Annotated in this window: 54 protein-coding genes, 2 tRNA genes and 1 pseudogene (2 of these 57 only partly in view); 36 read left to right on the top strand and 21 right to left on the bottom strand. The window is 67.4% G+C overall.

The window, feature by feature from the left end:
- Positions 1-30: the 3' end of a DUF3592 domain-containing protein gene (locus tag AC5P8C_RS18070; RefSeq protein WP_495219192.1), read on the top strand. 345 nt of this gene lie to the left of the window's left edge; 30 of the gene's 375 nt are visible here — the last part of the coding sequence; its start codon lies off the left edge, out of view; the stop codon is at positions 28-30.
- A 141-nt stretch (positions 31-171) separates the two neighbouring features.
- Here AC5P8C_RS18070 and AC5P8C_RS18075 read toward each other — a convergent pair.
- Positions 172-264: transfer RNA gene (locus AC5P8C_RS18075), tRNA-Ser, on the bottom strand.
- Positions 265-407: 143 nt separating this feature from the next.
- Between AC5P8C_RS18075 and dnaX the strand changes: the two genes are divergently transcribed.
- The 4 genes from dnaX to AC5P8C_RS18095 all read left to right on the top strand — a co-directional run bounded on the left by dnaX (position 408) and on the right by AC5P8C_RS18095 (position 3,921).
- Positions 408-2,456 (top strand): DNA polymerase III subunit gamma/tau, encoded by a 2,049-nt coding sequence (gene dnaX / locus AC5P8C_RS18080; protein WP_134734705.1) that lies wholly within the window; start codon positions 408-410, stop codon positions 2,454-2,456.
- Between the two features lie 6 nt (positions 2,457-2,462).
- A complete protein-coding gene (locus tag AC5P8C_RS18085; RefSeq protein ID WP_019659509.1) occupies positions 2,463-2,783 on the top strand; it encodes a YbaB/EbfC family nucleoid-associated protein in 321 nt (106 codons plus the stop codon).
- Positions 2,784-2,894: 111 nt separating this feature from the next.
- Positions 2,895-3,494 (top strand): recombination mediator RecR, encoded by a 600-nt coding sequence (gene recR, locus AC5P8C_RS18090; RefSeq protein ID WP_019659508.1) that lies wholly within the window; start codon positions 2,895-2,897, stop codon positions 3,492-3,494.
- A 67-nt stretch (positions 3,495-3,561) separates the two neighbouring features.
- The gene (locus tag AC5P8C_RS18095) at positions 3,562-3,921 is read left to right on the top strand and encodes a histidine triad nucleotide-binding protein (protein WP_005408300.1); all 360 of its coding nucleotides are present in this window, start codon (positions 3,562-3,564) and stop codon (positions 3,919-3,921) included.
- Positions 3,922-3,997: 76 nt separating this feature from the next.
- Here the strand turns inward: AC5P8C_RS18095 and AC5P8C_RS18100 are convergent, their stop codons facing one another.
- The 4 genes from AC5P8C_RS18100 to AC5P8C_RS18115 are packed head-to-tail and all read right to left on the bottom strand — an operon-like array spanning position 3,998 to position 8,364.
- A complete protein-coding gene (locus tag AC5P8C_RS18100; protein WP_019659507.1) occupies positions 3,998-4,525 on the bottom strand; it encodes a Slp family lipoprotein in 528 nt (175 codons plus the stop codon).
- A complete protein-coding gene (locus tag AC5P8C_RS18105) occupies positions 4,522-6,471 on the bottom strand; it encodes a transglutaminase TgpA family protein (protein WP_262214649.1) in 1,950 nt (649 codons plus the stop codon). Before AC5P8C_RS18105 ends, AC5P8C_RS18100 begins: the two co-directional genes overlap by 4 nt.
- Positions 6,464-7,387, bottom strand: coding sequence for a DUF58 domain-containing protein (locus tag AC5P8C_RS18110; protein WP_032955142.1), 924 nt, complete (start codon positions 7,385-7,387; stop codon positions 6,464-6,466). Before AC5P8C_RS18110 ends, AC5P8C_RS18105 begins: the two co-directional genes overlap by 8 nt.
- A 23-nt stretch (positions 7,388-7,410) precedes the next feature.
- Positions 7,411-8,364: an AAA family ATPase gene (locus AC5P8C_RS18115; protein WP_019659504.1), complete on the bottom strand. Its 954-nt coding sequence runs from the start codon at positions 8,362-8,364 to the stop codon at positions 7,411-7,413.
- Between the two features lie 42 nt (positions 8,365-8,406).
- Here AC5P8C_RS18115 and AC5P8C_RS18120 point away from each other — a divergent pair, with 42 nt between their 5' ends.
- Positions 8,407-10,242 carry a glycosyltransferase family 39 protein gene (locus AC5P8C_RS18120; RefSeq protein WP_019659503.1) on the top strand — a complete coding sequence of 612 codons (1,836 nt, stop codon included), beginning with the start codon at positions 8,407-8,409 and terminating at the stop codon, positions 10,240-10,242.
- 102 nt (positions 10,243-10,344) lie between these two features.
- Here the strand turns inward: AC5P8C_RS18120 and AC5P8C_RS18125 are convergent, their stop codons facing one another.
- On the bottom strand, positions 10,345-10,914 hold the full coding sequence (locus tag AC5P8C_RS18125; RefSeq protein WP_019659502.1) for a Maf family protein: 570 nt from the start codon (positions 10,912-10,914) through the stop codon (positions 10,345-10,347).
- A 113-nt stretch (positions 10,915-11,027) separates the two neighbouring features.
- Between AC5P8C_RS18125 and AC5P8C_RS18130 the strand changes: the two genes are divergently transcribed.
- The 14 genes from AC5P8C_RS18130 (at position 11,028) to AC5P8C_RS18195 (ending at position 22,383) form a co-directional block, all read left to right on the top strand.
- Complete coding sequence (locus AC5P8C_RS18130; protein WP_019659501.1) at positions 11,028-11,537, top strand: YceD family protein; 510 nt, start codon at positions 11,028-11,030, stop codon at positions 11,535-11,537.
- A 107-nt stretch (positions 11,538-11,644) separates the two neighbouring features.
- Positions 11,645-11,839: a 50S ribosomal protein L32 gene (rpmF, locus tag AC5P8C_RS18135; protein ID WP_005408308.1), complete on the top strand. Its 195-nt coding sequence runs from the start codon at positions 11,645-11,647 to the stop codon at positions 11,837-11,839.
- A 91-nt stretch (positions 11,840-11,930) separates the two neighbouring features.
- Complete coding sequence (locus AC5P8C_RS18140) at positions 11,931-12,908, top strand: beta-ketoacyl-ACP synthase III (RefSeq protein WP_019659500.1); 978 nt, start codon at positions 11,931-11,933, stop codon at positions 12,906-12,908.
- A gap of 76 nt (positions 12,909-12,984) precedes the next feature.
- Entirely contained in the window at positions 12,985-13,767 is a 783-nt protein-coding gene (locus tag AC5P8C_RS18145) for a BUD32 family EKC/KEOPS complex subunit (protein WP_019659499.1), read from the top strand.
- 147 nt (positions 13,768-13,914) lie between these two features.
- Positions 13,915-14,859, top strand: a complete 945-nt coding sequence (fabD, locus tag AC5P8C_RS18150; protein ID WP_019659498.1) for an ACP S-malonyltransferase — start codon at positions 13,915-13,917, stop codon at positions 14,857-14,859.
- Between the two features lie 81 nt (positions 14,860-14,940).
- Positions 14,941-15,684, top strand: a complete 744-nt coding sequence (fabG, locus tag AC5P8C_RS18155; protein WP_005408312.1) for a 3-oxoacyl-ACP reductase FabG — start codon at positions 14,941-14,943, stop codon at positions 15,682-15,684.
- A 152-nt stretch (positions 15,685-15,836) separates the two neighbouring features.
- Positions 15,837-16,076, top strand: a complete 240-nt coding sequence (acpP, locus tag AC5P8C_RS18160) for an acyl carrier protein (RefSeq protein ID WP_005415509.1) — start codon at positions 15,837-15,839, stop codon at positions 16,074-16,076.
- A gap of 142 nt (positions 16,077-16,218) precedes the next feature.
- Entirely contained in the window at positions 16,219-17,481 is a 1,263-nt protein-coding gene (gene fabF / locus AC5P8C_RS18165; RefSeq protein WP_019659496.1) for a beta-ketoacyl-ACP synthase II, read from the top strand.
- Positions 17,482-17,573: 92 nt separating this feature from the next.
- Positions 17,574-18,938 (top strand): aminodeoxychorismate synthase component I, encoded by a 1,365-nt coding sequence (locus AC5P8C_RS18170; RefSeq protein WP_019659495.1) that lies wholly within the window; start codon positions 17,574-17,576, stop codon positions 18,936-18,938.
- Between the two features lie 210 nt (positions 18,939-19,148).
- A complete protein-coding gene (gene mltG / locus AC5P8C_RS18175; RefSeq protein WP_019659494.1) occupies positions 19,149-20,210 on the top strand; it encodes an endolytic transglycosylase MltG in 1,062 nt (353 codons plus the stop codon).
- A complete protein-coding gene (tmk, locus tag AC5P8C_RS18180) occupies positions 20,207-20,872 on the top strand; it encodes a dTMP kinase (protein WP_019659493.1) in 666 nt (221 codons plus the stop codon). Before mltG ends, tmk begins: the two co-directional genes overlap by 4 nt.
- Positions 20,869-21,825, top strand: a complete 957-nt coding sequence (locus tag AC5P8C_RS18185) for a DNA polymerase III subunit delta' (RefSeq protein ID WP_019659492.1) — start codon at positions 20,869-20,871, stop codon at positions 21,823-21,825. The genes tmk and AC5P8C_RS18185 overlap by 4 nt, the downstream gene beginning before the upstream one ends.
- The gene (locus tag AC5P8C_RS18190) at positions 21,822-22,175 is read left to right on the top strand and encodes a PilZ domain-containing protein (protein ID WP_005412452.1); all 354 of its coding nucleotides are present in this window, start codon (positions 21,822-21,824) and stop codon (positions 22,173-22,175) included. The genes AC5P8C_RS18185 and AC5P8C_RS18190 overlap by 4 nt, the downstream gene beginning before the upstream one ends.
- Before the next feature lie 133 nt (positions 22,176-22,308).
- Positions 22,309-22,383 (top strand) — tRNA-Val (locus AC5P8C_RS18195).
- Between the two features lie 85 nt (positions 22,384-22,468).
- Here AC5P8C_RS18195 and AC5P8C_RS18200 read toward each other — a convergent pair.
- Positions 22,469-23,032 (bottom strand): hypothetical protein, encoded by a 564-nt coding sequence (locus AC5P8C_RS18200; RefSeq protein ID WP_019659491.1) that lies wholly within the window; start codon positions 23,030-23,032, stop codon positions 22,469-22,471.
- A gap of 52 nt (positions 23,033-23,084) precedes the next feature.
- Complete coding sequence (locus AC5P8C_RS18205) at positions 23,085-23,492, bottom strand: hypothetical protein (protein ID WP_019659490.1); 408 nt, start codon at positions 23,490-23,492, stop codon at positions 23,085-23,087.
- 565 nt (positions 23,493-24,057) lie between these two features.
- Here AC5P8C_RS18205 and AC5P8C_RS18210 point away from each other — a divergent pair.
- The 4 genes from AC5P8C_RS18210 to AC5P8C_RS18225 all read left to right on the top strand — a co-directional run bounded on the left by AC5P8C_RS18210 (position 24,058) and on the right by AC5P8C_RS18225 (position 28,809).
- Positions 24,058-24,438, top strand: a complete 381-nt coding sequence (locus tag AC5P8C_RS18210; RefSeq protein ID WP_495219194.1) for a tautomerase family protein — start codon at positions 24,058-24,060, stop codon at positions 24,436-24,438.
- 191 nt (positions 24,439-24,629) lie between these two features.
- Positions 24,630-25,025, top strand: coding sequence for a DUF2946 family protein (locus AC5P8C_RS18215; protein ID WP_019659487.1), 396 nt, complete (start codon positions 24,630-24,632; stop codon positions 25,023-25,025).
- A 128-nt stretch (positions 25,026-25,153) separates the two neighbouring features.
- Positions 25,154-27,292 (top strand): TonB-dependent receptor, encoded by a 2,139-nt coding sequence (locus AC5P8C_RS18220; RefSeq protein ID WP_019659486.1) that lies wholly within the window; start codon positions 25,154-25,156, stop codon positions 27,290-27,292.
- 11 nt (positions 27,293-27,303) lie between these two features.
- Entirely contained in the window at positions 27,304-28,809 is a 1,506-nt protein-coding gene (locus AC5P8C_RS18225; protein WP_495219195.1) for a PepSY domain-containing protein, read from the top strand.
- A gap of 9 nt (positions 28,810-28,818) precedes the next feature.
- Here the strand turns inward: AC5P8C_RS18225 and AC5P8C_RS18230 are convergent, their stop codons facing one another.
- Positions 28,819-29,952, bottom strand: a complete 1,134-nt coding sequence (locus AC5P8C_RS18230; protein ID WP_019659484.1) for an MFS transporter — start codon at positions 29,950-29,952, stop codon at positions 28,819-28,821.
- An 11-nt stretch (positions 29,953-29,963) separates the two neighbouring features.
- The gene (locus tag AC5P8C_RS18235) at positions 29,964-30,740 is read right to left on the bottom strand and encodes a DeoR/GlpR family DNA-binding transcription regulator (protein ID WP_019659483.1); all 777 of its coding nucleotides are present in this window, start codon (positions 30,738-30,740) and stop codon (positions 29,964-29,966) included.
- A gap of 160 nt (positions 30,741-30,900) precedes the next feature.
- Between AC5P8C_RS18235 and smqnr the strand changes: the two genes are divergently transcribed.
- Complete coding sequence (gene smqnr / locus AC5P8C_RS18240) at positions 30,901-31,548, top strand: SmQnr family pentapeptide repeat protein (protein ID WP_019659482.1); 648 nt, start codon at positions 30,901-30,903, stop codon at positions 31,546-31,548.
- A gap of 3 nt (positions 31,549-31,551) precedes the next feature.
- On the opposite strand, the gene AC5P8C_RS18245 is transcribed toward smqnr, so the two are convergent.
- Positions 31,552-32,226 (bottom strand): class I SAM-dependent methyltransferase, encoded by a 675-nt coding sequence (locus tag AC5P8C_RS18245; protein WP_019659481.1) that lies wholly within the window; start codon positions 32,224-32,226, stop codon positions 31,552-31,554.
- Positions 32,227-32,324: 98 nt separating this feature from the next.
- Positions 32,325-33,704 (bottom strand): aminotransferase-like domain-containing protein, encoded by a 1,380-nt coding sequence (locus AC5P8C_RS18250; RefSeq protein WP_495219196.1) that lies wholly within the window; start codon positions 33,702-33,704, stop codon positions 32,325-32,327.
- A 133-nt stretch (positions 33,705-33,837) separates the two neighbouring features.
- Between AC5P8C_RS18250 and AC5P8C_RS18255 the strand changes: the two genes are divergently transcribed.
- Positions 33,838-34,737, top strand: a complete 900-nt coding sequence (locus AC5P8C_RS18255; protein ID WP_019659479.1) for a DMT family transporter — start codon at positions 33,838-33,840, stop codon at positions 34,735-34,737.
- Between the two features lie 25 nt (positions 34,738-34,762).
- Here the strand turns inward: AC5P8C_RS18255 and AC5P8C_RS18260 are convergent, their stop codons facing one another.
- Positions 34,763-35,686 (bottom strand): LysR family transcriptional regulator, encoded by a 924-nt coding sequence (locus tag AC5P8C_RS18260; RefSeq protein WP_058979452.1) that lies wholly within the window; start codon positions 35,684-35,686, stop codon positions 34,763-34,765.
- Positions 35,687-35,792: 106 nt separating this feature from the next.
- Here AC5P8C_RS18260 and AC5P8C_RS18265 point away from each other — a divergent pair, with 106 nt between their 5' ends.
- Positions 35,793-37,310 carry an MFS transporter gene (locus tag AC5P8C_RS18265; protein WP_495219197.1) on the top strand — a complete coding sequence of 506 codons (1,518 nt, stop codon included), beginning with the start codon at positions 35,793-35,795 and terminating at the stop codon, positions 37,308-37,310.
- A 279-nt stretch (positions 37,311-37,589) separates the two neighbouring features.
- On the opposite strand, the gene AC5P8C_RS18270 is transcribed toward AC5P8C_RS18265, so the two are convergent.
- A complete protein-coding gene (locus AC5P8C_RS18270) occupies positions 37,590-37,994 on the bottom strand; it encodes a GFA family protein (protein ID WP_019659476.1) in 405 nt (134 codons plus the stop codon).
- A 170-nt stretch (positions 37,995-38,164) separates the two neighbouring features.
- Here AC5P8C_RS18270 and AC5P8C_RS18275 point away from each other — a divergent pair, with 170 nt between their 5' ends.
- Positions 38,165-39,139: an Lnb N-terminal periplasmic domain-containing protein gene (locus tag AC5P8C_RS18275; RefSeq protein ID WP_019659475.1), complete on the top strand. Its 975-nt coding sequence runs from the start codon at positions 38,165-38,167 to the stop codon at positions 39,137-39,139.
- Positions 39,139-41,160: an esterase/lipase family protein gene (locus AC5P8C_RS18280; protein WP_197598010.1), complete on the top strand. Its 2,022-nt coding sequence runs from the start codon at positions 39,139-39,141 to the stop codon at positions 41,158-41,160. The genes AC5P8C_RS18275 and AC5P8C_RS18280 overlap by 1 nt, the downstream gene beginning before the upstream one ends.
- An 87-nt stretch (positions 41,161-41,247) precedes the next feature.
- On the opposite strand, the gene AC5P8C_RS18285 is transcribed toward AC5P8C_RS18280, so the two are convergent.
- The gene (locus tag AC5P8C_RS18285) at positions 41,248-42,669 is read right to left on the bottom strand and encodes an MFS transporter (protein ID WP_019659473.1); all 1,422 of its coding nucleotides are present in this window, start codon (positions 42,667-42,669) and stop codon (positions 41,248-41,250) included.
- 29 nt (positions 42,670-42,698) lie between these two features.
- Between AC5P8C_RS18285 and soxR the strand changes: the two genes are divergently transcribed.
- A complete protein-coding gene (soxR, locus tag AC5P8C_RS18290; RefSeq protein WP_005415534.1) occupies positions 42,699-43,133 on the top strand; it encodes a redox-sensitive transcriptional activator SoxR in 435 nt (144 codons plus the stop codon).
- Between the two features lie 78 nt (positions 43,134-43,211).
- On the opposite strand, the pseudogene AC5P8C_RS18295 reads toward soxR, so the two are convergent.
- Positions 43,212-43,841 (bottom strand): annotated as a pseudogene (locus tag AC5P8C_RS18295) (short chain dehydrogenase); the annotation flags it as partial.
- A gap of 71 nt (positions 43,842-43,912) precedes the next feature.
- On the opposite strand from AC5P8C_RS18295, the gene AC5P8C_RS18300 reads away from it, so the two are divergent.
- Positions 43,913-44,788: a LysR family transcriptional regulator gene (locus AC5P8C_RS18300; protein WP_019659471.1), complete on the top strand. Its 876-nt coding sequence runs from the start codon at positions 43,913-43,915 to the stop codon at positions 44,786-44,788.
- A 59-nt stretch (positions 44,789-44,847) separates the two neighbouring features.
- Here AC5P8C_RS18300 and proC read toward each other — a convergent pair whose 3' ends face one another.
- On the bottom strand, positions 44,848-45,669 hold the full coding sequence (gene proC / locus AC5P8C_RS18305) for a pyrroline-5-carboxylate reductase (protein WP_019659470.1): 822 nt from the start codon (positions 45,667-45,669) through the stop codon (positions 44,848-44,850).
- 18 nt (positions 45,670-45,687) lie between these two features.
- Complete coding sequence (locus tag AC5P8C_RS18310) at positions 45,688-46,365, bottom strand: YggS family pyridoxal phosphate-dependent enzyme (protein WP_019659469.1); 678 nt, start codon at positions 46,363-46,365, stop codon at positions 45,688-45,690.
- An 87-nt stretch (positions 46,366-46,452) separates the two neighbouring features.
- Here AC5P8C_RS18310 and AC5P8C_RS18315 point away from each other — a divergent pair, with 87 nt between their 5' ends.
- The 3 genes from AC5P8C_RS18315 to AC5P8C_RS18325 all read left to right on the top strand — a co-directional run bounded on the left by AC5P8C_RS18315 (position 46,453) and on the right by AC5P8C_RS18325 (position 49,865).
- On the top strand, positions 46,453-47,490 hold the full coding sequence (locus AC5P8C_RS18315; RefSeq protein ID WP_006422551.1) for a type IV pilus twitching motility protein PilT: 1,038 nt from the start codon (positions 46,453-46,455) through the stop codon (positions 47,488-47,490).
- 99 nt (positions 47,491-47,589) lie between these two features.
- Positions 47,590-48,732: a PilT/PilU family type 4a pilus ATPase gene (locus AC5P8C_RS18320; protein WP_006422552.1), complete on the top strand. Its 1,143-nt coding sequence runs from the start codon at positions 47,590-47,592 to the stop codon at positions 48,730-48,732.
- 149 nt (positions 48,733-48,881) lie between these two features.
- Complete coding sequence (locus tag AC5P8C_RS18325; protein WP_495219198.1) at positions 48,882-49,865, top strand: aldo/keto reductase; 984 nt, start codon at positions 48,882-48,884, stop codon at positions 49,863-49,865.
- A gap of 75 nt (positions 49,866-49,940) precedes the next feature.
- On the opposite strand, the gene AC5P8C_RS18330 is transcribed toward AC5P8C_RS18325, so the two are convergent.
- Positions 49,941-50,840, bottom strand: coding sequence for a LysR family transcriptional regulator (locus AC5P8C_RS18330; protein ID WP_495219199.1), 900 nt, complete (start codon positions 50,838-50,840; stop codon positions 49,941-49,943).
- Positions 50,841-51,324: 484 nt separating this feature from the next.
- Here AC5P8C_RS18330 and AC5P8C_RS18335 point away from each other — a divergent pair, with 484 nt between their 5' ends.
- Both AC5P8C_RS18335 and AC5P8C_RS18340 read left to right on the top strand, forming a co-directional pair.
- Complete coding sequence (locus AC5P8C_RS18335) at positions 51,325-51,537, top strand: DUF4287 domain-containing protein (RefSeq protein WP_346470100.1); 213 nt, start codon at positions 51,325-51,327, stop codon at positions 51,535-51,537.
- Between the two features lie 110 nt (positions 51,538-51,647).
- Positions 51,648-52,355 (top strand): YitT family protein, encoded by a 708-nt coding sequence (locus AC5P8C_RS18340; protein WP_026346963.1) that lies wholly within the window; start codon positions 51,648-51,650, stop codon positions 52,353-52,355.
- A gap of 85 nt (positions 52,356-52,440) precedes the next feature.
- On the opposite strand, the gene AC5P8C_RS18345 is transcribed toward AC5P8C_RS18340, so the two are convergent.
- Both AC5P8C_RS18345 and AC5P8C_RS18350 read right to left on the bottom strand, forming a co-directional pair.
- Positions 52,441-52,986, bottom strand: coding sequence for a DNA-3-methyladenine glycosylase I (locus tag AC5P8C_RS18345; protein WP_019659463.1), 546 nt, complete (start codon positions 52,984-52,986; stop codon positions 52,441-52,443).
- Positions 52,983-54,219, bottom strand: the 3' portion of a protein-coding gene (locus AC5P8C_RS18350) for a DUF4153 domain-containing protein (protein WP_019659462.1). It continues 569 nt past the right edge of the window; the window shows 1,237 of its 1,806 coding nt (coding positions 570-1,806); its start codon lies beyond the right edge, outside the window; its stop codon occupies positions 52,983-52,985. The genes AC5P8C_RS18345 and AC5P8C_RS18350 overlap by 4 nt, the downstream gene beginning before the upstream one ends.

Consider the following 54,219-nt stretch of genomic DNA (forward strand, 5'->3'; position numbering starts at 1 on the left):
TGCGTGCGGGGACTGCTCCGGCGCAGATGACTCGCGGCCGATCGCGCGCCGTCGGCGGGCGGGCCGTTGGACCGGCCACGGCGGCAGCGCCTGTTCAGTCCGGTAGTGCCTGCGGCGATTGCCGCCAGCCAAAATAAAAAAGCCGCCCACTGGGCGGCTTCTTCATTTATCTGGCGGAGAGAGGGGGATTCGAACCCCCGAAGCGCGGTTTAGACGCTTACACACTTTCCAGGCGTGCTCCTTCAACCACTCGGACACCTCTCCGGATCCCTGCCACCGGCAAACGCCTCAGCAGGGGCGCAGATTCTAGCGGGCGGCGCGGCCGGACACAAGCGCCCAGATCACGGACGCATCCGGGCGCATTGTTGGCGAGGGGGCTGGACAGGCATGGCACAATGGAACATCCGATGGAAAACGGTGGCCTGATGTCCTACCTCGTCCTTGCCCGCAAGTGGCGTCCGAAGCGTTTTGCCGAGCTGGTGGGCCAGGAACACGTGGTCCGTGCGCTCAGCAACGCGTTGGACAGCGGCCGTGTCCACCACGCGTTCCTGTTCACCGGTACCCGCGGCGTGGGCAAGACCACCATCGCGCGCATCTTCGCCAAGTCGCTGAACTGCGAGCAGGGCACCAGCGCCGACCCGTGCGGCCAGTGCGCGGCCTGCCTGGACATCGACGCCGGCCGCTACATCGACCTGCTGGAAATCGATGCCGCGTCCAACACCGGCGTGGATGACGTGCGCGAGGTGATCGAGAACGCGCAGTACATGCCGTCGCGCGGCAAGTACAAGGTCTACCTGATCGACGAAGTGCACATGCTGTCCAAGGCGGCGTTCAATGCGCTGCTGAAGACGCTGGAAGAACCGCCGGAGCACGTGAAGTTCCTGCTGGCCACCACCGACCCGCAGAAGCTGCCGGTCACCGTGCTCAGCCGCTGCCTGCAGTTCAACCTCAAGCGCCTGGACGAGGATCAGATCCAGGGCCAGATGACGCGCATCCTGGCGGCAGAAGAGATCGAGGCAGACGGCAGTGCCATCGTACAGCTGGCCAAGGCCGCTGACGGCAGCCTGCGCGACGGCCTGTCGCTGCTGGACCAGGCGATCGCCTATGCCGGCGGCGCGCTGCGCGAGGACGTGGTGCGCACCATGCTGGGCACGGTCGATCGCACCCAGGTGGCGGCGATGCTCGATGCGCTGGCCGAGGGCGATGGGCCGCGCCTGCTGCAGGTGGTGGCCGCGCTGGCCGAATTCTCACCGGACTGGAGTGGCGTGCTGGAAGCGCTGGCCGAAGGCCTGCACCGCATCCAGGTGCAGCAGCTGGTACCGGGTGCGGCCGCTGCCGAAGGCCTGGACGCCGTCGCATTCGCCGAGCGCCTGCGCCCGGAAGTGGTGCAGCTCTGGTACCAGATGGCGCTGAATGGCCGCCGCGACCTGCCGTTGGCGCCGAGCCCGCGCGCAGGTTTCGAAATGGCCGTGCTGCGGATGCTGGCATTCCGCCCGGCCGTAGCAGTCCCGCCGGTACCGAAGTCGGTGGATGGTGCAGGCAATGCGCCGGGTGGCAATGCGGCCGGTGGTGGCACCGGTGCGGGTACCCACGAAGCGATGCCGGCGACTGCCGCCGCTTCGGCAAGCCCGGCCGTGGTGGCGCAGGTGGCCGCTCCGGTGCAGGCCGCGCCGCGCGAACCTGAACCCGAACCCGAGCCGGCCCCGCAACCCGAACCGGACCCGACGCCGGAGCCCGAGCCGGTTCCGGTGGAAGAGCCTGTGCAGCCGCCGCCGATGAAGGCCGAGGCCGCTCCACCGGCTGCTGAAGCGGAAGCGGGCGACGACCTGCCGCCGTGGGCCACCGACGAAACCGAGGCGCGTGACGAGGCGCTGGCGGCCGAGATGGCGGGGCCAGACGCCGCCATGGTCGCGCCCTGGCATGAGCCGCCGGCTCCCGTCGTGGCTCCCAGCGAGCCTGCACCGCCCGAGCGCCCGTTCCGCACTGAAGGCATTGCCATCGCGCCGGCCGAGCCCGCGCCAGTGCAGGGGACCGCGCCGCTGGAAGGTGTCAGCGACCTGGCCACGGCCGAGGACTGGCTGGATCTGGTTGCCAACAGCGGCCTCAGCGGCCCGTCGCGGCAGCTGGCGGCCAACGCTGCCTTCATCAGTTGCCAGCACGGGACCTTGAAACTGGGCCTTTCGCCCGGATTTGAGTACCTGCGCTCTGAGCGTGCGCTGGCCGCCCTGGGCGAGATGCTGGAGAAAGCCCTTGGCCAGGCCCCGAAGATCGTGGTCGAGACCGTGGAGATCGAGCACGTTCCGGCCGAGACCCTGCATCAGCGTGCCGACCGCCAGCGTAGTGAGCGGCAGCAGGTGGCAGAGGCTGTTTTCATGGACGATCCGGAGGTACAGGTGCTGATCCAGCAGCACGGTGCCCGGGTTGTTTCCGATTCCATCCGTTCTTTTGACGAGTAAGAGACTATGCGCGGCAACATCGCCCAACTGATGCAGCAGGCCCAGAAGATGCAGGAGAACCTGCAGAAGGCCCAGGAAGAAATCGCAAGGATCGAAGTGACCGGCAGTGCCGGTGGCGGCATGGTCAGCGTGACCCTGACCGGCGCCAAGGAATGCCGCAAGGTGCGCATCGACCCGTCGCTGACCAGCGACCCGGAGATGCTGGAAGACCTGATCGCCGCCGCCTTCAACGATGCTTCGAACAAGATCGATGCCGAGTCGAAGTCGAAGATGGGTTCGGCCACCGCTGGCATGCAGTTGCCGCCGGGCATGAAGCTGCCGTTCTGATTCTTGGCGGGGCGCCTGCTGCTGCAGGCGCCCGCTGCAACCCTCAGTCGAGCATGGCTCGACTCTACACGTAGCTGTCGAGCTTGCTCGACGCCATCAAAGCACACCGCCGTGTCCGCACCCCTGCTTGAACAATTGATCGACGCGCTGCGGGTGCTGCCTGGCGTGGGCCAGAAGACGGCGCAGCGCATGGCCTACCACCTGCTAGAGCGCGAGCGCGAAGGTGGCCAGCGCCTGGCCCAGATACTGGCGCTGGCGGTGGAGCGCATCGGCCACTGTGCGCAGTGCCGCGATTTCAGCGAAACCGAGCTGTGCCCGACCTGTGCCAACGGCAGCCGCGAGCGCAGCCAGCTGTGCGTAGTCGAATCGCCGGCCGACCGCCTGGCCATCGAAAACGCCACCGGCTTCCGCGGTGTCTACTTCGTGCTGCAGGGGCGACTGTCGCCGCTCGATGGCGTCGGCCCGCGCGAACTGGGCCTGGAGCAGCTGGAGCGACGGCTGGCCGAAGGCGAGGTGCAGGAGCTGATCATCGCCACCAGCGCCACTGTCGAGGGCGAGGCCACCGCGCATTACCTGGCGCAGCTGGCGCGCGCACGCAAGGTACAGCCCAGCCGCCTGGCGCAGGGCCTGCCGCTGGGCGGCGAGCTCGAATACGTTGATCGTGGCACGCTGTCGCACGCGTTCGGTACGCGCAGCGAATTCCGCGATTGAGCAACGGCCGGACGTGGCCGGGCGTGGGCGGCCTACAATGCGGGAGACATCTCCGCCGAGGCCGACCATGAGCAACGAAACCCTTTTCAGCAAGATCATCCGTCGTGAGATCCCGGCCACCATCGTCTACGAGGATGACGAGGTGCTGGGCTTCAAGGACATCGCACCGCAGGCGCCGGTGCATGTGCTGTTCATCCCGAAGAACGAGATCATTCCGACCCTGGATGACCTGCAGCCCTCGCAGGCGCACCTGATCGGCAAACTGGCCCTGGCCGCTGCCGAGTACGCGCGCCGCGAGGGCTTCGCGCAGGACGGCTACCGCATCGTGATGAACTGCCGTGAGCATGCCGGGCAGACCGTGTTCCATATCCATATGCACCTGCTGGCGGGGGCACCGCTGGGGCATTTCGGTGCGCCTGGGCGTTGAAGCCCCTGTCCACGCCATGCGTGGATGAAAAAGGCCGCCCGAGGGCGGCCTTTCCGTCATGCCTGTGCGGTGGCGGTCACCACCAGCCCCAGCGGCCATAGCCGCCCCAGTAAGGGCCCCACGGACCCGGACCCCACGGGCCATAGGGGTAGGGCACCACATCGACCTGGCGCTGTTCCGGCCACAGGTAGATGACATCGGCCGCCAGCTTCGGCAGGCGATAGTCGTACTCGCCGATGCGGGTGTTCTGGTAGCCGTCGATCTTGCCGATGAAGGTGACGTCACGACCGGCCTCGAACACCGCCGGGTCGTAGAAGCCGGCACGGCAGGCGATGAAGCGGCCGTCGCTGGCATCGGACGAGGTGGTGTTCGGGCGGCCACTGCCATTGAGCGGGCGCGAGATGATCTGGAAGCAGGTCTCGCCCTGGCCAGGCTTGGTTTCGATGATGCGACCGCCCCAACGGACCGGCGTGCCGACCTGCTGGGTAGCGACCGAGTCGCGAGGAGAGACCAGGCTGAACTGTCCCTGCAGCGGCTTCGGGGCCGTGGCGCAGGCCGACAGGGCCAGCGTGGCCACAGCGGTGAGGAGGAACTTGGTGTTCATGGGGAGGCTCCGGAAGTCGGGCGATGCCTGCGCAGGTCCCGCAATAATGAGGCGAGGTCGTTGCAAGTTCCAGCGTAGCGCGCGTCGGCGAAACGCTGGCTGAGCGCGAGCAGGGTCGGGTCGGGTCGCTGCCGGTGAACCCGCTGTGCCCAGTGCTGTGCGGTTTCGTGCGGTTCTCGGGCCAGGCCGAGGCGGGCGTAGCGTCGCCCGAGGCGATGCCAGGCGCGCAGCAGCGGGTCGCGTTCGCGCTCGCCGCGGGCCAGCAGCCAGGCCATCCACGCCAGTGCCAGCAGGGCGGCCACGACGAAGCCGGCGACCAGCTGCCCGGGACCCAGATCGTCCAGCCCGAAAGGCTTGAGCAGTTGCTGCTGGCGGCGCGCATCGAAGGACAGCACCAGATCGTTCCAGCCGCGGCGCAGCCAATCCCCCATCTGGCCCAGCTGCAGCCACCGCTGTCGCAGTGGTGTGTCCGTGCCGGCCTGCAGGCGGTCGTCCAGCGTGTCCAGGATGCGTTCCGGTGCCACGGCCGCCGTCGGGTCTACCCGTACCCAGCCGCGCTGCGGCAGCCACACCTCGGCCCAGGCGTGGGCATCCATCCGCCGCACCACCCAGTAGTCGCCGATGCGGTTGCGGGTGCCGCCGGCGAAACCGGTCACCACCCGCGCGGGTACACCCGCGTTGCGCATCAGCACCACGAAAGCCGAGCTGAAGTGTTCACAGAAGCCGGCCTTGTAGCCGAACAGGAACTCGTCGATCGGGTCGCGCCCCGCCGCCGGGGTATCCAGCGTGTACGAGAAATCCGTGGTGATCCACTGCAGCGCGCGGCGCACGATGGCCTCGTCATCACCGCCGGCGTCCTGTCGCCATTGCTGGGCCAGGGTGGCGGTGCGCGGGTTGAAGCCGGCCGGCAGCTGCAGCGTCGCGCGGCGCAGAAGGGGCGACAGCGTGCTGTCGAACTGCCGTGGAGGGGCCGAATGCAATCGCCAGCGGCTGAGCGAGGCCAGCGGGCGTTCGCTGCGCAGGCTCATGTCCGCATCCAGCATGCTGCCCGCAGGCGCACCGCTGGGCAGGTCCAGCGCCACAAGCTGGCGGCGGTCAGTCGGCTCGTAGTCGATCTGGTAATCCCAGCCCTGTGTACCGGCTTCAACCACCGCAGCAGGTCGCCGCGCGCTCGCAGGCTCGCGTGTCCAGCGCCGTCCATCGAAGGCGGTCAGTACAGGGCCGCGCCAGTAGCGCTGCGCCGGCTCGGGTGGGGCACCGAAGAACTGCACGCGCAACGCCGGGGTGTCGTCGGCCATCAGGTCCAGCCACTGGCCGGGTTCCATGCTGTCGGACAGCCCCGGTGTACCCACGGCGCGCTCGGGAACGCCCCACAGTGGCGTGGCAAGGCGCGGGAACAGCCAGAAGCAGGCCAATGCCAGCGGCAGGCCGATCGCCAGCAGGCGGCCGACACCACGCAGCTGCCCGTGCAACGGCAGGCGGCCAGCATGGCCTTCATCCTGGGCCAGGCGTTGCAGGGCGAGCAGTGCGCTGACCCCGGCCAGCGCGGCCAGTGCTGTTGTCAGCGGCCCCTGGTCGAGCAGGAATGCTGCAAAGGGCGAGAACAGCGCAAAGCCGAGCAGACTGCGGGCATCACGCAGGCTGCGCAGCTCGCTGGACTTGATCGCCAGCATCGCGGCCAGCAGCGCGCAACCGGTGTCGCGTCCTGGGCGCACCATGCCCATCTGCCAGACGATGGCGCCGAGCATGGCCAGCACCAGCAGCAGGCGCACCGGCATCGGCAGCACTGTCCGCCGCGACAGGGCGGCGGTGAAAATCGCCGCCAGCGCGATCACGCCCGCCAGCAGTGGCGGCAGCTGCAGCAGCAGCGGCAACAGAGCCAGCGCCGCGCTGGCCAGGGTCCAGTTGCGGGCGTTGCGGTCGAGCAGCTCCGGGGTCTCAGTCATGCGGCATCAGCGCCAGCGCGCGCAGGCACAGGTGGTGGTGGCTGGCGCCCTGTCCGGGCCCGAACGGCGGGTGTGCAGGCAGCAACAGGGTGTAGCGGCGGCCCTCGCGCTCGGCTACATCCACCCAGCGCGCCAATCGAGCGATGCGTGCTTCTTGGCCCAGCGGCGCCAATGCGCGCCAGTCGAGGACTACTTCGATGCCGACCGGTTTTTCGTACTCGCGCACCAGCAGGCTGTCGCGGCGTGCCGAGTGCTTCCACGAAATGCTGCGTGGCGCATCGCCCGCACGATAGGGCCGCAGCTGATGCAGTTCCTCACCGCTGGCGTGGGCACGGGTATGCAGCGGATCGCTGCCGCTCTCCGGCAGTGCAGGCGCCAGGGCTTCGGCCAGTGGGTAGACCAGCAGCGGTTGTTCCGGCCACACCCACGACCACGCCCGCACCAGGCCCAGGGGCTGGGTCGTGGACAGACGGATACGTGGAAGCTCCAGCCAGCCCCGGCGTTCGCTGGGAACCTCCAGTTCCACTTCACCACGGCCGTGTGCAGGCAGCGAGGTCCAGGCCTGGCTGTCGCCCAGCTGGAGATGAAGGCCGTGCCGCGCACGCGGATCCCGCAGAGAGAGGTCCACGCGCAGGCGCAAGGGTTGCCCGGCCGGTACCGGCTCGGCGGAGATCGCGTCGATCTGTACGCCGGACAACTGGAGATGCGCGGCAATGGCACTGGCGATTGCCGCTGCCGCCAGCAGCAGGGCCAGCAGCAGGGCGGGATTGTTGTTGTAGTTCAGCGCGCCCAGCAGCATGGCTGCCAGCAGGATTGCAACGAACAGGCCGAAGCGGGTGGGCAGCACATAGATGCGATGGCGATCCAGTCGTTTCGGCAAGGCTTCGGGCCTGCGCGGCCGAGCCAGCAGCTGCATGCGTGCCCAGCGTGTGGCCACGTTCAATCCACCGCGACGGTCTGCAGGATCGCGCGTGCCAATGCCGGCCCCGAACTGGATTCGGCTTCCGCCACCAACCGGTGGCCGGCCACGGCGACGAACAGCGTCTGCACGTCCTCCGGCACCACATGCGCGCGACCCAGCAGCAGTGCATGTGCTCTGGCTGCACGCAGCAGCGCCAGGCCGGCACGCGGCGACAGGCCGACGCGCACGCCTGCGTGCTGGCGGCTGCGGGTCAGCAGGGCCTGCACATAGTCGATCAGCGCGTCGCTGGCATGCACCTGGTTCACCGCGTCGCGCAACGTGCGCACCTGGGTGTCATCCAGCTTCGGCACGGCCCGCGCGATCAGGTCGCGGCGGTCGCTGCCACGCAGCAGCTCGCGCTCGGCCTGGGCGCTGGGATAGCCCATCGCCAGCCGCAGCAGGAAGCGATCCAGCTGTGAATCCGGCAGCGGGAAGGTGCCTGACAGGTCCACCGGGTTCTGTGTGGCGATGACGAAGAAGGGGTCCGGCAGCGGGTGCGTCTGCCCGTCCAGGGTGACCTGCTGCTCGGCCATGGCTTCCAGCAACGCGCTCTGCGTGCGCGGGGGGGCGCGATTGATCTCGTCGGCCAGCAGTACGTGGGTGAATACCGGGCCTGGGTGGAACTGGAACTGGCGGCTGCCGGCTTCATACACCGACACGCCCAGCACATCGGCGGGCAACAGGTCTGAGGTGAACTGCACGCGCTGGAAACTGAGGCCCAGGCTGCTGGCCAGCGCATGCGCCAGCGTGGTCTTGCCCAGGCCGGGCAGGTCTTCGATCAGCAGGTGGCCGCCGGACAGCAATGCGACGAAGGCCAGCCTGACTTCCGGCACCTTGCCCAGCACCAGTGCGTTGACCTGATCCTGTGCCTCCCGCAGGGCCTGACGCAATTGATCGGTTAGCATGCTGGGATTGGGGGACGAGGCTGGCATGATCGTCTCAGATCTGGAATCCACTCGATTATCCATAGAGCAATGCAAGGCGAACAGCGCGCACGGACGATATTTCTCTGGTTATGGACGCTGGTCACAGCGGCCAAGCTGATCGTTGCCGCGCGCCTGCCGCTGTTCGTCGACGAAGCGTTCTATTGGCAGGAAGGCCAGCATCTGGCCGCAGCCTATTCGGACCTGCCCGGGCTGACCGCGTGGCTGGCCCGGCTGGGCGTTGAGATCGGTGGCCATCACGTGCTCGCGTTGCGCCTGCCATTCCTGGCCATCGGTGCGCTGCTGCCGCTGCTGGTGGTGCGCACGGCCACGCGCTGGTTCGGCAACGTGGCCGGTTGGCAGGCGGGCAGCCTCACGCTGTTGATGCCGTTGTCGGCGACGCTGGGCCTGCTGGCGGTGCCGGACGTGCCGATGGCACTGGCGGCGGTGATCTGCCTGCATGCCGGCGCGCGCCTGCTGCACAACGTGGATGCCTCCTCGGCGATGAAGCTGGCGCTGGGCCTGTTGATCGGTGCGCTCAGCCATTACCGCTTCATCGGTGTCATCGGCGTGGGTTTCATTGCGCTGCTGGCATTGCCGCAGGGGCGGCGCATGCTGGCCGATCCGCGCGTATGGGTCGCGTTGGCGGTGGGCGTGCTGGCGTGGCTGCCACTGCTGGCGTGGAATGCGGACAACCACGATGCCGGGCTGAAATTCCAGGTGGTCGAGCGTCATCCCTGGGCCTTCGAATGGGGCGGGCTGTGGTTCCTGGTGATCCAGCCGATGCTGGTGACGCCGATCCTGTGCATGGCGATGTGGAAGGTGGCGCTGGCAGGAACCCGGAGCGGTGGCGGCGCGCGCGTGCAGTGGCGCTATTTCGGCCTGGTGGGCGGCGTATCCACGCTGGGCATTTTCGTGCTCGGCTTCTTTACTGACGTCGAGCGGATCAGTTTCCACTGGCCGCTGCCGGGTTACCTCGCACTGCTGGTGGCGGTGCCGGTGGTGCTCAACGGCTGGCCGCGCTGGCTGCGCCGCACCGGCTGGTGGTTGGCCGGTGCGGGCATGGTGCTGGCCTTCGGCTACTACCTGATGGCCTCCACGCCGGCACTGCGCGAGCAGATGGCCGGCAGCAAGTACTACCCGCGCAATTTCGCCGGCTGGCAACCCCTGGCGGTAGCGGTGCGCGAGGAGTTGCGGCAGATGCCGCAAGGGACACGCGTGCTGGCCGGCAACTTCAAGGTCGGCGCTGAACTGGGTTTCCAGCTGGGCAATGGCAACATCGAGGTGCTGCCGCATCCGCTCAATGACAAGCATGGCCGCACCGCACAGCTGGCACAGTGGGGCCTGCTGCATGAGGGCGAGCGCACGGCGCCGATGCTGCTGGTGCTGTCACCCAGCGACCAGCGCTATCGCGAACTGCTGGCGCGCTATCACGCCATCTGCGATCAGGTGGGGCCGCTGCCTGCGCCACGCGTGGTCAGCAGTGATCACGGATTCCAGCGCTTCCTGTTGTTCCGCCTGCCGGTGCAGCGCGCGCAAGGGCCGTGCGTGACGCCGGCGATGGCGTGGCTGGATGCGCCGTCCAACGGCGAGAAGGTGTCCGGCACGCTCGCGATCAAGGGCTGGGCGTTCAAGGATGGCGTCGGCCTGGCGCGGGTTGAAGTGCTGGTCGATGGCCGCTCCATCGGTGATGCCCGCTACGGGCGTGTGTTCGACGTGCGCCACACCTGGCCGGACAGTACCGATCCGCAGCATCCGGCGGTGGGCTTTGATGCCTCGCTGGATACCGCCACGCTCGCGCCGGGCAGGCATTGGCTGGGCCTGCGCCTGCACGGGCGCGACGGCAGCGTGGAGCAATGGCAGGAGCAAGCGTTCGAGGTCCGTTGAGGTCCGCTGGTCCTGTAGAGCCGAGCCGATGCTCCGCTGCTTCTGCTTCAGATGGCAGGCAGCCTCAAAAAAAACAGCCGGGCATGGGCTCGGCTCTACCGTTCACGGCACCGCGAAACCTGCCCTGCGCAGCAATCCGCATAGCGTGATCAGCGGCAGGCCGATCAGCGCGGTCGGGTCGCGGTTGTCGATGGCGTCGAACAGGCTGATGCCCAGGCCCTCGCATTTGAAGCTGCCGGCGCAGTCCAGCGGCTGTTCGGTGGCCACGTAGCGGGCGATCTCGTCCGGTTCCAGTGCGCGGAAGCGGACCTCGGTCAGATCGGTGGCCGTGAATGATGCTCCATCACGGCTGAGGCAGACGGCGGTATGGAAGTGCACGGTCTGCCCGGACATCGCCGCCAGCTGTGCGCAGGCGGCCTCGACCGTACCCGGTTTGCCCAGTGGCTGGCCGTTCAGGTCCGCGACCTGGTCCGAGCCGATCACCCACGCGCCGGGATGCCGGCACGCCACCTCGACCGCCTTGGTGGCGGCCAGGCGGGTGGCCAGGGCCAATGGCGCTTCGTTGTTCAACGGGGTTTCATCCACCTCAGGGCGCGCGCAGTCGAAGGGCAGGCCCAGCCGCTGCAGCAGTTCACGGCGGTAGCGGGACGTGGAGGCCAGGACCAGTGACATGCGACAATACCGGGGCAGGGCGAAGCAGTCTGGCCCGTCTGCAGCGCCAGCGGCAAGTCCTGTATGGCGGGCATTTGACAGCCGCCGCTCCGATCCTTAGTATTCAGCGGCTTATGTCCGCGAACGTGCCCGAAACGCTGGATGCCTGGCGGATGGTTGTAGCGCGAAGGCGCTTCGACGGTCAGGTCTCCCTGGCTGAATTGACCCGCCTGCAGGGGTTGGTCGCAGATACCGACGGCGAGTGCGTCTACTCGCTTGAATTCGGTCGCGACGACGTCTTGCGGGTATCCTATGTGGAACTGACCATCGACACCGCGTTGCCGCTGACCTGTCAGCGCAGCATGCAGCGATTCCTGTTGCCGGTGAAGGTGACCCAGAGGCTTGGCCTGATCCGCGACGAGGACGAGGAATCGTCCCTGCCGGAGGAATACGAGGCGTTGCTGGTGCCGGAAGATGGCCAGCTGAAGCCGCTGGATCTGGTCGAGGACGAGCTGGTGCTGGCGGTGCCGGTGGTACCGCTGTCGCCCGACGGTGAAGCAGTCGACAAGGACTGGGCGCCGAGCGAAGAAGAAACAAAGAAGGCCAACCCGTTTGCGGCGTTGGCGGCATTGAAGAAACAATAGCAGCCGGTTGTCGTCGGCGGCTGCGGCGAAAGCGAAAAGTGTGCTGGGCGCTGGCGTCCTGTGCGACGAAACGACGAAGCAAAACGAACCGAGTTTGGAGCAATCCCATGGCTGTCCAGAAATCCCGTGTTACCCCGTCCCGCCGCGGCCAGCGCCGTTCGCATGACGCCCTGAGCGCCAAGCAGCTGTCGACCGACCCGACCACCGGCGAAGTGCATCTGCGTCACCACATCACTGCCGATGGTTTCTACCGCGGCAAGAAGGTCATCCAGACCAAGACCTCGGCCGTCGAAGAAGATTGATGTGCCGGGAAGGCCGCTGCCTCCGGGCAGCGGCCTTTGCCTTCTTTCCCGGGCGTGCCGGTGATCGGCGGCCCGCGCAACAGGAAACATGATGAGCAAGCGGATCTACTCGAGGATCGCGGGCACCGGCAGCTATTTGCCGGAAAAAGTCCTGACCAACGCCGACCTGGAAAAAATGGTCGAAACCTCGGACGAGTGGATCCAGTCGCGCACCGGCATTCGTGAACGGCACATCGCGGCCGAAGGCGAAACCACCAGCGACCTTGGCTACAACGCCGCCCTGCGCGCGCTGGAAGCCGCAGGCATCGACGCTTCGCAGCTCGACATGATCGTGGTCGGTACGACCACGCCTGACCTTATTTTCCCGTCCACCGCGTGCCTGATCCAGGCCAAGCTCGGTGTGGCCGGGTGCCCCGCCTTCGACGTCAACGCAGCCTGCTCGGGCTTCGTGTTCGCGCTGGGCGTGGCCGATAAATTCATCCGTTCCGGTGACTGCAAGCACGTGCTGGTGATCGGCACCGAAACGCTGACCCGCATGGTCGACTGGAACGATCGCACCACCTGCGTACTGTTCGGCGATGGCGCTGGCGCCGTCGTGCTCAAGGCCGACGAAGAGACCGGCATCCTCAGCACCCACCTGCATGCAGACGGCAGCAAGAAGGAACTGCTGTGGAACCCGGTCGGCGTCTCGAGCGGTTTCAAGGACGGCGCCAACGGTGGCGGCACCATCAACATGAAGGGCAACGACGTGTTCAAGTACGCCGTCAAGGCGCTGGACTCGGTCGTGGACGAGACCCTGGCCGCCAACGGCCTGGACAAGTCCGACCTGGATTGGCTGATTCCGCACCAGGCCAACCTGCGCATCATCGAAGCCACCGCCAAGCGCCTGGAGATGTCGATGGACCAGGTGGTGGTGACTGTCGACAAGCATGGCAATACCTCGTCCGGCTCGGTGCCGCTGGCGCTCGACGCCGCCGTGCGTTCGGGCAAGGTCGAGCGCGGCCAGCTGCTGCTGCTGGAGGCCTTCGGTGGTGGCTTCACGTGGGGTTCGGCTCTGTTGCGCTATTGATAGTGCAAGTTACGACAATGTGAAGCTTTGTCGTTGCGGCCCTCCGGGGCCGTAACGCGTTTAAGGAGGACCTGTCATGGTTGAGCCCATCGTCATCGAAGGGCAACGTGCCTGGCTGAAGCAGTACGGCAAGGGAAGCCGGGCGCTGGCCCTTGGCCTGCTCAATTTTGTTGCCCGTCGTTTCCACCTCGATGCCCTTCGTCCTCCTCCGCACCGTGGCGGCGACGCCGCACGCGAAACCGAGGCCCGCCGCCTTGCAGAACTGCAGGCGCAAGGTGTGAACGTGCCTGACGTGCTGGGCACCGGCCATGCCGCGCTCGTAATCGGCGACAACGGCAGCTCGTTCAATACCTGCCTGCGCCAGGCCGACGAGGCCGGTCGTGATCGGCTGGTCATGGCGGCGATGCAGGCCATTGCCGAAGCGCATGCGCGCGGCGCCTATTTCGGCCAGCCGTTGCCGCGCAACCTCACCTGGGATGGCGACAAGGTCGGTTTCATCGACTTCGAGGAAGATCCACTGGAAGTGATGGACCTGTCCGAAGCCCAGGCCCGCGACTGGCTGATGTTCGGCTATGGCGTGGCCAAGTACTATGCCGACCGCCCCGAGCACCTGCAGGCGATGATGGCCGAGGCGATGGGCGGTGCCCAGGCACCGGTGCGCGAGCACGTGCATGCGGTCAGTGGCCGCCTGCGCAGCCTGGCCCGGGTCTGCATGAAGCTGGGCCGTTCAGCGCGCGCGCTGGCCCATTCCATTTTCATCACCCATGGCGCCAGTACTGCGGGCGTGCTGATGCTGGTGGGGCTGTGCGTGGATTTCCTCGCCGACGGCGATCTGGACGTCCTGCAGCTGTTCTGCTGATCGTCGGCCGGGGTCAGATCCCATTTCCGGTGGAAAAGGGATCTGACCCTGTCATTGCTCCATACGCCTGCATACGCGCACGTACAGACGACACAGCGGATTCCCCCTTATCATGGCCCGCTTCGATTGCAACAAGCGGATGACCGCGTGACCGTATCCACCCTCGCTTTTGTCTTCCCCGGCCAGGGCTCGCAGTCTGTGGGCATGCTGGCCGAGCTGGCCGAACTGCACCCGCAGGTGCGTGAAGCCTTCACCGAGGCATCCGATGGTGCCGGTGTCGACCTGTGGGCGTTGTCCCAGGGCGGCCCGGAGGAAATGCTCAACCGTACCGAATACACCCAGCCGGCCCTGCTGGCCGCCAGCATCGGCGTGTGGCGCGCCTGGAACGCCGTGGGCGGTCCGCGCCCGTCGGTGCTGTCCGGCCACAGTCTGGGCGAGTACACCGCCCTGGTCGCCGCCGGCGCGCTGAGCCTGCATGACGGTGCGCACCTGGTGCGCCTGCGTGGCCAGCTGATGCAGGAAGCGGCACCGGCCGGTGTCGGGGCCATGGCCGCCGTGCTCGGTGCCGAAGACCAGCTGGTGCTGGACGTCTGCGCCGAAGCCGCAGGCAGCCAGGTGGTGGTGCCGGCCAACTTCAATTCGCCGGGCCAGATCGTGATCGGTGGCGACGCCGATGCGGTCGACCGTGCACTGGCGCTGCTGGCCGAGAAGGGCGTGCGCAAGGCGGTCAAGCTGGCTGTCAGCGTGCCCTCGCACACCCCGCTCATGCGCGAAGCCGCCAACCGCCTGGCCGAAGTGATGGCCGGCCTGTCCTGGCAGGCGCCGCAGCTGCCGGTGGTGCAGAACGTCGATGCCCAGGTGCACGACGGCGTGGACGCCATCCGCACCGCGCTGGTCCAGCAGCTGTACCAGCCGGTGCAGTGGACCGGTTGCGTGCAGGCGCTGGCCGCCCGCGGCATCACCCAGATCGCCGAGTGCGGCCCAGGCAAGGTGCTGACCGGCCTGGTCAAGCGCATCGACAAGGCCATCGACGGCCGTCCGCTGGCCACGCCGGGCGACTTCGAAGCCGCCCGCGAGGCATGGTCGGCCTGACCTTCCCTGTTCCTGCCGGCCGTACCGGTGGCCGCTGCAAGCGGCACGGTGCGGCGGCCGCTCCCGTCTGAGGAAAACATCATGAGCAAGCCCCTACAGGGTGAAATCGCACTGGTCACCGGTGCCAGCCGTGGCATTGGCGCCGCCATCGCCGATCTGCTGGCCGCCCAGGGCGCCACCGTCATCGGCACCGCCACCACCGAATCCGGCGCTGCCGCGATCGGCGAACGCCTGGCTGCCCACGGCGGTCACGGCCGCGCGCTGAACGTCACCGATGCCGCCGCGCTGGACAGCGTGCTCGATGGCATCGCCAAGGAATTCGGCCCGATCTCGATCCTGGTCAACAATGCCGGCATCACCCGCGACAACCTGCTGATGCGCATGAAGGACGAGGACTGGGCGTCGATCATCGACACCAACCTGACCAGCGTGTTCCGCACCAGCAAGGCGGTGATGCGCGGCATGATGAAGGCACGCAAGGGCCGCATCATCAACATCGCATCGGTGGTGGGCGTGACCGGCAACGCCGGCCAGGCCAACTACGCCGCGGCCAAGGCGGGCATCATCGGCTTCAGCAAGTCGCTGGCCAAGGAAATCGGTTCGCGCGGCGTCACCGTCAATGTTGTCGCACCTGGCTTCATCGACACCGACATGACCAAGGCGTTGCCGGAAGAAGCGCGCACCGCGCTGATCAACGACATCGCCCTCGAACGCCTGGGATCGCCGGAAGACATCGCCCATGCGGTGGCCTTCCTGGCCAGCCCGGCTGCCGGTTACATCACCGGCGAAACCCTCCATGTGAACGGCGGCATGTACATGCCGTAAGCAAGGGGCGCAGGGATTGCGCCGCAAGTGGTTGATCTGCGGGGGTTTTTGCTGCAATGCAAGGCCGCGCCGGTTTCCACTACACTATCCCACGGCCATCGCCCTTGATGGCGACCACTTTTGAACCACAACTCCATCTGGAGCGAGATCCCATGAGCACCATCGAAGAACGCGTCAAGAAAATCGTCGTCGAACAGCTTGGCGTCAAGGAAGAAGAAGTCACCAACAGCGCATCGTTCGTCGATGACCTGGGCGCTGACTCGCTGGACACCGTCGAGCTGGTGATGGCCCTGGAAGAAGAATTCGAGTGCGAGATCCCGGACGAAGAAGCCGAGAAGATCAGCACCGTGCAGGCCGCCATCGACTACATCAAGGCCCACGTCAAGGCCTGATGTCAGACGGCAGTGCGCGCGCGGGCTCACGCTCGCCGCGCACCGCACCCCATGGGGCCGCAGTTGCGGCCCCGTGTGTTTGGGCATCACACCGAAGCAAACCGTGTTACCCGATTGAACCTTCGGGTCAGGAGAATCAGCAATGAAGCGTCGCGTCGTCGTAACCGGCCTGGGTATCGTCTCGCCGTTGGGCAATGATCTGGCCAGCAGCTGGGAAGGCATCACCCACGGTCGTTCGGGCATCGGTCCGCTGACCAACATTTCTGATGCCTACCTGGATCGGTTCACCACCAAGATTGCAGGTGAGGTCAAGGGCTTTGACATCACCGCCGACAACGAACTGTTCGGCAAATTCCGGGTCAGCGGCAAGGATGCCAAGAAGATGGACCCGTTCATCCATTACGGCCTCGGTGCCTCGTTCATGGCCCTGCACGACTCGGGCCTGGAGATCACCGACGCCAATGCCGAGCGCATCGGCGCCATCGTCGGCGCCGGCATCGGCGGCCTGCTCGGCATCGAAGAGCAGACCATCGAGTTCCACGAGGGCAAGAAGATCTCGCCCTTCTACGTGCCCAAGACCATCATCAACATGCTGCCGGGCCAGCTGAGCATCATCACCGGCCTGAAGGGCCCGTCGTTCTCGGCAGTTTCGGCGTGCGCGACCTCGAACCATTCGATCGGTACCGCGATGCGCATGATCCAGTACGGCGACGCCGACGTGATGGTGGTCGGCGGTGCCGAACGTGGCTCCTCGCCGACCGCACTGGGTGGCTTCTGCGCAATGAAGGCCATGAGCACCCGCAATGACGCCCCGGAACAGGCTTCGCGCCCGTGGGACAAGGACCGTGACGGCTTCGTGCTGGGCGACGGCGCCGGCATCCTGATCCTGGAAGAGTACGAGCACGCCAAGGCGCGTGGCGCAAAGATCTACTGTGAACTGGCCGGCTTCGGCGCCAGCTCCGACGCGTACCACATGACCGCACCGAGCGAGAACGGCGAAGGCGCCGCGCGCTGCATGGTCATGGCCATGAAGGACGCGGGCGTGACCCCGGAACAGGTGGGTTACCTCAACGCGCACGGCACCTCCACGCCGCTGGGCGACCTGGGCGAGACCATGGCCATGAAGACCGCCTTCGGCGACCACGCCTACAAGATGATGGTCAGCTCCACCAAGTCGATGACCGGCCACCTGCTGGGCGCTGCTGGCGGCGTGGAAGCGATCTTCTCGGTGATGGCGCTGCAGGACAACGTCATTCCGCCGACCATCAACCTGCAGCAGCCGGGCGAAGGCTGCGACCTGGACTACGTGCCCAACGAAGCACGCCAGGCCAAGGTCGACGTGGTGATGTCCAATGGCTTCGGCTTCGGCGGCACCAACGGCACGCTGATCTTCAAGCGCGTCTGACCGAGTTGTAGCGTCGGGCCATGCTCGATGCCGCGTTCTACGGAGCCGCCGCAAGGCGGCTTCCGTGCATCTGAACCCCCGACCTGGCCGCCATGACCCACGCACCGCTGATCCACCCGCTGCCGCACCCGATCGATCTGCTGGCCCTGCAGCAGCATGACCCGGCGCGCTTCCCGCTGCTGATGGAATCCACTGCCTCGGGCACCGCCCAGGGCCGCTGGAGCCTGCTGCTGGCCACGCAGGGCGAGGGCCTGCGGCTGGACGCCGATGGCCAGGTGCGCGACTTGCAGGGTGCCGTGCAGCCCGGCACGTTCCTGCAGGCGCTGGATCGCGCCTGGCAGCACGAACGTCTGCCGCACGACGGCAGCCACAGCCTGCCGTTCCGTGGCGGCTGGGCGCTGATGCTGGACTACGAAGTGGCCAGCCAGATCGAACCGGTGCTGCCGGCGCGCGCGCGCGAGGACGGCCGCCCGACCGCGCTGGCGCTGCGCTGCCCGGCCGCGGTGCTGCACGACCACCAGAACGACGCCAGCTTCGTCATCGCCGAAGCCGGTGAGCAGACCCTGCTGGAGGCGCTGATGACCTTGGCGTCGCAGGCATTGCCGGAGGCCGGGCAGGGCTGGCAGCCGCCGCAGTCGGTCGGCGAGGATGCGCCACAGCGCTTCACCGATGGCGTGCGCCGGGTGATCGACTACCTGCGTGCCGGCGATGTGTTCCAGGTGAACCTGTCGCGGCGCTGGAGCGCGCAGTTCGCCGCGCCGGTCAGCCCGCAAGCGTTGTATGCGCAGCTGCGCCGTGCCAACCCCGCACCGTTCGCCGGGTTGTTCAGCGCGCACGGCCGCCACGTGGTCAGTTCCTCGCCGGAACGGCTGGTGTCGGTGCATGCCGGCCACGCGCAGACGCGTCCTATTGCCGGCACGCGTCCGCGCTTCGAGGGCGACGATGATGCCGCGCGCATCCAGGAACTGGTCGGCCACCCCAAGGAGCGTGCCGAGCACGTGATGCTGATCGACCTGGAGCGCAACGACCTGGGCCGTATCTGCCTGCCCGGTACCGTGGTGGTCGATGAGCTGATGACCGTGGAGAGCTACGCGCATGTGCACCACATCGTCAGCAACGTCAGCGGCCACCTGCGCCCGGAGGTCACGCCCGGCGAGGTGATCGCCGCCACGTTCCCGGGCGGCACCATCACCGGCTGCCCCAAGGTGCGCTGCATGCAGATCATCAGCGAGCTGGAGCAGGTGCCGCGTGGTGCCTACACCGGCGCGTTCGGCTGGCTGAACCGCGATGGCGACCTGGACCTGAACATCCTGATCCGCACCGCCGAAGTGGACGGCCAGGAGGTGAGCTTCCGCACCGGCGCCGGCATCGTGGTCGATTCGGACCCGGACAAGGAACTGGACGAGACCCGCGCCAAGGCCCGCGGCCTGCTGCGCGCGCTGGGCCAGCAGGGCTAGGCGTGCACCGGTAGTGCCGGCCGCTGGCCGGCAACCTCATTCATCCACGATCCACGCGATTGCCGGCCAGCGGCCGGCACTACCGTACCGGTGGGTGCCAGTGTTGTGGTGGGTGCCGACCGTTGGTCGGCACGCAGGCGCGACTCCGGTCATGACCCCAATCCACCGGCACGGTATCCTGCACGACGGAATCGAGTTCAGAGGTAGTCCATGGCGGGAGCCAAGCGCGGGTGTCTGTTCGTGGTAACGCTGGTGGTGGTGCTGGCCGCCGTCGTGGCCGGCGCGGGCGCGTGGTTCTTCTACCAGCAGACCCGGTTCGCCGATGCCCCGATCACCCCGACCGCCGAGAGCGTGGTCATCGCCAGCGGCGATGGCATGAACAGCGTGCTGCGCAAGCTGCGCGATGCCGGCGTGGACGAGGGCCAGGACACCCAGTGGCAACTGCTGGCGCGCCAGCTCGATGCGGCCGGCAAGCTGAAGGTGGGCGAGTACGCGCTCAGTGGCGAGCTGACCCCGCGCGAGCTGTTGCTGCGCATGCGCGCCGGCAAGGTGTTGCAGCACCGCGTCACCATTGTCGAGGGCTGGAACATCCGCCAGCTGCGTGCTGCACTCAAGCGCGCCGAGCCGCTGCTGCACACCACCGATACCCTGGATGACGCCGCGTTGATGCAGCGCCTCGGCTTCGGTGGCCAGCACCCGGAAGGCCGCTTCCTGCCGGAGACCTACGTCTACCAGCGCGGCGACAGTGATCTGGACGTGCTCAAGCGCGCCCACGCCGCAATGGAAAAGGCGCTGGACGAAGCCTGGGAAAGCCGCGCGCCGGACCTGCCGATCAACACGCCCTACGAACTGCTGACGCTGGCGTCGATCATCGAGAAGGAAACCGCGCTGGCCAGCGAGCGCCCGCAGATCGCCGGCGTGTTCATGCGCCGCCTGAAGATCGGCATGCGCCTGCAGACCGACCCGACCGTGATCTACGGCATCGGTGCTGCGTATGACGGCAACATCCGCCGCCGCGACCTGACCACCGATACGCCGTACAACACCTATACCCGTGCGGGCCTGACCCCGACCCCGATCGCCATGCCCAGTCGCGACGCGCTGATGGCCGCCGCGCAGCCGGCCGCCGGTGACGCGCTGTACTTCGTCGCCGTGGGCGACGGCAGCGGCGCGCACGTGTTCTCGCCCAGCCTGGAGCAGCACAACGCCGCCGTAGCCCGCTACCTGCAGCAGCTGCGCCAGCAACGTACCCAGGAGATCCCGGCGCAATGAGTCCCGCGCTGCTTCGTCACCCGCGTTTCGTCAGCCTGGAAGGCGGCGAGGGCGCGGGGAAGACCACCGCCATCAATGCCATCCGTGACTGCCTGCGCAGCCACGGCCACGAGGTGGTGCTGACCCGCGAGCCGGGCGGTACGCCACTGGCCGAGCGCATCCGCGGCCTGGTGCTGAAGCCTGATGCCGAGATCGCTGCCGAGCCGCTCAGCGCCGAAGCCGAGTTGCTGCTGGTGTTCGCCGCACGCGCCCAGCATGTGCGCCAGGTGATCCGGCCGGCGCTGCAGCGCGGTGCCTACGTGCTGAGCGATCGCTTCACCGATTCCAGCTACGCCTACCAGGGCGGCGGCCGTGGCCTGGATCCGCAGTGGATTGCCGACCTGGAGCGCCGCGCGGTCGGCCTGCTGCCGGGCCTGACCCTGCTGCTGGATGTGGATGTGGCGGTGGGCCGCGCCCGCGCGAATGGCCGTGACCTGTGGCCGGACCGCATCGAGAGCGAGCAGGACGATTTCTTCCAGCGCGTGCGCGCCGTGTTCCGCAGCCGCGCACAGCAGGACCCGCAGCGCTTCGCGCTGATTGACGCCGGCCAGGTGCAGGAACGCGTGGCCGCCGATGTGGTCGCACGTATCGAGCGTTGGCTGCAGGACGGGGAGGGCGCATGAGCACGTTTTCGCCGTGGCAGCAGCGCGCGTTCGACCAGACCGTGGCCGCGCTCGACGCCGGTCGCCTCGGTCATGGCCTGCTGATCTGCGGCCCGGCCGGGCTGGGCAAGCGCGAGGTGGCGCTGGCGCTGGCCGACCACGTGCTGGCGCAGGGTGATGCAACGCACGCCACGCGCACGCGCCAGCTGATCGCCGCCGGCACCCATCCGGACCTGCAGCTGGTCAGCTTCATTCCGAACAAGAGCGGCGACAAGCTGCGTACCGAGATCGTCATCGAGCAGGTGCGCGAGATCACCGACAAGCTGGCGCTGACCCCGCAGTACGGCGTGGCGCAGGTGGTGATCGTCGATCCGGCCGATGCGATCAACCGCTCGGCGGCCAATGCGCTGCTGAAGACGCTGGAGGAGCCGCAGCCCGGCCGCTACCTGTGGCTGATCAGCAGCGACCCGGCACGCCTGCCACAGACCATCCGCAGCCGCTGCCAGCGCCTGGAGTTCAAGCTGCCGCCCCAGCACGATGCACTGGCCTGGCTGCAGCAGCAGGGCCACAGTGAAGCATCGGCGCGCGAAGCGCTGGAGGCCGCCCGCGGCCATCCCGGCCAGGCCGACAACTGGCTGCGCGAAGACGGCCTGAGCCTGCGCCGCGAAGTCGGTCGAGATCTGGAACAGCTGGCCGCCGGCAAGACCGGTGCGGTGGAACTGGCGCAGAAGTGGTGCGGCGATGAAAACGCGGCATTGCGCCTACGCTTTGCCGCCGACCTGGCGCTGGCCCAGGCCAGCACCGATGCCTTGACCACGCCGGAGCGATTGCACAAGCTTGCAGCCTGGTTCGATGCGGCCAACCGCACCCGCGACCTGCTGCGCACCACGGTGCGTGCAGACCTTGCGGTGGTCGAGTTGCTGCTGGCCTGGAACAAGGTGAACGAGCGGCCTGCCGCAAGGGGAAATCGATGAGTGCCAGCAACGCCCGCCAGGGCATCCTGTCCCTGGCCGTGAAGGACAAGGCCGCGCTCTACAGCGCGTACATGCCGTTCGTGAAGAATGGCGGCATCTTCGTGCCCACACCCAAGCGCTATTTCCTGGGCGACGAGGTGTTCCTGCTGCTGACCCTGCCCGATTCCAGCGAGCGCCTGCCGGTGGCCGGCAAGGTGATCTGGGTGACCCCGGCCGGCGCGCAGGGCAACCGCACCGCCGGCATCGGCGTGCAGCTGGCCGACGGTGCCGAAGGCGAGGGCGTGCGCCACAAGATCGAAACCCTGCTGGCGGGCCTGACCGGTTCGGATAAGCCGACCCATACGATGTGAGGCGGTGCGGCGCGGTCCTGTAGAGCCGAGCCATGCTCGGCTCCTGTTGCCCGAAGACACCCGTGAACACGAATGTGAAAAACTGTTGACGGCCTCTGAAAAGCCCCTATAATGAGCGGCTCAGCAACACACCGGGCGGTTAGCTCAGCGGTAGAGCATTGCCTTCACACGGCAAGGGTCACAGGTTCGATCCCTGTACCGCCCACCATGTTGCAGAACGAAAGAAGCCTCCAGAAATGGGGGCTTTTTTGTTACCAGCGATCCAGCAAGATCAGCTGGAAGCACACGCCCTTTCAGCCGTGCCGCTCCAGCAACTCGCGCGCGATCATCGCCGTGGCATCCAGCAGGTCATGGCCGCTACCCGCCTGCACCACCACCGCCAATAGGCTACGGCCCACCTCGGCATTGCCGCTGGTCAGTTCCATCTCGCCCTCAAAGCACAGATCGGCCAACCATTCATGGGCCTGCTGCAGCCCGCGCTTGCGGACGCGGCGGAACTCCGCGAGCAGCTTCGCCTGGCCGGCCTCACGCTCGCCATCGGCAAGCAGGCCGATGGCTCCGCCGTGCGCTGCGCGCCAGAGGGCCGGTAGCGGGCGACCGTTCGCGTCCACCACGTCCGGCGAGAACTGCGCGCAGTACATTTCGTAGCGTTTGCCCGCTGTGCTGCGGGGCACGATGCCGGCTTCGGCCAGCAGGCGTTCGGCTTCATCCAGTGTGCTGAACTTCAGGCGCAGCAGTGCAGGGCGGCTCAGCTGTTGTGCCAGCGCGTGCTGGTTGGCAGCGAACCAGACGTTCCAGCCCACGGTTGCGCGGCCTTCCAGTGCGGCCTTGAAGTATTCCAGGTGTTCGGCGTCCATTGCAGTCTCCTGCGCTCCCTGCGCGATTGTAGCGGGAGCATATCCGGGCCGGTCAGGCGTCGCCGCCGGAGAGGCAATGATGCGCCTCGCGCACCAGTTGTCGTGCGGCCACGATCAGTCCGTCGATATGGAAGGCGCCCAACTGTTCGTCCGGGCCGCCTTCGTTGCGCGCATGGTCGGCGGCCTGCAGCAGATCGAGTACTGCGCTGAGCCCAGACATCGAGCGGCGCAGGGAGGCGTGGTTGCTGGCACCGAGAGTGAGGCTGTTGCACGGCTGTCCGTCATCACCGTCGGCATGGTTGATCGCATTGAGACGGGCGAAGAACGTGGCCGACTGCGCCGGCAGGTTCTGTTCGTTCAGTGCGCACTCGATCTCGCGTGCGAGGTCTTCGGGCACATCGGCGGCGACGTCGCCGATCAGGGTATGCAGGCGGGAATGGACGGCGGTGTGGTTGGTCATGGCGAAACCCTCACTGGCATAGGACCACCTTCCGGAGTGAAGGTGGCGGACGGTGCGGGTTGGCGTACCAAGGCAAACGAACTCCCATCGAGAAGAAGGCCTGGCGGATCTGTCGATCCCCACGCACCGGCCGCCATGGAGGCAATCGATACATTTTCTCTGCTGCGGCGCAAACCGCAGCGATGGGTGTTCATTCGTTTATTCGAGACGCCAATCCCGGCCAAGGCGTCTTGCCTCGGCATGGCGATCTTCAAGCCGGGCAATCACATCGGTCTGTAAGGGAAATTCTCAACTGTCCCTAGGCAGGCCAGACGTTTCCCGTTGTGTGTCGTCCGACACCTGCAAGTAGTGCGGCCCATCACTGATGGCGCGCATCGCCGCCCCTGCCGACCGTGCACGAGACGACTCCAGAGCGGCGCCGCCACGGCAATCGCGTCACCCCGCGCGGCGGACGCGGGACCATGCCACGCGTGGAGCCAGAGGGTTCCATCCCTGTGCTGTCCCACCGCCCCGGGCAGGCGTAGTCTCAGCCTGTCGTCGTACCCATCCACTCTGGAGTGCCACCATGCCGCTCGCCCGCATCGATCTTCGCAAAGGCAAATCCGCCGACTACCTGCAACGCGTCGGCGAAACCATCTACCAGGCCATGCGCGCGGTGGGCGTGCCGGAAAATGATCGCTTCCAGATCTTCCAGGAACACGCGCCCGGCACGCTGATCTACGACCCCGGCTACCTGGGCGTGGATCGCACCGACGACTTCATCTGCATCCAGATCACCTGGGACGAAGGGCGCACGCTGGAGCAGAAAAAGGCGTTGTACCTGGGCATTGCCGATGGCCTGCATGCGGCAGTGGGCATCCGTCGCGAAGACGTGTTCATCAATCTGGTGGAAGTGAAGCGGGAAAATTGGTCGTTTGGTAATGGTGTGGCCCAGTACGTGAGTTGATGGGCGAAAAGCATCCACGCATGGCGTGGATCTACTGAATGGAGGGCGTGCGCGGGGGAGGGCAGTCCTGCGTCACCGTGTCGCAGGGGGTAAACCCTGAACGGGGTCCAAGGTTGGCCATGGCCCCGTAGAATGGCGACGTGCGCCGTTCTGTTCTCCACCGCCGGTTCCAGGCCCTGGCATGGCTTGCCATGCTGCTGGTGCTGCTTGCCCCGCTGGTGAGCCGCTGGCTGGCGCATGGTCACGTGGCTGCCGCTGCGCCGGTGGCGGCCATGGACCACGCAATGCAGGCAGAACATGCGCAGCACGCGTTGGAAGGGCACCACGACCATCACGCGATTGCGATGCCGCACGGCGAGGCTACAAAGAAGCCCGCTGCCGATCCACACGCCGATCATGAAATGGGCGTGGACTGCGATTACTGCCTGATCGCTGCACGGCTGATCACCCTGCTGGTGGCGGCCGTGCTGCTGTTGGCGCAGATGGCACCGGTGTGCCGCGCGTTGCGCGGTGCGGTGCAGGCGTTGCCGCAACGGATCAGCGGCACATTGGGAGCGCGTGGGCCGCCGGCCTTGATGGCCGTCTGAGCCGCACGCGCGTTGCACTGAACGTTCTTCCATGAGGTTGCCGGCCACGGCCGGTGCCCGCACGCGCGTGTCTGTCCGTTTCTGATTGCTGCCTGCCATTGCGGGGTGGCCTTGCATGCCGTGAAAAAATGAAAACGAACCCCAACCCCGCGCGCCCGCGCCGGGCGACGCTGCCTGTCCTGTGCGCGTTGCTCCTGCATGCCGCGCCCCTGCTTGCCGCCGACGCGGCACCCCCGACCACGCTGGAGACCGTGCGGGTGGTCGATACTCGCAGCGGCGAGCTGTCCTCCACCGCCAGCGCCGGCTCTGCATTGGGCCTGAGCGTGCTGCAGACGCCGGCCAGCCTGACGGTAATTTCGCGCGAACAGCTGGGTCAGCGCGGCGACAGCAACCTCAACGATGCGATCAGCCGAGCGGGTGCGATCAGTGCAATGCCGCATCCGGGCAATGGCCTGAGTGCGCTGTCCAGCCGCGGCTTCACCGACGGTGCTTCGGTGATGCGGCTGTACGACGGGCTGCGACAGTACGGCGGCGTGGGCATCACCTTCCCGTTCGATACCTGGTCGATCGAGCGCATCGAAGTGCTGCGCGGCTCGGCCTCTGTCATCCATGGCGATGGTGCGATCGGCGGGGTGATCAACATCGTGCCGAAGAAGCCCACGCGCGGCGCCATCGAAAACGAGATCAGCGTAACCGTGGGCAGCGAGGACACCGCGCGCCTGGGCTTCGGCAGCGGTGGCGCGCTGTCGCCCGAGCTGGCCTACCGGCTGGATGTGAGTGGCAACTACAGCGGTGGCTGGGTTGATCGTGGGCGCAACAGCGACGCGACATTCTCCGGTGCGTTGCTGTGGCAGCCACGTGCGGACCTGCAGCTGACGCTCACCCATGCGCAGGGCTACCAGCAACCCATGCGCTACTTCGGCACGCCGCTGGTCGAGGGCCGCCAACTGGAGGCGCTGCGCCACCGCAACTACAACGTCGATGACAGCGAGATCCGCTTCCGCGACCGCTGGACCCAGCTCGACGCGCTGTGGACACCGAACGCGAACGTGGAATGGCGAACCCGCGTCTACCAGATCGACAGCCAGCGTGATTGGCGCAATGCCGAGGCCTATGTCTACAACCGCGCTACCGGCTTGATCGATCGCTCGGGCAATACCGAGATCACCCACAACCAGGACCAGACCGGACTGACCTCGACGCTGCGCGTGCAGGGAACGGCGGGTGGCCTGCAGAACAACTTCGCGGTGGGCCTGGATGCCAACCGCGCGCACTTCAAGCACACCAACAACACCTATGCCGGCAGCTCGGGCCCGGTCGATCCGTTCGATCCGGTGCCGGGCCAGTTCGCCAGCGACGCGCCGAACCTGCCGCGCTACCGCAACCGTGCCGAGCAGTACGCGCTGTTCGTGGAAGACCGGCTGGCGCTGAGCGAGCGCTGGTCGGTGCTGGGTGGCCTGCGCCGCGACCGCGCGCGCATTGATCGCACCGATCTGATCAGCGGCCAGAACGCGTTCTCGAAAACCTACAGCAGCACCGGCTGGCGTGCGGGTACGGTATTCGCGCTGCAGCCGACGCTGAGCCTGTATGCGCAGTACTCGCAGGCGGCAGATCCGGTCAGCGGGCTGCTGATGATCAGCCCCGCCAACGGTGCCTTCGATCTGGCCAAGGGGCGGCAGATCGAGGTGGGCCTGAAGCAGGCCTTCGACGGTGGCGAGTGGACGCTGGCGGCGTACTGCATCCGCAAGACCGGGCTGCTCAGCCGCGATCCGCTGGTGCCGGATCGCCGCGTGCAGGTGGGCGCGCAGACCTCGCGCGGTATTGAAGCGTCGTTGACTTGGAACGTCGCGCCGCACTGGACGCTGGATGCCAACGCGACGGTGCTGAAGGCCGAATTCGAGGACTTCCTGGAAACCACGGGTTCGCCGGCGGTGCTGGTATCGCGTGATGGCAACGTGCCGCCGAACGTAGCCGAGCGCCTGGCCAGTATGAGGCTGAGCTGGCAGTTCGCACCGGACTGGAGTGCGGCGGGTGGCGTGCGTTACGTCGGCAAGCGCTACGCCGACAACGCCAACACACTGGAGCTGCCCGGCTACAGCACCACCGACCTGGCACTGACCTGGCAGGCGGCACCGCGCACGCGGCTGTCCGCGCGGTTGTTCAACGTGTTCGACAAGGCGTACTACGCCACCGCGTACTACACCAGCACGCAATGGCTGCTGGGTGCGGACCGGCGCGTCGAATTCACCGTCGACCATCGCTTCTGAGGGCGCTGGCGATGACGTTGCGTTCCACCGCCAAGCGCTGGACCTACTTGGTGCATCGCTGGCTGGGCATCGGCGGATGCCTGCTGATGCTGCTGTGGTTCGTCAGCGGCATGGTGATGCTGTTCATTGGTTACCCGAAGCTGACGCCCGGCGAGCGGCTGGCGGCGTTGCCGGTGCTGGGTGAGGCCCGCGACCTGCAGGGGCTGTCTGTACTGCCTGCCGCCGTGCAGGCCGAGCCGGAGGCCGTGGCACTGACGACGCTGCGCGGCGAGCCAGCGTATGTGGTGCGAAGCGGCGGCAACGTGGGCGCCTGGTCTGCGCGCACCGGCCAGGTTCTGCTGCCGGTGTCGGCACAGCGCGCCGAAGCATCCGCTGCGCAGTTTGCTGGCGGCCAGGCGTTCGTCGGCGCGATGCGCGTGGATGAGGATCGCTGGACGCACTCGCGCGCGCTGGACGCGCACCGGCCGCTGTACCGGGTGGAGGTAGGGGGCGCGCAGCCGGGTGACCTGTATGTGTCCTCGCACACCGGCGAAGCGGTGCTGGACGCACCGCATGTGCAGCAGCGTTGGAACTATGTGGGTGCCTGGCTGCACTGGCTGTACTTCCTGCGCATGCAGTCGGTGGACCCGGTGTGGACGTGGGTGGTGATCGTGTTGTCCGCGCTGTGCACGGTGGCCGCAGTCAGCGGCATCGTGGTCGGTGTGTGGCGCTGGCGTTTCCGTGGTCACTACCGTTCGGGTGCGAAGACGCCATACGTCGAACCATGGATGCGCTGGCACCATCTGATCGGGCTGGTGGCTGCAGCGTTCGTGTTCACCTGGATCTTCAGCGGGCTGATGTCGATGAACCCGTTGGGCGTCTTGAGCAGCACGCGCGAGGCGATCGACGGCGGACGTTATCGTGGTGGCACGGTGGCGGTGGATGGCGCATTGGGTGAACCGACGGCGCTGCTGACGGCCGTCGAGGCCGAGCGGTTTATGCCCGTGGAGATCCAGTGGCGACGCATCGGTGGCGAGCTGTTCGCGGTGCTGCTGGACGGACAGGGCGAGACCCGTATCGTGTCCGGCAGCAATGGGCATCTGCAGGTTGCGCGGTTGCTGCCGGCCGGGTGGCTGCAGCAGAAGGTGCGGGCGCTGTCGGATGCGCCCATGCAGGGGTACTGGGTCCAGCACGCAGCGGATGCGTACTTCTACCCACGTGCACCTGAAGCCATGAACGGCGCAGCGGTGCGCCGCTTCCCGGTGGCGGTGGTCGACTTTGGCGATGCCGAGGCGACGCGCGTCTATCTCGATCTGGCGACCGGCGATCCATTGCTGACGATGGGGTATCGCGAGCGGGTGGGGCGTTGGCTGTTCTGCTTCCTGCACAGCTGGGACCTGCCTGCGATGCTGCGCTTCGACACCGCCCGGTTGGCTGTTCTGCTGCTGTTGAGCGTTGCGGGCACTGCGTTGTGTGCAACGGCCACGGTGATCGGCTGCCGCCGGTTGCGGATGAAGCTGCGGCGCAGGCGGCGTTGATGCCTTGGGCTACACCCGCAGCCAACGCGTGGACATCGCCACCAGCAACAAGGCCGTGGCAACGCCGATGAATGCGGCGATCAGGCCGAAATGGTTGGCGGCGAAGCCGATCAGCGCCGGTCCGGCAAGGATGCCGGCGAAGCCCAGCGTGGAAACGGCGGTGATCGCCAGCGCACCCGGCATGCGGGTCTGGTGGCCGGCCAGCGAGAACAGCGCCGGCGCGATGTTGGCGCAGCCAAGGCCGACCAGCACATAGCCCGCCAGCGACGCCTGCCATGGCGTGACCAGGGTCAGCACCAGCACGCCAGCGGCAGCAAGCAGAGCGCCGAGAACGATCGCGCGCTGGCGGCCCACGCGCGCCACCAGTGCATCGCCGAACAGGCGGGCGATGGTCATGGTCAGGGTGAAGGTCACATAGCCGACGCCGGCGAGGCTGGCATCGACGCGACGCACATCGCTGAGGAACACCGCGCTCCAATCCAGCATCGCACCTTCGCCGAGGAACGCAACGAACGCCAGTACGCCGATGAACAGCACGATGCCGTGTGGCAGGGCCAGCATCGGTGTGTCGTGCGGCATGCGTTCGCTGTGCCAGTACGCCGCTGACAGCAGCAACGCCAGCAGCATGGCGCCGACGCCGATCAGCACCGATGCCAAGGGCGGCAGCTGTGCGGACAGCAGCACGGTCATGGTGGCCGCGCCGAGGAAGCCACCGATGCTGAAGAAGGCATGGAAGCCGGACATCATCACGCGCCGTGCTTCGCGCTCGACGATGACGGCCTGTACGTTCATCGTGCAGTCCATCGCGCCCACGGCGGCGCCGAACACGAACAGGACCAGCCCGAGTGTCCAGGCCGAACCGGCCAGTGCCAGGCCGGGCACGGTCAGGCAGATCAGCAGGCTGCTGGCCACCATCACCCGGCGGCAGCCGAGGCGCGCGGCCAGCACGCCGGACAACGGCATTGCCAGCAGCGAACCGGCACCGAGGCAGAGCAGCACCAGCCCCAGCGTGGCGTCGTTGATCCCGGTGCGTGCCTTTGCGAACGGCACCAGGGTGGCCCACAGCGCGGTGGCGAAGCCGGGAATGAAGAACGCAGCGCGGGTCGCGTGCTGTTCGGCACGCGCGCGGTTGGCAACGGACATGAGCGGTACGGTCAGGGGGGAGTGGGGTGTACCGCGATGCCTGCGGCGCGGAAGCGTGCCGCCAATGCGGGCGGTGCGGTGGTGGTCAGCACCAGGTCGTCGATCTCGTCGAGGCTGGCAATCTGCCAGTTGCCGCGTGCACCCAGCTTTTCAGTCGTTGCGGCGACGATGACACGGCTGCTGCAGGCCACCATCGCGCGCTTCAGCGTGGCTTCTTCCGCATCCATTGCCCACACGCCGGTGTCGCCGTCCACCGCGCAGGGGCCGGGCAGGTACACATCGGCGCGCAGGCGCTGCACCTGGGCCAGTGCTTCGGCGCCGACCGCGCCGCCACCGCTGGCCAGGCGCCCGCCGATCAGCTGCACCGAGGTGCCTTCAAGCAGGCTGGCGGCCGTGGCGATCTGTGGCGCGTTGGTGATCACCGTCAAGCCGAGGGCGGCCGGCAACTGCTGGGCGATCACCAGGTTGGTTGAACCAGCGTCGAGCAGTACGACCTGGCCGGGTTGCAGCAACGCGCAGACGCGGGCGGCCAGCTCGGCCTTGTCGCCGCGGTCGCGGGTCAGCCGCTCGCGCAGCGGGCGTTCCTTGGGCGGTGGCAGTACGGCGCCACCGTAGACGCGCTGGCACAGGCCCTGCGCGGCCAGCTCGCGCAGGTCGCGGCGGATCGAATCTTCGGACACGGCATAGCGGCGCGCCAGCTCGGCGGCAACCACGCGGCCCTGCTGGCGCAGTTCCTCCAGGATCTGCCGGGTGCGCTGGGCGGGGAGGGGGCTGGGATCGGAGCTCATGCTGCAAGTCTGCACGTTCGTGCATTAACGTGCAACAACGTGCATGCTGCGTTGGGGGGACGCAGGGCGGCTGGACTGCCGGTGAATCCGCCCGCGCCCACGTCTATGGATCGCCCTCGCGGCCCGGCATGATGGCGGGGCACCTGGCAGGGAATCCCTGATGTCCCCCACCGTTCACCGCAAGCTGCGCATCGGCGCGGACCAATACACCGGCCACAAAGTGGTCGACCAGCAGTTCCATGAGTGCAATTTTTCCGGTGCCGACCTGACCGCCACCGAGTTCATCAACTGCAGCTTCTACGATGCCGACAGCCGCAGCGGCTGCCGCTTCAATGGCGCCACATTGAAGGAGGCCAGCTTCCGCAGCTGCGACATCAGCATGTGCCACTTCAACTTCATCAAGGCGCTGGGCCTGGAGATCAGCGAGTGCCGCGCGCAGGGTGCGGATTTCAGCAACGCCAGCTTCATGAACCAGATCACCACGCGCAGCTGGTTCTGCAGCGCCTTCATCAAGAAGTCGAACCTGCGCTATGCCAATTTCTCGCGGGTCACGCTGGAGAAGTGCGAACTGTGGGAAAACCGCTGGGACGGTGCAAACGTCAGCGGCGCCAGCTTTGCCGGCTCGGACCTGTCCGGTGGCCAGTTCGAGGGCATCGACTGGAACAGCGCCAACTTCACCGACTGCGACCTGACCAACTCGGAGCTGGGTGAGCTGGACCTGCGCAGCACCAACCTGCGTGGCGCCACGCTGGATGTCCAGCAGGTGGCGCTGTTGATGCAGCGCATCGGCATCACGGTGGTGCCGTAGGCATCAGCCGGCGTACGCCACCCAGCCCTTGAAGCTGAAGCCCGCATAGAACAGCTCCACGCCGTCGAAGCCGGCCTCCTGCAGCAGGGCGACCTCCTGTTCGGGGGCCAGCAGCGGCAGCCGCTCGGCAATGGCGTCGATCGCGCGCTGTGCATCGGCGTGGGCAACGCCGGAGGCTTCGGCGAACGCGGCGTAGCGCTGCAACCAGCGCAGCTTGCCGGCCGGATCCTGCGGCACGCTGTGGTGCGCCACCACCAGCGGTGCGCCGGGCTGCAGGCGCCTGTGCAGCTCGCGCAGCGTGTGCAGGCGCTGCGCGGCGTCGAGGAAGTGCAGGGTCAGCAGGCAGCTGGCACCATCGAAGCGCAGATCGGGGGCATCGTCGATGTAGCCTTCCAGCAACTGCACGCGCGACATCAGCTGGCCCAGTGTCTGTTCGGCCAGGGCCAGCATCGGTGCAGCCGGGTCCACGCCCAGCAGCTGCCAGCCCGGCTGCGCCTCGGCAAATGCCTTCAGCTCCAGCCCGCCACCGGCGCCCAGCACCAGCACGCGGCCCTGCGCAGGAACGTGTTCGGCCAGCAGCAGGCGACTCATCTGCTGCAACGCGAGGAAGCCCGGCACCTGGCGCAGCGGGCCCTCGGCATAGCGGGCAACGGCCTGCGGATCGGAGAACGAAGACATGCGTGCATTCCTGCAACAGGGACATACCACTGTACCGTGGCATGCAAGTGCCTTTGCCGCGGGTCGCTCCTGCCTGCGCTGACCGGCTTGCATCCAGCTCAGCGCAACGCCCGCGCCAGCACCTGCCAGATCCTCGGGTCCTGGCACTGCGAGACGTTGAAGCGCAGATAGTCGGCCGCGCGCTGCGACTGGCTGAACGCGTTGCCCGGCGCCAGCACGATGCCCTCGCGCAGGCATTGCCGCGCCAGTGCGGCGGCGTCGCGGCCGTCGGGCAGCTGGCACCACAGGAACAGGCCGGCTTCCGGCTGCAGCCACGGCGTGATGCCCAGCGCCTGCAGTTTCCGCAGTGTGTGCCGGCGTACATCGGCCAGGCGCGAACGTATCGACTGCATGTGGCGGCGGTAACCGCTATCGGTCAGCGCGATGTGCATCAACTGCGCGGCCAGATGGCCGCCGCCAAAGCTGGTCGCCAGCTTCAGGTCGGTCAGTGCCTCTATCCAGTCGTGGCGCGCAGCGATGTAGCCGCAGCGCGACGCTGCCGACAGCGTCTTGGAGAAACTGCCGACGTGGATCACCCGTGACAGTCCATCGAGCGCGGCCAGCCGCGGTGCCGGCTGCAGTTCGAAGTCGGCGAAGATGTCGTCCTCGACGATGATCAACTCGCTGCGTTCGGCCAGGCCCAGCAGGCGGTGCGCGGTGTTGGCCGAAAGCACCGCGCCGGTCGGGTTGTGCAGGCCGGAATTGGTGATGTACAGCCGCGGCGAATGCGCCTGCAGGGCTTGCGCGAACGCCTCCAGGTCCGGGCCGCTGTGCGTGTACGGCACGCCGATGGCCTGCACCTGGTGCGCCTTGAGCAGCGCGTGGTAATTGAAGTAGCTCGGGTCATCGACCAGCACGCAGTCGCCGGGCTTGAGCAGGAAACGGCAGAGCAGATCGACCGCGTGCGTACCGGATTCGGTCAGCAGGATCTGCTCCATCGGTGCATCGATGCCAAGCGAGGCGCTGCGCCTTTGCAGCAGCTGGCGCAACGCGGGCAGCCCGAGCGGGCCGGCGTAGTCCACCAGTTGCATGGCATCGGCACGCGCCAGCCCGCGCAGGCCGCGGCGCACGCCATCGTGATACAGCCAGTCACTGGGCATCCAGCCGCACCCTGGCTTGAGATCGCCCGCGGGCGTTTCCAGCGATTGTCGTGATACCCACAGCGGATCCACCGCGCGATCCAGCCGCGGCTCCATTTCGGCCAGCGCCAGCGGTGCGGCCGGGCCACTGACGTAGAAGCCCGAGCCTGCGCGTGCACTGATCAGGCCTTCGGCCGCCAGGCGCTCGTAGGCCTCGACCACGGTGGAGACTGAAACTCCCATGGTCGCTGCCTGCGCACGTACCGAAGGCAGGCGGGAGCCGGGGCCATCCACCCGTGCACTGATGCGGGTGCGGACGGTCTGGATGACCGATTCGATGCGGGTGAGCGGGCGCGGCATGGTGGAACCGTAGTGGAAGTGTGGGCAGTACAGTTACTTGCGGCTGTACTGGATTGTAGCTGGGGTCGTTCCGCGCTGGATGCTTCCATACAGGTGCAGCCGGGCATCGTCCGGCACCTTCAGGAGTACAGGCGTGGAACGGTCGGCGAGTGGTTGGATCAATGGCTTCATTGGTGTGGTGATCTTCGCCGGCTCATTACCGGCCACCCGCCTGGCGGTGCTGCAGCTGGATGCCGGGTTCGTCACCGCCGCACGCGCCACCATCGCCGCGGTGCTCGGCCTGGGCCTGTTGTTGATGCTGCGCCAACCGTGGCCGCGGCGCGGCGACCTGCCGGGCTTGGTGGTGGTCAGCCTCGGCGTTGTGGTCGGCTTCCCGCTGCTGACCGCGCTCGCCCTGCGCCATGCTTCGTCGGCACACACCATCGTGTTCCTCGGCCTGCTGCCGTTGAGTACAGCGGTGTTCGGCGTGCTGCGCGGTGGCGATCGGCCGCGCCCGGCGTTCTGGCTGTTCTCGTTGCTGGGCAGTGCCTGCGTGGTCGGCTATGCCGCGCGCAACGGCATCGAAGCCTCTTTGCAGGCCGACCTGCTGATGCTGGCGGCGATCGTGGTGTGCGGGCTGGGCTACGCGGAAGGTGGTCGGCTCGCCCGTCATCTGGGCGGCTGGCAGGTGATCAGCTGGGCACTGCTGCTGGCGCTGCCGGTGATGCTGCCGTTGACGGTGCTGATGCGCCCGGCCTCGTTCACTGCGGTCGGTGCCTCGGCGTGGTGGGCGCTGGGCTACGTGGCGGTGTTCAGCATGCTGATCGGCTTCCTGTTCTGGTACCGCGGGCTGGCCCAGGGCGGCATCGCCGCTGTCGGCCAGCTGCAGCTGCTGCAGCCCTTCTTCGGCCTGGCCCTGGCCGCGCTGCTGCTGCACGAATCGGTCAGCCTCAGCATGGTGCTGGTGACTCTGGTCGCAGTGATCTGCGTCGCCGGCGCGCGCCGCTTCAGCCGCCAGGAAAAAGGGGACGAAAAAGGGGACGGAGGGGGTTAAGTCGTTTCAGGCACAGCAGGACCAATTACGACTTAATCCCCTCCGTCCCCTTTTCCGGGGTGCTGCGGAAAAGGTGCGCAACGGCGTAGTCGATGAACACCCGCAGGCGTGCACTGGGATGGCGCCCACCGGGCCACAGCAGCGAGAACTGCCCCTGGTGCGTGGGCAGTGTGGGCAGCACCTGTTGCAGGCGGCCATCGGCCAGCGCGTCGGCTGCGAGGAAGTCAGGCATCCAGGCCAGGCCCATGCATCCGATCGCAGCGGCCAGCACGGCTTCCATGTTGTTGCAGGTCATCGCCGTGGGAAGGCGCGCCCCGGCGTCGCCTTCGATGCCCGGCAGCTGCCACGGATGCAGCTTTCCGGTGGTGGGGTAACGGAAGCGCAGCGCGGTATGCATGCGCAGGTCGCCCACATCGCCGGGCGTTCCATGCATCTGCAGATAGCCCGGCGCCGCACAGAGGATGAAACGAAAACCACCCAGCCGCCGTGCGGTCAGGCTGGAATCGGCCAGTTCGCCACTGCGTATCACTGCATCCAGGCCTTCGCTGACCACATCGACGATGCGGTCGTTGAAGTCCAGTTCCAGCTGCACCTGCGGATAGCGTTGCTGGAAGCCGGGCAGCACCGGCAGCAGGAAGCGGTAGCCGATGGTGGGCAGGCCGATGCGCAGCAGTCCGCTGGGGGCGTGCTGTCGCTGCGCCAGGTCCGCCTGCGCTTCGGAAAGCTCATCCAGCGCACGCCGGCAGCGTTGCAGCAGCAGTTCGCCTTCGTCGGTGAGATGCACGCGGCGGGTGGTGCGCTGGAACAGGCGCGTGCCGAGTTCCTGTTCAAGCCGGGCGATGCGCTTGCCGACGGCCGAGGCTGACAGGCCGAGTACGCGGGCGGCACCGACAATGCTGCCTGCCTCCGCGGTGCGGACGAAGGCGAGCAGGGCGGAGATGGAGTCCATGCTTGGATGATTGCGGAACATCTCGCCGCAATCAACGTCCACCGAGCCTGTTTTTCTGGAATAGCGGCCTGTCCATCATCAATGCCCCTGATGGATGGAGGCCCGCATGGCCCCGGATTCGATGCTCCCTGTACCTGTCCGCGCGCAGCAGCGCTGGGCGCTGCTTGCGGTCTGCCTGGCCGCGCTGGCGTTGCCGTTGTCCTTCTCTGCCGGTGCAGTCGCGGTGCCGGCGCTGGCCCGTTCCGCGGCGGCATCGCCCACCGCGCTGGCCTGGGTGACCAACGCCTTCATGCTCACCTTCGGGAGTCTGTTGCTCGCTGCGGGCGGCTTGGCCGATCGATATGGCCGTCGGCGGCTGTTCCTGCTGGGCACGGCGGGCTTCACCACCGCCACCGCCGCCGTCTGCCTTGCTCGCACGCTGCTATGGCTGGATCTGGCGCGCGGGTTGCAGGGCGTTGCCGCGGCGGCGGCGCTGGCGTCCGGCACGGCGCTGCTGGCACAGGCCTGGCAGGGGCCGGCGCGTGCCCGTGTCTTCGCCCTGCTGGGCACCACGTTCGGCATGGGGCTGGCGTTGGGGCCCCTGCTCGCGGGCCTGCTGCTGCAGACATTGGGATGGCGCAGCGTGTTCGCCGCGGGCGGTGTGCTCACGTTGGTGGCCTTCGGCCTGGGGGCACGCGCGTTGCCTGAAAGTCATGGCGAGCACCGACCACTGGATATCGGCGGCATGCTGAGTTTCAGCCTGACGCTGGCGGCGTTGACCCTGGCGCTGCTGTGGTCGGGCGAGTTCGGCCTGCATGCCGCGCGCGTGCAGCTGGCGCTGCTGGCGACGCTGCTGTTGGGCGGGGTGTTCGTCTTCATCGAACGGCGGCACCCCTCACCGTTGCTGGACCTCTCACTGTTCTCGCAACCGGCGTTCCTTGGTGTCCAGTTGCTGCCGGTGGCGACCTGCTTCGGCTACGTGGTGCTGCTGGTCGTGTTACCTCTGCAACTGCTGGGCGTGCATGGCCAGAGCGCGACGCTGGTGGGACTGCAGATGCTGGCCCTGTCCGCGCCGATGCTGGTGCTGCCGATGCTGGCCGCGCGCTGGGCGGAGCGCGTTGGAAGTGCGCGGCTGTGCACGCTGGGCCTGCTGGTCTGTGCCTCTGGTCTGTACCTGCTGTCGCGCCACGCATCGCATCCGTCGCCGTCGCAGTGGGTGCCGTTGCTGATGCTGATCGGCGCAGGAACGGCCTTGCCGTGGGGCTTGATGGATGGGCTGTCGGTCAGCGTGGTGCCGGTACAGCGTGCGGGCATGGCCGCTGGCATCTTCGGAACCGTGCGGGTGGCCGGTGAAGGCATCGCATTGGCCGCAGTCATTGCCTTGCTTGCGCTGCTGATCGGCCATCAGCTGCAGGGCGCGTCGCCGGCATCGCTGGTGCGTGCCGGTGCCTATCTGGCCACGGGGGCGCGGGAACAGGCGCAGGCACTGCTACCGGCGATGAGCCGCATGCAGCTGCAGCACGCCAGTAGTGAGGCGCTGGCAACACTGCTGCGTGTACTGGCGCTGCTGACCGCCGCATGTGCTGCGTTGTTGCACCTGTTGCTGCGGAAACGTAAAGACGCGGTGGTCGGGCGTACTGCGTAGCAGGCTCATCGCCCGCCTTCGCCGTCATCCCGTTGTCGTCTTCCGCTCACGCCGCCCATGCCCACCCGGGTCTAGTGTTGATCGTCCCCGTCCCCCACGGAGACCCGCCATGTGGCTGCTCGACCATCTCTGGCCTGGCCGTCGACCGCTTCCTCCCCCGGCCGCGGATGCGCCGCAGGCACCGCCGCGCCGGCCCTGGCTGAAACGCCCTGCGCGGGCCGGGCGCAGCGGCATGGCGCCCTGGCAGAAGGTCGCCACGCCGCCGCGGCGCACGCGCCACTAGCCGGCGCGGTCTGACGGGTGGTTGACCCCGTCGCTGACCGGAATGACCCCCAGCGCGAACGGATCAATGCCCTCCAGGCAGGCCACGTTGTAACCGTACTGGTCCGGGTTGGAGCGGCGCCGGTGATGGGTGTAGATGCCGCACACGCCGCAGAAGTAGTGCTCGGCCACATGGGTGTTGAACTGGTACTTCTGCAGGTGATGCTGCCCGCGCACCACCTGCAGGCCCTGGCGGGGGACGCTGGCGGCGATGGCACCCCGGCGCCGGCACATCGAGCAGTCGCAGCGGCGGGGATCGACGATGCCGTCCGGCAGGTCCAGCAGCAGCTCGACCGTGCCGCAGTGGCAGGTTGCGCGGTGCCGGGGTTGGACCGGAACGCCGGCCACGGAAGTGATGCCCATCATTGCTCCTGTGTGATCCATCTGGCCGTGCGGCCGCCGGAGACGGTGCGCCGGCGTGCCTGAACGGGCCGTAGATGCCACGGTGAACCCGCTTGTGGCTAACTATGCGGCTTCGGGACCGCGACAGGATGCCAGTGAGAGCCGCAGGACGTTGGATGACAGGAAGTGCCATGGCGCTGGCGGCGTTGTGGGTGACCGGGCTGCTGGCCTATCAGGTGCCGGGGCCGGGCTGGCTGGCCAATGGCGTTGCGGCGCTGTGGCTGCTGGTTGCGCTGTGGGCGTCGTGGCAGGTCGCGCGTGGCCGTGGCCATCGTCGCCTGGGCATGGCGTTCGGCGCGTCGCTGGCGCTGGCCGGCCTGTGGTGGCTGCTGCTGACCCCGCGCCAGGACCGCGTATGGGCCGATGACGTGGCCCAGCGCCTGCATGTGGTGTCCTTCGACGGGCGCCACGTGGTGCTCGACAACGTGCGTGATTTCACTTGGCGCAGCGAAACCGACTACGACGCGCACTGGGTGCGCCGCGCGTACGACCTGGACCAGTTGCGCTCGGCCGACCTGGTGCTGTCGTACTGGATGGGCCCGGCGATCGCCCACACCCTCATCTCGTTTGGCTTCGAGGACGGTCGCCACGTGGTGTTCTCGCTGGAGATCCGCAAGGAACGCGGCGAATCGTTCTCGGCGCTGGGTGGCTTCTTCCGCAAGTTCGAGATGACCCTGGTGGCCGCGGAGGAGACCGACATCATCCGCACCCGCACCAATGCGCGTGGCGAGGATGTCTACCTGTACCGCCTGCACGGCATGGACCGTGCGCAGCTGAAGGAGCTGTTCGCCGCGTACATCGCGCAGGCGCGCGAACTGGATGCGAAGCCGGGCTTCTACAACACACTCACCAGCAACTGCACCACGATCGTCTTCGATCTGGCCCGCCAGATCGCGCCGCGCCTGCCGCTGGACTACCGCCTGCTGCTGTCCGGGTATCTGGCCGAGTATGCGCAGGAGGTCGGCGCACTCACCCCAGGCGTGCCTTATGCCGAGCTGCATGACAAGGGCCGCATCACCCAGCGTGCGTTGGACCTGGGCAGCGGCGACCACTTCTCCACCGTGATCCGCCAGGGCGTACCTGGCACCGAGCAGGACCCGCAGTAATGACTCGACTCCTCCTGATCCGCTGGCAGCGTGCGCTGCCGGTGTTGTTCGCCGCCTTCCTGCTGCTGGGCAGCAGTGGTTGCGCGATGGTCACCGTCAAGCAGGTCAAATCCAGCGATTCGCTGGTCAACAAGCGTGCCGACGTGCTCAATACCGGCAAGCTCAGCCCCGCTGCGCGCGAGACGCTCAGCGCGGCAGGCCTGGACGAATCGCAGTGCGAGAAGGACTTCCTGGTCTGCCGCAGCACGCTGCTGATGACCGACGATCTCAATGTCGAGCAGCGGCTGTCGGCGCTGTCCGAACTGTGGGTGAAGGCCGCGCTGGCGCTGACGCCGAAGAAGACCGCAGCCGGTGATCCGCCGATGAGCGACGCAGCGCTGGACGCCTGGCTGGAAGCCGCGCGCTACGCCTATGCCTACCTGTTCTACAGCGGCCGCTCGCCGTCCGACCGTGCCTTCGAGGACCGGCAGACACAGGTGCGCGACTACTACAACTACGCCGCCGAGAAGGCAGCGGTGGTGCTGTTCGTGCGTGCGCGCGCCGCTGCGTTGGCTGGCGAGGACTACACGAAGCCGATCGCGGTTGGCAGCTGGTCGCTGGCCTCCAACTACCAGCAGCTGAACCTGAAAAGCATTCCCGCGCAGCTGGTGCCGGCCGGCACGGTCAGCTTCGTTGGGCTGCGCAGTACTTATCGCCGTGATGGCTTCGGTGCCGAGCTGGTGATGGTGATGGACCCGCCGAAGCTGGTCGCACCCGTAGTCGCAGCGGATGGCCCGAAGGCCGAAACGGCAGCGGATGATGGCGATGACGAGCGCCGTGGCCGTCGCCACCGGCATGACGATTCGGTGCCCGAGTTCAGCGAGATGTCCTCGATCAACGTCACCGCGTTGCTGCGTTTCGAAGGCAGCAGCCTGGACGATGTGATGCGGACGCGCCGGGTTGAACTGGATGCCTATTCGCCGGAAGCCACCGAGCGCATCACCCTGCACGGCGAGCAGGTGCCGCTGGCCGGCAATTTCACCGCAGCCTACGGCCTGTGGCTTGCCCAGAGCGGCTTCGCCCGGCAGTCACTGCGCACCCTGTTCGGCATGAGCGAGGGCATCGGCGAGCCACACATCTACCTGATGCAACCGTGGGACCCGAACCGCCGCATCATCTTCATGCTGCACGGCCTGGCCAGCAGCCCGGAAGCCTGGGTGAACCTGGCCAACGAGATCATGGGCGACCCCGAACTGCGCCAGCAGTTCCAGGTGTGGCAGGTCTATTACCCGACCAACGCACCGATCGCGCTGAACCGCTACGAGATCGCCAACGCGTTCAACGACACGCTGAAGCACTTCGATCCCACTGGCAGCACGCGTGCATCGAAGGACATGGTCTACATCGGCCACAGCATGGGCGGCGTGCTCGCGCGGCTGCTGGTGAGCGATTCCGGTGACGTGCTGTGGAACGACCTGCTGGCCAACTATGACCTGAAGGGCGAGCGTCTGAAGCGCGTGCAGAACAAGCTGGGGCCGTTGCTGCATTTCAAGGCACAGCCGAACGTGGAGCGCGCGATCTTCATCGCCGCTCCCCACCAGGGCACGGACATCGCCGGCAACAAGGTCGGGCGCCTGCTGGGCCGGCTGGTGCGCCTGCCACTGACCATCCTCGGCAAGTTCGAGGACGTGTTCATGGCGCTGGCGCAGGCCGAGCAGCAGGTCGATGGCACGGCCAAGCCGAAGATTCCCAACAGCATCGACAACCTCAAGGCCAGCGATCCGTTCGTCAAGGCCGCAGCGCAGCTGCCGATCGAAGCGGGACTGAAGTACCACTCGATCATCGCCCAGCGCAAGCCGGAGCTGCCGGTGGACAAGTCCGATGACGGACTGGTGCCGTACTGGAGTGCGCACCTGCCGGGTGCACAGTCGGAGAAGGTGATCATTTCCGGCCACAGCGTGCAGGAGACCCCGCAAGCGGTGCTGGAAGTGCGGCGCATCCTGCACCGGGATATCGATGACGTGGGGACGGGGACCCGGTAGTGCCGGGCGCTGGCCGGCACTCTCCGCGCACGCGGGAATCCCGTGATGGTGCCGGCCAGCGGCCGACACTGCCGAAACCGGGCGACGCTACACCCGCCGCGCGATCACCGCGGCCAGCACCGCCAGGCCGAAGGTGATCGCCAGGCACAGCAGGTAGCCGGTGTGCGGCGCGCTTTCCACGAACAGCGCGAACAACGCACCGGAGACCGCCAGCGCGGTGGTCACCGACAGGGCCTCGCTCAGCTGCAGGGCCGACGTGTTGGCACCCTGCTCATGCGCTGCTGACAGCGAAAGCGTGAGTACCGAGAGGCTGGCGTAGATCATGCCCATGCCGAAACCGGTGACCGTCCAGCCCACCAGGGCCACCGGCAATGGCACTGCATTGAACAACACCGCAAGCGTTGCGGCGATGCCGACCGTCATCATCGCCGTGCCGACGCGCAGCAGATGCTGGCGTGACCAGCCGCGCTGCTGGTGACCCTGCAGCCAGGAGCCGGCGAACCAACCGAGTGCGCCGAGGCTGAGCACCGCGCCGGCCCAGCTGGGCGGGAGCCCGCGTTCGCGCTGCAGCAGCAGCGGCAGGTAGGCTTCGCAGGCGAAGAATGCGGCAGCGGCGATGCCGCGCAGTGCGATCACGCTGGGCAGGCCCCTGCGCAGGATCAGCGTTCCGGCCGGCAGCAGGCGATGCACGCATAGCAGCAGCGCCAGCATCGCCACGCCGATGCAGAGCAGGGCGGTCGGACCGTGCTGCTGGCCGCCGAAGTACAGCAGCAGCGCCGCCAGCGATGCACCACTGGCCCAACGTACGACGTTGCCGCGCCCCTCGTCGTCGTTGCTGTCGGCGGAGGGCTGCATGCGCGCCAGCGCAGGCCGCAGCAACAGGGCAGCAGGGACTGCCAGCAGCGGCACCGCCAGGAACACCCAGCGCCAGCCGAGATGCTGGACGATCAGGCCGCTCAGCGCCGGGCCGACCATCGAGGGCACCACCCAGCCCGCCGAGAATGCCGCGAACACCTTCGGCCGCAGGTGCTCGGGGTAGCTGCGGCCGACCATCACGTACAGCGAGACCGAAATCGCGCCCGCACCCAGGCCCTGCAGCAGGCGCCCGGCCACCAGCATGCCCATGCGCACGGCGAAGCCGGCCAGCAGCAGGCCCAGCACGAAGCAGGCCAGGCCGTACCACAGCGGCCGTGCCGGGCCCTGGCGGTCGGCCCAGCGTCCGGCCAGGGTCATGCCGATCACGCTGGTGGCCAGTGTGCCACCGAAGGCCAGCGCATACAGGCGCAGGCCGCTGAGTGCTTCGGCCACCGTGGGCATCGCGGCCGCGACGGCCAATGCTTCGAAGGCGTGCAGCGCGACCAGCGCGACCATGCCGAGGGTGGTGGCGCGGTAGCGCGCGGACAGGATCGATGTGTCAGCCGGCAGGCGGGTGTCGGCGGGAGAGAGGGTCGGGGTCATACCGGTCAGGGGCGGGCCGCGCTTGTCAACGGGCGGCGAAGATAGCAGCATGCCACCTCAACTATAGTTGAGGTCAAGCAATGGCATCCCAGGAACTCAGCGTTGGCGAGGTCTCCCAGCGCAGTGGCGTGGCCGTTTCCGCACTGCATTTCTACGAGCGCAAGGGGCTGATCAGCAGCCTGCGCACCTCGGGCAACCAACGCCGTTACAGCCGCGACGTGCTGCGCCGGCTGGCGGTGATCCGCGTTGCGCAGCGGGTGGGCATGCCACTGGAAGCGGTCGGCCGCGCCTTCGAGAGCCTGCCTGAAGGCCGTGCACCGACCAAGGCTGACTGGGCCAAGCTGTCCGCGCGCTGGCGCACCGAGCTGGAAGAGCGCATCCACATGCTGCAGCTGCTGCGCGATGAACTGACCGGCTGCATCGGCTGTGGCTGCCTGTCACTGCAGCATTGCCGCCTGGCCAATCCCGGCGACGTCCTCGGCGAACGCGGCGATGGCCCGATGCGCTGGGAATGAAAAAGGGGACGCGCTCCCGGTAGCGCCGGGCCATGCCCGGCGGACGAAAACGACTTGATCCCCTCCGTCCCCTTTTTCTTACCAGACCGTGATGGTTTCGCCGCTCTGGATGCCTTCCACCGCGCGCTGGAAGGCCAGTGCCGCGCGCTGTGCGCTTACCGCTTCGAAGCCCGGGAAGTAGGGGCCGTAGGCGGCCATCGATTCGATCAGTACGTTCGGGCTGACCACGTTGATGCGCAGGCCGCGCGGCAGCAGCTCCAGTGCGGCGGCGCGCACGAAGCCTTCCAGTGCGGCATTCACTGCGGTGGCGTTGACGCCGTCGCGGATCGGCTGCGCGCTGATGATGCCGCTGGTCAGGGTGATCGAGCCACCGGCATTGAGGTGGTGCTGCGCGGCCAGTGCCAGCCGCACCTGTCCCAGCAGCTTGTCCTGCAGGCCGATAGTGAACTGCTCGGGCGTCATCTCCTGCAGCGGTCCGAAATGCACCGAGCCGGCGGTGGAGATCACCGCATCGACTGCACCGGTACGCGAGAACAGTTCGGCGACGCTGGCGTCATCGGTCAGGTCCACGCGCAATTCGCCGCTGCTGCGGCCGGCGGCGAGAATCTGATGCTGTTGGCCGAGCTGGCGGGCGACTGCCTGGCCGAGGGTGCCGCTGGCACCGACGAGGAGGATCTTCATGGCGGTTCCTTGCGTGAGGGTGTGAGCGCAGTCTGCGCCGTCACATTGGGGTTAGGTAAGCGGCGTATGATTTGCAGATTCCTAACTTTGGATTAGCAATGGATACCCTTCGCTGCATGCAGGCCTTCGTCGCCGTGGCCGAGCGCGGCAGCTTTGCCGGGGCCGCCGAACAGCTGCAGGTGTCGGCGGTGATGGTGGGCAAGTACATCCAGCAGCTGGAGGCGCATCTGGGCACCGCGCTGCTGCAACGGAACACCCGCCGCCAGCGCCTGACCGAAGCCGGCAGCGCCTATCTGGCCGGATGCCGGCAGGTGCTGGAGCAGGTGCAGCAGGCCGAGGCCGATGTGGCCGGTCTGCAGGTACAGCCACGTGGCCTGCTGCGGGTCAGTGCGCCGACCACCTGGGGCAGCTGCGTGCTGGCGCCGCAGCTGGCCGGCCTGCTGCGCGCACAGCCGCAGTTGAATATCGAGCTGGACCTGAGCAACCGCCGCGTGGATCTGATCGAGGATGGTTTCGATGTGGCGATCCGGGTCGGGCCGCTGCCATCGCAGGAACTGGTGGCGCGGCCGCTGCCGCCGTATGCGATGAGCCTGTGTGCGTCACCGTCGTACCTGCGCAGGCGCGGCACGCCGCGTACGCCCGCCGATCTGGCAGGGCATGACTGCCTGAGCCATCTGGCCTGGCGCGGTGGCCACGGCTGGCAGCTGGCCAACGGTGAACAGGTGGACTGGGAAGCGCGCCTGACCTGCAACGATGGTTTCGCGTTGCGCGAAGCTGCCGTTGCAGGAGCGGGTCTGGTGCTGCAACCGACGGCGCTGCTGGCTGGCGAAATTGCTGCCGGGCGCCTGAAGCCGCTGCTGCGCGACTACCTGCCCGAGGCGCGGCCGATGCACCTGATCTACCTGCCCGACCGCAGGCCACGCCCGCGGTTGCAGTGCTTCGTGGATTTCGTCATGACCACGTTGGGGCAATGAGCATCCACGCCATGGGTGGATGATGGTAGGTGCCGACCGTTGGTCGGCACACATCGGGATCAATCATTCGCCGCAGACAATTCCTGCCCGCGCACCTGCGCGGCGCGCAGCGCCGTGTTCACCAGCGCCTCGAAGCCACCGGCCTGGAAGCTCTCGATCGCGGCCTGGGTGGTTCCGTTCGGCGAGGTCACGCGGCGGCGAAGCTCGGCCGGGCTTTCGCCGGCTTCAGCCAGCATCCGCGAGGCACCCAGCAGGGTCTGCACCACCAGCGTGCGCGCGGCGTCGGCCGGCAGGCCCTGGGCAATACCCGCCGCTTCCATCGCTTCGGCCAGCAGGAAGACATAGGCCGGTCCACTGCCGGAGACCGCAGTCACCGAATCCATCAGTACCTCGCTCTCGATCCACACCGTGCGCCCGGCGCTGGCCAGCACCTGTTCGGCCTGCGCGTGTTGCTGCGGATCCACCGAGGGCGTGGCATACAGGCCGGTCACGCCAGCGCCGAGCAGGGCAGGGGTGTTAGGCATCGCGCGCACCACTGCCAGGTCGCCCCCCAGCCAACGCTGCAGCTGCGCACTGGTGATGCCGGCAGCGATCGACACCACCAGCGGCCGGTGTGCCTGGGCCAGTGCCTGCAGCGACTGGCAGACCTCACGCAGCACCTGCGGCTTCACCGCCAGCAGCCAGGTGCTGCCCTGTGCGGCGGCATCGGTGGCGTTGTCGTGCACCTGCACGCCGAAGTCGGCAGCCAACGACTCGCGCAGCGCTGCAACCGGTTCGGCCACATGGATATGCGCGGCCGGCACGCCCTGGCGGATCAGGCCGGCGATCAGGCTGCGCGCCATGTTGCCGCCGCCGATGAAGGTGATGGAATCAGCTGCCATGGACGTCTCCTTTGAAAATCAGGCCGGGCGCGGGCGCGCGCCGAACAGGGCGGTGCCGATGCGCACCAGGGTGGCGCCCTCGGCGATGGCTTCGGCGTAGTCGCTGCTCATGCCCATCGACAGCGTGTCGACCTGCGCGTGCTGGGCGGCCAGCGACTGGAAAAGTGTGCGCATGCGCACGAATGCATCCCGACGACGCTCGGCGTCGGGCCATGGCGCGGGAATCGCCATCAGCCCGCGCAGGCGCAGGGCAGGCTCGGCGGCAATTGCCGCAGCCAATGCATCCACGTCTTCCGGTGCACAGCCGTGCTTGCTGGATTCATCGTCGATGTTGACCTGGATCAGCACATTCAGCGGGCCGCGTGCGGCCGGGCGATGGCGCGCCAGCGCCGTTACCAGCTTGGGCCGGTCCACGCTCTGCACCCAGTCGAAGTGGGTGGCCACGGCATCGGCCTTGTTCGACTGCAGGTGGCCGATCAGGTGCCATTCCAGCGCCAGGTGCTGCAGCGCCTGCATCTTTGCCAGCGCTTCCTGCACATAGTTTTCGCCGAAGGCCTGCTGGCCCTGTGCGGCCAGCGCGGTCACGGCCTCGGCCGGTTGGGTCTTGGACACGGCCAGCAGGCGCGGATCGGGCCGGCCGGCCGCCTCGGCGGCGGCATGCAGGTTGCTCAGGATCTGGGGCAGGGGAGTGGCCACGTAACGCGTTCCATTGAATCAGGAGGCTATACTGCCGCCCGGGGAAAGATCCTTCCAGTCGAAGCCGTTATTGGGGAGTAGCCGCTCATGGATATCGCCGAACTGCTGGCGTTTTCCGTAAAGAACAAAGCGTCCGACCTGCACCTGTCTGCAGGCCTGCCGCCGATGATCCGCGTGGACGGCGATGTTCGCCGGATCAACATCCCGGCCCTGGACCACAAGCAGGTCCACGCGCTGGTGTACGACATCATGTCCGACAAGCAGCGCCGCGATTATGAGGAATTCCTCGAAGTGGACTTCTCCTTCGAGATCCCGTCGCTGGCGCGCTTCCGTGTGAACGCGTTCAACCAGAACCGCGGCGCCGGTGCGGTGTTCCGTACCATTCCGTCCGAGGTGCTCACCCTCGAGGACCTGGCCTGCCCGCCGCTGTTCCGTGAAGTGATCCAGCAGCCGCAGGGCCTGATCCTGGTGACCGGCCCGACCGGCTCGGGCAAGTCGACCACGCTGGCGGCGATGATCGACTACATCAACAAGAACGAATACGGCCACATCCTCACCGTCGAGGATCCGATCGAATTCGTGCACACCTCGCAGAAGTGCCTGATCAACCAGCGCGAAGTGCACCGTGACACGCATGGCTTCAACGAAGCACTGCGCTCGGCACTGCGTGAGGACCCGGACATCATCCTGGTCGGCGAACTCCGCGACCTGGAAACCATCCGCCTGGCACTGACCGCCGCGGAAACCGGCCACCTGGTGTTCGGCACCCTGCACACCAGCTCGGCGGCCAAGACCATCGACCGCATCATCGACGTGTTCCCGGCCGGCGAAAAGCCGATGGTGCGCTCGATGCTGTCCGAGTCGCTGCGTGCGGTGATCTCGCAGGCGCTGCTGAAGAAGGTCGGCGGTGGCCGCACCGCAGCGTGGGAAATCATGGTCGGCACGCCGGCCATCCGCAACCTGATCCGCGAGGACAAGGTGGCGCAGATGTACTCGGCCATCCAGACCGGCCAGCAGTACGGCATGATGACCCTGGACCAGCACCTGCAGGACCTGGTCAAGCGCAGCCTGATCACCCGCAACCAGGCCCGCGACTACGCCAAGGACAAGCGCCTGTTCGAGTAAGGCAGGGCAGCCACGGGCGGCGCGTGCAATGGCGCGGCCGCTCCGTGTTGTTTCCTCCACCGACCGTTACCTGGTAAACCGCTTTTCCGGGAGCCTGCCGTGAACACCACCGCGACCACCATCGATTTCACTTCGTTCCTCAAGCTGATGGCGCACCAGCGCGCCTCGGACCTGTTCATCACTGCGGGCATGCCGCCGGCGATGAAGGTCAACGGCAAGATCTCGCCGATCACGCAGACCCCGCTCACGCCGCAGCAGAGCCGCGACCTGGTCCTCAACGTGATGACCCCTGCGCAGCGCGAGGAGTTCGAGAAGACGCATGAATGCAACTTCGCCATCGGCCTGTCCGGTGTCGGTCGTTTCCGCGTGAGCTGCTTCTACCAGCGCAACCAGGTGGGGATGGTGCTGCGTCGCATCGAGACGCGCATTCCGACCGTGGAAGAGTTGAGCCTGCCGCCGATCATCAAGACGCTGGCGATGACCAAGCGCGGCATCATCCTGTTCGTCGGTGCCACCGGCACCGGTAAGTCAACGTCGCTGGCGGCGATGATCGGTTACCGCAACCAGAACTCGACCGGCCACATCATCACCATCGAAGACCCGATCGAATTCGTGCACAAGCACGAGGGCTGCATCATCACCCAGCGTGAAGTCGGCATCGATACCGACAGCTGGGAAGCGGCGCTGAAGAACACCCTGCGCCAGGCGCCGGACGTGATCATGATCGGCGAAGTGCGTACCCGCGAAGGCATGGACCATGCCATCGCGTTCGCCGAAACCGGCCACCTGGTGCTGTGCACCCTGCATGCCAACAACGCCAACCAGGCGATGGACCGCATCGTCAACTTCTTCCCGGAAGACCGCCGCAACCAGCTGCTGATGGACCTGTCGCTGAATCTGAAGGGCGTGGTTGCGCAGCAGCTGATTCCTTCGCCCGATGGCCGCTCGCGCAAGGTGGCGATGGAGATCCTGCTGGGCACGCCGCTGGTGCAGGACTACATCCGCGATGGCGAGATCCACAAGCTGAAGGAAGTGATGAAGGACTCGGTCCAGCTGGGCATGAAGACCTTCGACCAGAGCCTGTTCGAGCTGTACCAGGCCGGTGAGATCAGCTACGAGGACGCACTGCGCTACGCCGATTCGCAGAACGAGGTACGCCTGCGCATCAAGCTCAGCCAGGGCGGCGACGCGCGCACCCTGTCGCAGGGGCTGGATGGCGTGGAGATCTCCGAGATCCGGTGACCTGGCGATGTGTAGAGTCGACTGACAGTCGACTCTACCGGGCGCGCGGGCGATTGATGAATTCCGGTCATGACCGACTGCCGTCCAGCCGGTTCAATCCATCGCCAATGCAGGCGTATCGTCAGCGCTCCCCTCTCTGGAGCACGACGATGCAGACACGTGAACTCGGCCGCAGCGGCCTGAAGGTTTCCGCCCTGGGCCTGGGTTGCATGGGCCTGACCCATGCCTACGGCCAGCCGGTCGAACCGAGCCAGGGCATCGCCCTGCTGCACGCTGCCGTCGAGCGCGGCGTGACCTTCTTCGATACCGCCGAAGTGTACGGCCCGTACACCAACGAAGACCTGTTCGGCCAGGCCTTGGCGCCCTACCGCGACAGGCTGGTGATCGCCACGAAGTTTGGTTTCAGGGACGCGCGCACCGATGCCGGCCTGGACAGCCGCCCGGAGAACATCCGCGCCGTGGCTGAAGCCAGCCTCAAGCGCCTGCGTACCGACCATATCGATCTGTTCTACCAGCACCGCGTCGACCCGAACGTGCCGATCGAGGATGTGGCCGGCACCGTGCGCGACCTGATCGCCGAGGGCAAGGTCGGCCACTTCGGCCTGTCCGAGGCCAGTGCTGCCACCGTGCGTCGCGCGCATGCGGTGCAGCCGGTGGCTGCGGTGCAGAGCGAGTACTCGCTGTGGTGGCGCGAACCGGAGCGTGAACTGCTGCCGACGCTGCAGGAGCTGGGCATCGGCTTCGTGCCGTTCAGCCCGCTGGGCCGCGGCTTCCTGACCGGTGCGATCAACGCCGACACCACCTTCGACGCCAACGATTTCCGCAACAGCGTGCCGCGTTTCGAAGTGGAAGCGCGTCGCGCCAACCAGGCGCTGGTGGATCGCATCAGCACGATCGCGGCGGCGCGGGGTGCGACCCCGGCGCAGGTGGCGCTGGCCTGGCTGCTGGCACAGGCGCCGTGGATCGTGCCGATCCCAGGCACCACCAAGGTCCATCGCCTGGAGGAAAACCTGGGCGCGGCCGACCTGCAGCTGGCACCGGAGGAGCTGCAACGCATCGCACAGGCGCTGGACGAAGTGTCGATCGTCGGCGAGCGCTACAACGCGCAGCGCGCCGCCCAGGCCAAGGGCTGATCAACAGCTGGGTGCGGAACGTTGGTGGTGGGTGCGGACCGTTGGTGGTGGGTGCGGACCGTTGGTCCGCACTCCTCAACGTCCCATCGGCCCGCGCAGCGCATCAAGCACCGTCCGCATCGCCACGGTCACGTGGCGGCGCGAGGGGTAGTACGCGTAATAGCCATCGAAGTGCGGGCACCAGTCGTCCAGCACCGAAAGCAGGCGGCCATCGTCCAGCATCGGCTGTACCTGGTCCTCCGGCAGCCAGGCCAACCCGCTGCCTGCCAGCGCGGCGGCGCGGGTCATGCCCATGCTGTTGAAGATCCACTGGCCGCTCACACGCACGCTCAGTTCATTGCCGTCCTGGCCGAAATCCCACGGCATCAGCCCGCCATGCGTGGGCAGGCGCAGGGTGACGCAGTTGTGCCCGGCCAGGTCGTCCGGGTGCCGCGGCACCAGGTGCTGGCGGAAGTAGCTGGGCGCCCCGACCACGCGCATGCGCAGCGGCGGGCTGATCGGTACGGCGATCATGTCGCGCGCCAGCCGCTCGCCCAGGCGGATGCCGATGTCGTAGCGCTCGGCCACGATGTCGGCCAACCCGTAGTCGGCCGCCAGTTCCACCTTCAAATCCGGATACTGCTGCAGCAGCGGCGCCAGCCTGGGCCAGGCGATGTACTCGGCGGCGTGGCCGGTGGCATTGATGCGGATGGTGCCGGCCGGGCGTTCACGGTACTCGGCCAGCGCGGCCAGCCCATCCTCGATCTCGGCCAGGCGCGGGGCCAGCGTTTCCAGCAGGCGGGCGCCGGCTTCGGTGGTGGACACGCTGCGGGTGGTGCGGGTCAGCAGGCGCACGCCCAGGCGCTGCTCCAGTCCGCGCATGGCATGGCTGAGCGCGGACTGGGACACGCCCAGCTGGGCGGCGGCCTTGGTGAAGCTGCCCTCGCGGGCAACGTGGACGAAGGCCTGCAGGTCGTTGAGGTTTTCGCGGGGCATGAGGGGATGATACGGCCGGGCTGCGCCCGGCAGCTGCCGAATCAACGTCAACGGCAACGTCAAAAGCTGGCTTCCCGTGGGAGGCGGGGTGGCTCAGGTTGCGGGGGACGGCGCAAGTCCCCCTCCGGGGCCCGGCCCAGCCGCTGGCGGCTGTGCGTTCGGGCGCTTGCGAAGCAGTGCTTCGCAAGCAAAGCGCCCTCACCCATGTAGCCTCGGTCGCGCTTGCTCGTGTGCGCTGTCCTGCGCACACGGCAAGACCGGGGTTGGGCGTCCTGCCCAACCCGTCCGAGGCATGCCTCGGGCCCATGGCGCTCACGCCCCCGCAACCTGAGCCACCCCGCCTTCAACAATTTCCCGCGAGCTGTTGGAACGGCATTCTGCTTTGGTGGGTGCCGACCGTTGGTCGGCACTGGGTCGGACGTGAGGGGATGTCGATTTCAGGGACTGTGGTTCGTCGAATGAATGACTTCAACAGGAGCTGCAGATGAGCACTGACACCAAGCCGAAAGGCCCGGCCTCGTACTTCCCCTCCATCGAGAAGACCTATGGGCAGCCGGTCGCCCACTGGCTCGGGCTGCTGGCAGGGAAGAAGGGCCTGAAACAAATGGAACTGGTCAGCTTCCTGAAAAGTGAGCATGGGCTGGGCCATGGCCATGCCAACGCGCTGGTGGCGCACCATCTGGCCGGCAAGGGCTGAGCAGCGGCGGGCCCGGGGCAGGGCGGGGCGCATTCAGCTGAACGATTTCATCTGCAACTGTCATGCAGTTCGTGTCTAATACCGCTCCCCACCCGCTGTTCCCCACCCGCATGTCCCTTCCTTCCCATGGCCCCGCGCCGTGCGACGACGCTGACGGCCACCTGGTCACCGCCGGTCCGCTGACCCCGCCGCCCGACAGCGCCGGCACCACCGCCGACGACAAAGCGCTGCGCCACTCGATCGCCGAGGACGTGCAGGGCATGGTGCTGGCCACGATGGTGGCCTCGCTGGGCCTGGCCATCTTCGCCAAGGGCGGGCTGATGATCGGCGGCATGGCGGGCATGGCGTTCCTGCTGCACTACGCGATGGGCTGGAACTTCGGCCTGGTGTTCGTGCTGGTCAACCTGCCGTTCTACTGGGTGGCGCTGCGGCGCATGGGTTGGGAATTCACCCTGAAGACCTTCGCTGCGGTCACCGCCTGTGGCGTGTTGACCGACCTGCTGCCGCGCTGGATCGACTTCTCGCACATCCACCCGCTGTATTCGGCGATCGTCGGTGGCGCGTTGTCCGGCCTGGGCATCCTGTTCTTCATCCGCCATCGTGCCAGCCTCGGCGGCATCGGCATCCTGGCGGTGTACCTGCAGCGCACCCGTGGCTGGAGCGCGGGCAAGGTGCAGATGTCCTACGACGCCTGCCTGATGGCGGCCGCGTTCTTCGTGCTGTCGCCTTCCAAGGTGCTGTACTCGGCCATCGGCGCGGTGGTGCTCAGCCTGGTGCTGATGTTCAACCACCGCCCCGGCCGCTACATGGGCGTGTGATCGCGCTCTCCGCGTTCGCCGGGCATGGCCCGGCGCTACTACGTGGCGGTTCCGGTAGCGCCGGGCCATGTCCGGCGGCCGTCCTTCAACGTACGGTGGCCTGCAGCCACGGCGGCGACAGCGTCAACAGCCGCGCGTGCACCGGGCAATCCTCGGCGTGCGCACCGGGCAGGTAGCCCAGGCTCATCAGGAATTCGCCGGTGATCTCGCCGCCGGTGAAGCGGAACGTCTTCTTGAACAGCTTCACCCAGTCGGCCTTGCTGCGCGGGTGGTGTGCATCCAGCCACGCCGCGAAGCTGCCATGGCTGGCCCGCAGCTGCTGGATCACCTGCGCGTTGTGGATCGCCGCCAGCACCTTCAGCCGGTTGCGGATGATGCCCGCGTCCGACAGCAGGCGCGCGATGTCCTGCTCGGCGTAGGCCGCCACGCGGTCCACATCGAAGCCGTCATAGGCTGCGCGGAAGCCCTCGCGCTTCTTCAGGATCGTTTCCCAGCTCAAACCGGCCTGGTTGATTTCCAGTACCAATCGCTCGAACAGTTCACGCTCGTCCCGCTGCGGGAAGCCGTACTCGTTGGCGTGGTAGTAGTCGTGCACCGGATGGCCGGGGGCAATCAGGCAGTAACCGCTCATGGGGAAGGCTCGTTGGATTCGGATTCGGATTCGGATTCGGGTTCGGGATCGATGGCCACTGCAGGGTGCCCGCCGATGGACAGCATCGGCCAGCGCGGTGGCACGAGCGTGAGTTTGCCGTTACGCAGGGCCTGGTTGATCGCCTCGGCCGGGCCGCTGACGGTGCCGAACAGCGCACCGGCCCGGCGCCACTGGGAATCGCTGCCACGTGCGTACAGCACGCAGTCCGGTCCACGGTGGGTGTACAGCTCGCACAGCAGCACTTCGCCGGTACCATCACTGTCCAGGTCGCGATGCACGACCAGGCAGTCGCGCTCGCTCTGTGCGCAGGATTCGCCATTGATCGATCGGGTGGCCAGAGCTTTCCACCAGTCGTCCGGTGGCGAGCTGGATCCGGCGGCCAGCTTCAGCGCGCGCCGCAGGGCGGCGACGTCCTGCGGCCCCTTGTCGAGGCGGTGGCCGTCGTCCCAGCGGGAGGTACGCGCCAGTGCTGCCGCGACCACCTGTGGCGCGTTGGCATCGGCGATGATGGCCGGATCACGCTGCAACTCGCGCAGCGCCTGCACGCCACGGCGGCCAAGATCGAAGCGCAGCACGTTGACGTCACTGCTGGTGATCGCCGGCGGGTCCGCGCGCAGGCGCTCCAGCTGGCTGGACAGGGTCAGCCGCACCGGGTCCAGCAGGGGCGAGTTGCCCAGCAGGGCCAGTGCGAGCACCACCCAGCACATCCAGCGGTTGACCGGTTCCAGCGCCTGCAGCCAGCGGCCCTGGCGACGCAGTACCGCCAGCGCATAGCCCAGGGCATAGCCGGCCACGGCCAGCGCGATCAGCAGTGCCCAGAACCGGTCCACGGTCCAGCCGTACTGCACCACGCGCAGGCCCAGCGCATACAGCGCCAGCGCGGCGTAGACCGGCAGCGCCAGCAGGCTGGCCTCGACCAGACGGCGCAGCACGAGAGGGTACGGCGGGGAGTCTTCCCCCTGCTGGTAGACCGCATTGGTGAACGTCACCAGCAGCAGTGACACCACCACCAGCAGGCTGGCGGCCGAACGGGTCTTCCACAGTGGTTCCAGCCCGGCAAGCGGCAGGCTCAGCACGAACAACACGGCGATGAACGAGAGCAGTGGCAGCAGGCCGCGGCAGATCGCGAACAGCACCTGGCGGGTGATCTGGATCGCCCGATGCTGGGTGCGCCCGATCAGCACGCCAAACCCGGCCAGGCTGCCGGTGGCC

The sequence above is a fragment of the Stenotrophomonas sp. YJH_SMC_46 genome (assembly GCF_059370315.1).

Coding starts and splice junctions, on each gene's coding strand:
- AC5P8C_RS18145 (WP_019659499.1), top strand. CDS start 12,985: ATGGTTGAGCCCATCGTCATCGAAGGGCAACGTGCCTGGCTGAAGCAG.
- dnaX (WP_134734705.1), top strand. CDS start 408: ATGGAAAACGGTGGCCTGATGTCCTACCTCGTCCTTGCCCGCAAGTGG.
- AC5P8C_RS18250 (WP_495219196.1), bottom strand. CDS start 33,704: ATGCCGCGCCCGCTCACCCGCATCGAATCGGTCATCCAGACCGTCCGC.
- AC5P8C_RS18285 (WP_019659473.1), bottom strand. CDS start 42,669: ATGCTGCTATCTTCGCCGCCCGTTGACAAGCGCGGCCCGCCCCTGACC.
- AC5P8C_RS18335 (WP_346470100.1), top strand. CDS start 51,325: ATGAGCACTGACACCAAGCCGAAAGGCCCGGCCTCGTACTTCCCCTCC.
- AC5P8C_RS18220 (WP_019659486.1), top strand. CDS start 25,154: ATGAAAACGAACCCCAACCCCGCGCGCCCGCGCCGGGCGACGCTGCCT.
- proC (WP_019659470.1), bottom strand. CDS start 45,669: ATGGCAGCTGATTCCATCACCTTCATCGGCGGCGGCAACATGGCGCGC.
- AC5P8C_RS18270 (WP_019659476.1), bottom strand. CDS start 37,994: ATGGGCATCACTTCCGTGGCCGGCGTTCCGGTCCAACCCCGGCACCGC.
- AC5P8C_RS18230 (WP_019659484.1), bottom strand. CDS start 29,952: ATGTCCGTTGCCAACCGCGCGCGTGCCGAACAGCACGCGACCCGCGCT.
- AC5P8C_RS18205 (WP_019659490.1), bottom strand. CDS start 23,492: ATGACCAACCACACCGCCGTCCATTCCCGCCTGCATACCCTGATCGGC.
- AC5P8C_RS18215 (WP_019659487.1), top strand. CDS start 24,630: ATGCTGCTGGTGCTGCTTGCCCCGCTGGTGAGCCGCTGGCTGGCGCAT.
- mltG (WP_019659494.1), top strand. CDS start 19,149: ATGGCGGGAGCCAAGCGCGGGTGTCTGTTCGTGGTAACGCTGGTGGTG.
- AC5P8C_RS18330 (WP_495219199.1), bottom strand. CDS start 50,840: ATGCCCCGCGAAAACCTCAACGACCTGCAGGCCTTCGTCCACGTTGCC.
- AC5P8C_RS18190 (WP_005412452.1), top strand. CDS start 21,822: ATGAGTGCCAGCAACGCCCGCCAGGGCATCCTGTCCCTGGCCGTGAAG.
- AC5P8C_RS18170 (WP_019659495.1), top strand. CDS start 17,574: ATGACCCACGCACCGCTGATCCACCCGCTGCCGCACCCGATCGATCTG.
- AC5P8C_RS18235 (WP_019659483.1), bottom strand. CDS start 30,740: ATGAGCTCCGATCCCAGCCCCCTCCCCGCCCAGCGCACCCGGCAGATC.
- AC5P8C_RS18115 (WP_019659504.1), bottom strand. CDS start 8,364: ATGCCAGCCTCGTCCCCCAATCCCAGCATGCTAACCGATCAATTGCGT.
- soxR (WP_005415534.1), top strand. CDS start 42,699: ATGGCATCCCAGGAACTCAGCGTTGGCGAGGTCTCCCAGCGCAGTGGC.
- AC5P8C_RS18140 (WP_019659500.1), top strand. CDS start 11,931: ATGAGCAAGCGGATCTACTCGAGGATCGCGGGCACCGGCAGCTATTTG.
- AC5P8C_RS18210 (WP_495219194.1), top strand. CDS start 24,058: ATGCCGCTCGCCCGCATCGATCTTCGCAAAGGCAAATCCGCCGACTAC.
- AC5P8C_RS18325 (WP_495219198.1), top strand. CDS start 48,882: ATGCAGACACGTGAACTCGGCCGCAGCGGCCTGAAGGTTTCCGCCCTG.
- AC5P8C_RS18265 (WP_495219197.1), top strand. CDS start 35,793: ATGGCCCCGGATTCGATGCTCCCTGTACCTGTCCGCGCGCAGCAGCGC.
- AC5P8C_RS18275 (WP_019659475.1), top strand. CDS start 38,165: ATGGCGCTGGCGGCGTTGTGGGTGACCGGGCTGCTGGCCTATCAGGTG.
- AC5P8C_RS18200 (WP_019659491.1), bottom strand. CDS start 23,032: ATGGACGCCGAACACCTGGAATACTTCAAGGCCGCACTGGAAGGCCGC.
- fabG (WP_005408312.1), top strand. CDS start 14,941: ATGAGCAAGCCCCTACAGGGTGAAATCGCACTGGTCACCGGTGCCAGC.
- rpmF (WP_005408308.1), top strand. CDS start 11,645: ATGGCTGTCCAGAAATCCCGTGTTACCCCGTCCCGCCGCGGCCAGCGC.
- AC5P8C_RS18300 (WP_019659471.1), top strand. CDS start 43,913: ATGGATACCCTTCGCTGCATGCAGGCCTTCGTCGCCGTGGCCGAGCGC.
- AC5P8C_RS18260 (WP_058979452.1), bottom strand. CDS start 35,686: ATGGACTCCATCTCCGCCCTGCTCGCCTTCGTCCGCACCGCGGAGGCA.
- smqnr (WP_019659482.1), top strand. CDS start 30,901: ATGTCCCCCACCGTTCACCGCAAGCTGCGCATCGGCGCGGACCAATAC.
- AC5P8C_RS18225 (WP_495219195.1), top strand. CDS start 27,304: ATGACGTTGCGTTCCACCGCCAAGCGCTGGACCTACTTGGTGCATCGC.
- AC5P8C_RS18095 (WP_005408300.1), top strand. CDS start 3,562: ATGAGCAACGAAACCCTTTTCAGCAAGATCATCCGTCGTGAGATCCCG.
- AC5P8C_RS18100 (WP_019659507.1), bottom strand. CDS start 4,525: ATGAACACCAAGTTCCTCCTCACCGCTGTGGCCACGCTGGCCCTGTCG.
- AC5P8C_RS18110 (WP_032955142.1), bottom strand. CDS start 7,387: ATGCAGCTGCTGGCTCGGCCGCGCAGGCCCGAAGCCTTGCCGAAACGA.
- AC5P8C_RS18345 (WP_019659463.1), bottom strand. CDS start 52,986: ATGAGCGGTTACTGCCTGATTGCCCCCGGCCATCCGGTGCACGACTAC.
- fabF (WP_019659496.1), top strand. CDS start 16,219: ATGAAGCGTCGCGTCGTCGTAACCGGCCTGGGTATCGTCTCGCCGTTG.
- AC5P8C_RS18245 (WP_019659481.1), bottom strand. CDS start 32,226: ATGTCTTCGTTCTCCGATCCGCAGGCCGTTGCCCGCTATGCCGAGGGC.
- acpP (WP_005415509.1), top strand. CDS start 15,837: ATGAGCACCATCGAAGAACGCGTCAAGAAAATCGTCGTCGAACAGCTT.
- AC5P8C_RS18105 (WP_262214649.1), bottom strand. CDS start 6,471: ATGACTGAGACCCCGGAGCTGCTCGACCGCAACGCCCGCAACTGGACC.
- tmk (WP_019659493.1), top strand. CDS start 20,207: ATGAGTCCCGCGCTGCTTCGTCACCCGCGTTTCGTCAGCCTGGAAGGC.
- AC5P8C_RS18130 (WP_019659501.1), top strand. CDS start 11,028: ATGTCCGCGAACGTGCCCGAAACGCTGGATGCCTGGCGGATGGTTGTA.
- AC5P8C_RS18315 (WP_006422551.1), top strand. CDS start 46,453: ATGGATATCGCCGAACTGCTGGCGTTTTCCGTAAAGAACAAAGCGTCC.
- AC5P8C_RS18120 (WP_019659503.1), top strand. CDS start 8,407: ATGCAAGGCGAACAGCGCGCACGGACGATATTTCTCTGGTTATGGACG.
- AC5P8C_RS18085 (WP_019659509.1), top strand. CDS start 2,463: ATGCGCGGCAACATCGCCCAACTGATGCAGCAGGCCCAGAAGATGCAG.
- AC5P8C_RS18185 (WP_019659492.1), top strand. CDS start 20,869: ATGAGCACGTTTTCGCCGTGGCAGCAGCGCGCGTTCGACCAGACCGTG.
- AC5P8C_RS18340 (WP_026346963.1), top strand. CDS start 51,648: ATGTCCCTTCCTTCCCATGGCCCCGCGCCGTGCGACGACGCTGACGGC.
- AC5P8C_RS18125 (WP_019659502.1), bottom strand. CDS start 10,914: ATGTCACTGGTCCTGGCCTCCACGTCCCGCTACCGCCGTGAACTGCTG.
- AC5P8C_RS18280 (WP_197598010.1), top strand. CDS start 39,139: ATGACTCGACTCCTCCTGATCCGCTGGCAGCGTGCGCTGCCGGTGTTG.